Source organism: Marinomonas sp. S3726 (assembly GCF_000967665.1).
Lineage (GTDB): Bacteria > Pseudomonadota > Gammaproteobacteria > Pseudomonadales > Marinomonadaceae > Marinomonas.
In genome coordinates, this window is sequence record NZ_JXYC01000025.1 from 57,672 (window position 1) to 115,193 (window position 57,522).

Annotated in this window: 44 protein-coding genes; 26 read left to right on the forward strand and 18 right to left on the reverse strand. The window is 40.7% G+C overall.

All coding sequences use genetic code 11. The features are described from left to right. Positions 1–64: 64 nt before the first annotated feature. A complete protein-coding gene (locus TW85_RS19005; RefSeq protein ID WP_046018720.1) occupies positions 65–916 on the reverse strand; it encodes an SDR family oxidoreductase in 852 nt (283 codons plus the stop codon). Between the two features lie 131 nt (positions 917–1,047). Here TW85_RS19005 and TW85_RS19010 point away from each other — a divergent pair, with 131 nt between their 5' ends. Continuing rightward, positions 1,048–1,944, forward strand: coding sequence for a LysR family transcriptional regulator (locus tag TW85_RS19010; RefSeq protein WP_046018721.1), 897 nt, complete (start codon positions 1,048–1,050; stop codon positions 1,942–1,944). Between the two features lie 444 nt (positions 1,945–2,388). Here TW85_RS19010 and TW85_RS19020 read toward each other — a convergent pair whose 3' ends face one another. From TW85_RS19020 to TW85_RS19030, 3 genes are all read right to left on the reverse strand, one after another. Further along, positions 2,389–3,192 carry a LuxR C-terminal-related transcriptional regulator gene (locus tag TW85_RS19020; RefSeq protein WP_046018723.1) on the reverse strand — a complete coding sequence of 268 codons (804 nt, stop codon included), beginning with the start codon at positions 3,190–3,192 and terminating at the stop codon, positions 2,389–2,391. A 142-nt stretch (positions 3,193–3,334) separates the two neighbouring features. Beyond that, entirely contained in the window at positions 3,335–4,723 is a 1,389-nt protein-coding gene (locus tag TW85_RS19025) for an aspartate aminotransferase family protein (RefSeq protein ID WP_046018724.1), read from the reverse strand. A 269-nt stretch (positions 4,724–4,992) separates the two neighbouring features. Beyond that, complete coding sequence (locus TW85_RS19030) at positions 4,993–5,712, reverse strand: GntR family transcriptional regulator (protein ID WP_046018725.1); 720 nt, start codon at positions 5,710–5,712, stop codon at positions 4,993–4,995. A gap of 220 nt (positions 5,713–5,932) precedes the next feature. On the opposite strand from TW85_RS19030, the gene TW85_RS19035 reads away from it, so the two are divergent. The 7 genes from TW85_RS19035 to TW85_RS19065 all read left to right on the forward strand — a co-directional run bounded on the left by TW85_RS19035 (position 5,933) and on the right by TW85_RS19065 (position 14,767). Further along, positions 5,933–7,270, forward strand: coding sequence for a glutamine synthetase family protein (locus TW85_RS19035; protein WP_046018726.1), 1,338 nt, complete (start codon positions 5,933–5,935; stop codon positions 7,268–7,270). Positions 7,271–7,567: 297 nt separating this feature from the next. Next, positions 7,568–8,665: a polyamine ABC transporter substrate-binding protein gene (locus TW85_RS19040; RefSeq protein WP_046018727.1), complete on the forward strand. Its 1,098-nt coding sequence runs from the start codon at positions 7,568–7,570 to the stop codon at positions 8,663–8,665. Positions 8,666–8,901: 236 nt separating this feature from the next. After that, positions 8,902–10,062 carry a polyamine ABC transporter ATP-binding protein gene (gene potA, locus TW85_RS19045; RefSeq protein WP_046018768.1) on the forward strand — a complete coding sequence of 387 codons (1,161 nt, stop codon included), beginning with the start codon at positions 8,902–8,904 and terminating at the stop codon, positions 10,060–10,062. After that, a complete protein-coding gene (locus TW85_RS19050; protein WP_046018728.1) occupies positions 10,059–11,015 on the forward strand; it encodes an ABC transporter permease subunit in 957 nt (318 codons plus the stop codon). Before potA ends, TW85_RS19050 begins: the two co-directional genes overlap by 4 nt. After that, positions 11,015–11,836: an ABC transporter permease subunit gene (locus TW85_RS19055; protein ID WP_046018729.1), complete on the forward strand. Its 822-nt coding sequence runs from the start codon at positions 11,015–11,017 to the stop codon at positions 11,834–11,836. Before TW85_RS19050 ends, TW85_RS19055 begins: the two co-directional genes overlap by 1 nt. A gap of 65 nt (positions 11,837–11,901) precedes the next feature. Continuing rightward, the gene (locus TW85_RS19060) at positions 11,902–12,636 is read left to right on the forward strand and encodes a glutamine amidotransferase (protein ID WP_046018730.1); all 735 of its coding nucleotides are present in this window, start codon (positions 11,902–11,904) and stop codon (positions 12,634–12,636) included. A gap of 154 nt (positions 12,637–12,790) precedes the next feature. Beyond that, positions 12,791–14,767 (forward strand): methyl-accepting chemotaxis protein, encoded by a 1,977-nt coding sequence (locus TW85_RS19065; RefSeq protein WP_046018731.1) that lies wholly within the window; start codon positions 12,791–12,793, stop codon positions 14,765–14,767. A gap of 30 nt (positions 14,768–14,797) precedes the next feature. Here the strand turns inward: TW85_RS19065 and TW85_RS19070 are convergent, their stop codons facing one another. Then, positions 14,798–15,853, reverse strand: a complete 1,056-nt coding sequence (locus TW85_RS19070; protein WP_046018732.1) for a hypothetical protein — start codon at positions 15,851–15,853, stop codon at positions 14,798–14,800. Positions 15,854–16,262: 409 nt separating this feature from the next. Here TW85_RS19070 and TW85_RS19075 point away from each other — a divergent pair, with 409 nt between their 5' ends. Together TW85_RS19075 and TW85_RS19080 are read left to right on the forward strand one after the other, a co-directional pair. Beyond that, entirely contained in the window at positions 16,263–17,303 is a 1,041-nt protein-coding gene (locus tag TW85_RS19075; RefSeq protein ID WP_046018733.1) for an AraC family transcriptional regulator, read from the forward strand. 302 nt (positions 17,304–17,605) lie between these two features. Further along, entirely contained in the window at positions 17,606–19,435 is a 1,830-nt protein-coding gene (locus TW85_RS19080; RefSeq protein ID WP_046018734.1) for a long-chain-acyl-CoA synthetase, read from the forward strand. An 82-nt stretch (positions 19,436–19,517) separates the two neighbouring features. Here TW85_RS19080 and TW85_RS19085 read toward each other — a convergent pair whose 3' ends face one another. Continuing rightward, on the reverse strand, positions 19,518–20,279 hold the full coding sequence (locus tag TW85_RS19085; RefSeq protein WP_046018735.1) for a sulfite exporter TauE/SafE family protein: 762 nt from the start codon (positions 20,277–20,279) through the stop codon (positions 19,518–19,520). A gap of 432 nt (positions 20,280–20,711) precedes the next feature. On the opposite strand from TW85_RS19085, the gene TW85_RS19090 reads away from it, so the two are divergent. The 4 genes from TW85_RS19090 to TW85_RS19105 all read left to right on the forward strand — a co-directional run bounded on the left by TW85_RS19090 (position 20,712) and on the right by TW85_RS19105 (position 24,316). Then, positions 20,712–21,440, forward strand: a complete 729-nt coding sequence (locus tag TW85_RS19090; protein ID WP_162197511.1) for a transporter substrate-binding domain-containing protein — start codon at positions 20,712–20,714, stop codon at positions 21,438–21,440. Positions 21,441–21,503: 63 nt separating this feature from the next. Then, entirely contained in the window at positions 21,504–22,025 is a 522-nt protein-coding gene (locus tag TW85_RS19095; RefSeq protein WP_046018737.1) for a GNAT family N-acetyltransferase, read from the forward strand. Positions 22,026–22,362: 337 nt separating this feature from the next. Continuing rightward, positions 22,363–22,938 carry a phosphoribosyltransferase family protein gene (locus TW85_RS19100; RefSeq protein ID WP_046018738.1) on the forward strand — a complete coding sequence of 192 codons (576 nt, stop codon included), beginning with the start codon at positions 22,363–22,365 and terminating at the stop codon, positions 22,936–22,938. 142 nt (positions 22,939–23,080) lie between these two features. Then, complete coding sequence (locus tag TW85_RS19105; RefSeq protein WP_046018739.1) at positions 23,081–24,316, forward strand: MFS transporter; 1,236 nt, start codon at positions 23,081–23,083, stop codon at positions 24,314–24,316. Between the two features lie 193 nt (positions 24,317–24,509). Here TW85_RS19105 and TW85_RS19110 read toward each other — a convergent pair whose 3' ends face one another. The 3 genes from TW85_RS19110 to TW85_RS19120 all read right to left on the reverse strand — a co-directional run bounded on the left by TW85_RS19110 (position 24,510) and on the right by TW85_RS19120 (position 28,437). Then, a complete protein-coding gene (locus TW85_RS19110) occupies positions 24,510–25,625 on the reverse strand; it encodes a PotD/PotF family extracellular solute-binding protein (RefSeq protein WP_052702302.1) in 1,116 nt (371 codons plus the stop codon). A gap of 247 nt (positions 25,626–25,872) precedes the next feature. Further along, entirely contained in the window at positions 25,873–26,991 is a 1,119-nt protein-coding gene (locus TW85_RS19115; RefSeq protein ID WP_046018740.1) for a polyamine ABC transporter substrate-binding protein, read from the reverse strand. Positions 26,992–27,093: 102 nt separating this feature from the next. Continuing rightward, a complete protein-coding gene (locus TW85_RS19120; protein WP_046018741.1) occupies positions 27,094–28,437 on the reverse strand; it encodes a glutamine synthetase family protein in 1,344 nt (447 codons plus the stop codon). 288 nt (positions 28,438–28,725) lie between these two features. Between TW85_RS19120 and TW85_RS19125 the strand changes: the two genes are divergently transcribed. Both TW85_RS19125 and TW85_RS19130 read left to right on the forward strand, forming a co-directional pair. Then, positions 28,726–30,009, forward strand: coding sequence for an FAD-binding oxidoreductase (locus TW85_RS19125; protein ID WP_046018742.1), 1,284 nt, complete (start codon positions 28,726–28,728; stop codon positions 30,007–30,009). A gap of 97 nt (positions 30,010–30,106) precedes the next feature. Further along, on the forward strand, positions 30,107–30,766 hold the full coding sequence (locus tag TW85_RS19130) for a TetR/AcrR family transcriptional regulator (protein ID WP_046018743.1): 660 nt from the start codon (positions 30,107–30,109) through the stop codon (positions 30,764–30,766). On the opposite strand, the gene TW85_RS19135 is transcribed toward TW85_RS19130, so the two are convergent. Next, positions 30,759–31,712, reverse strand: a complete 954-nt coding sequence (locus TW85_RS19135) for a DMT family transporter (protein WP_046018744.1) — start codon at positions 31,710–31,712, stop codon at positions 30,759–30,761. The genes TW85_RS19130 and TW85_RS19135 overlap by 8 nt on opposite strands. Positions 31,713–31,781: 69 nt before the next feature. Next, the gene (locus TW85_RS19140; RefSeq protein ID WP_046018745.1) at positions 31,782–33,065 is read right to left on the reverse strand and encodes an FAD-binding oxidoreductase; all 1,284 of its coding nucleotides are present in this window, start codon (positions 33,063–33,065) and stop codon (positions 31,782–31,784) included. Between the two features lie 273 nt (positions 33,066–33,338). Between TW85_RS19140 and TW85_RS19145 the strand changes: the two genes are divergently transcribed. Together TW85_RS19145 and TW85_RS25645 are read left to right on the forward strand one after the other, a co-directional pair. Further along, the gene (locus TW85_RS19145; protein ID WP_046018746.1) at positions 33,339–33,653 is read left to right on the forward strand and encodes a hypothetical protein; all 315 of its coding nucleotides are present in this window, start codon (positions 33,339–33,341) and stop codon (positions 33,651–33,653) included. Positions 33,654–33,936: 283 nt separating this feature from the next. After that, complete coding sequence (locus TW85_RS25645) at positions 33,937–35,868, forward strand: CHASE domain-containing protein (protein WP_052702303.1); 1,932 nt, start codon at positions 33,937–33,939, stop codon at positions 35,866–35,868. A gap of 154 nt (positions 35,869–36,022) precedes the next feature. On the opposite strand, the gene TW85_RS19155 is transcribed toward TW85_RS25645, so the two are convergent. Next, entirely contained in the window at positions 36,023–37,777 is a 1,755-nt protein-coding gene (locus TW85_RS19155; RefSeq protein WP_046018747.1) for an ABC-F family ATP-binding cassette domain-containing protein, read from the reverse strand. Positions 37,778–38,298: 521 nt separating this feature from the next. Here TW85_RS19155 and TW85_RS19160 point away from each other — a divergent pair. The 3 genes from TW85_RS19160 (at position 38,299) to TW85_RS19170 (ending at position 42,301) form a co-directional block, all read left to right on the forward strand. Next, positions 38,299–39,174: a magnesium chelatase domain-containing protein gene (locus tag TW85_RS19160; RefSeq protein WP_046018771.1), complete on the forward strand. Its 876-nt coding sequence runs from the start codon at positions 38,299–38,301 to the stop codon at positions 39,172–39,174. 473 nt (positions 39,175–39,647) lie between these two features. Then, complete coding sequence (locus TW85_RS26025; RefSeq protein ID WP_084616435.1) at positions 39,648–39,791, forward strand: hypothetical protein; 144 nt, start codon at positions 39,648–39,650, stop codon at positions 39,789–39,791. Positions 39,792–40,021: 230 nt separating this feature from the next. Further along, positions 40,022–42,301, forward strand: coding sequence for an ankyrin repeat domain-containing protein (locus TW85_RS19170; protein ID WP_046018749.1), 2,280 nt, complete (start codon positions 40,022–40,024; stop codon positions 42,299–42,301). 556 nt (positions 42,302–42,857) lie between these two features. Here TW85_RS19170 and TW85_RS19175 read toward each other — a convergent pair. Further along, the gene (locus TW85_RS19175; RefSeq protein ID WP_052702304.1) at positions 42,858–43,817 is read right to left on the reverse strand and encodes an NAD-dependent epimerase/dehydratase family protein; all 960 of its coding nucleotides are present in this window, start codon (positions 43,815–43,817) and stop codon (positions 42,858–42,860) included. 144 nt (positions 43,818–43,961) lie between these two features. Between TW85_RS19175 and TW85_RS19180 the strand changes: the two genes are divergently transcribed. Then, positions 43,962–44,510: a TetR/AcrR family transcriptional regulator gene (locus TW85_RS19180; RefSeq protein WP_046018751.1), complete on the forward strand. Its 549-nt coding sequence runs from the start codon at positions 43,962–43,964 to the stop codon at positions 44,508–44,510. A 337-nt stretch (positions 44,511–44,847) separates the two neighbouring features. Here TW85_RS19180 and TW85_RS19185 read toward each other — a convergent pair whose 3' ends face one another. From TW85_RS19185 to TW85_RS19200, 4 genes are read right to left on the reverse strand one after another with little or no spacing between them, the layout of a single operon-like run. Then, positions 44,848–46,122 carry a Wadjet anti-phage system protein JetD domain-containing protein gene (locus tag TW85_RS19185; RefSeq protein ID WP_052702305.1) on the reverse strand — a complete coding sequence of 425 codons (1,275 nt, stop codon included), beginning with the start codon at positions 46,120–46,122 and terminating at the stop codon, positions 44,848–44,850. Between the two features lies 1 nt (position 46,123). Then, complete coding sequence (locus tag TW85_RS19190) at positions 46,124–49,636, reverse strand: SbcC/MukB-like Walker B domain-containing protein (protein WP_084616436.1); 3,513 nt, start codon at positions 49,634–49,636, stop codon at positions 46,124–46,126. Further along, positions 49,629–50,297, reverse strand: a complete 669-nt coding sequence (locus TW85_RS19195; RefSeq protein ID WP_046018752.1) for a DUF4194 domain-containing protein — start codon at positions 50,295–50,297, stop codon at positions 49,629–49,631. The genes TW85_RS19190 and TW85_RS19195 overlap by 8 nt, the downstream gene beginning before the upstream one ends. Next, positions 50,287–51,549 carry a Wadjet anti-phage system protein JetA family protein gene (locus TW85_RS19200; protein ID WP_202904888.1) on the reverse strand — a complete coding sequence of 421 codons (1,263 nt, stop codon included), beginning with the start codon at positions 51,547–51,549 and terminating at the stop codon, positions 50,287–50,289. Before TW85_RS19200 ends, TW85_RS19195 begins: the two co-directional genes overlap by 11 nt. Before the next feature lie 313 nt (positions 51,550–51,862). On the opposite strand from TW85_RS19200, the gene TW85_RS19205 reads away from it, so the two are divergent. Continuing rightward, on the forward strand, positions 51,863–52,864 hold the full coding sequence (locus tag TW85_RS19205; RefSeq protein WP_046018754.1) for a hypothetical protein: 1,002 nt from the start codon (positions 51,863–51,865) through the stop codon (positions 52,862–52,864). Positions 52,865–53,145: 281 nt separating this feature from the next. Here the strand turns inward: TW85_RS19205 and TW85_RS19210 are convergent, their stop codons facing one another. Beyond that, positions 53,146–54,606: an MAC/perforin domain-containing protein gene (locus TW85_RS19210; RefSeq protein WP_046018755.1), complete on the reverse strand. Its 1,461-nt coding sequence runs from the start codon at positions 54,604–54,606 to the stop codon at positions 53,146–53,148. 472 nt (positions 54,607–55,078) lie between these two features. On the opposite strand from TW85_RS19210, the gene TW85_RS26200 reads away from it, so the two are divergent. The 3 genes from TW85_RS26200 to TW85_RS19220 form a co-directional block, all read left to right on the forward strand. Beyond that, complete coding sequence (locus tag TW85_RS26200) at positions 55,079–55,249, forward strand: hypothetical protein (protein WP_157196991.1); 171 nt, start codon at positions 55,079–55,081, stop codon at positions 55,247–55,249. Between the two features lie 142 nt (positions 55,250–55,391). Then, complete coding sequence (locus TW85_RS19215; protein WP_046018756.1) at positions 55,392–55,943, forward strand: hypothetical protein; 552 nt, start codon at positions 55,392–55,394, stop codon at positions 55,941–55,943. A 1,357-nt stretch (positions 55,944–57,300) separates the two neighbouring features. Beyond that, the coding region (locus TW85_RS19220; protein WP_046018757.1) for a hypothetical protein at positions 57,301–57,522 on the forward strand (222 nt) is incomplete at its 3' end.

Here is a 57,522-nt window from a genome sequence, read left to right on the forward strand (position 1 = left end):
GTTTACGCCACACTTTTTTACCCAAAAGCGTGGCGTTTTTTTAGGATAAAGCGCTTAAAAGCCTTTAAAGAGCGGCTTTAATCGAATCCTGAATCATGGTGGTTGGACGGCCAATTAGCTGGCTTAGAGTGTGGCTATCGTTGAACAAAGCACCTTCTAGCATTAGCGCATCAGAGTCTGCCAATACCGCTGCAAAGCCTTCAGGTAAACCAATTTCTACTAACATAGCAGTATAGTCCGCTTCGCTTAAACCTTGATAAACAATGGCTTGGCCTGTCTGCTTAGCTATCTCAGCAGCGTAGTCTGCTTGGGTAAAGGCTTGATCACCTGCTAGTTCATATACTTTGCCAATATGAGCCTGAGAGTCGGTGAGTACAACGGCAGCCGCTTCGGCATAATCAAGGCGAGCAGCAGGGGCTATTTTCCCTTCACCACCGGCACCCACAACGGCTTTGTGTTCTAGTACCGCCGCAAGATTGCCTGTGTAGTTCTCGTTGTACCAGCCATTACGCAGTACAGCAGCAGGGATACCTGAGTCTTTAATCGCTTGCTCTGTGACCTTGTGCTCTTGCGCTAAAATCATTTTTGATGTGTCTGCTTTTAGCAAGCTGGTGTAAGCAAGAAAGCTCACCTTCGCTTCTTTCGCTGCATCAATAACTGCTTGGTGTTGCGGCGCTCTTTGGCCTACTTCACTGCCAGAAATCAATAATAGCTTGTCCACACCTTGTAACGCAGTTGCTAGCGTATCAGCTTGGTTATAATCTGCTTTACGCACCTGAATCCCCTGCGCTTTAAGTGCCTCTGCTTTTTCTGGGCTACGTACTAATGCAATAACCTGATCCGCAGAAACGCGCTTAAGTAGTTCAGCAATAACCAATTGGCCTAGTTGTCCATTTGCACCTGTTACAGCAATCATAATTTTCTCCTAAATATTTTATTTAAAGTGTTAAGGCTGATGCTTTTGGGCTCGCCCTAGCAATGCAACAAAGTATGGGGAATAATGATTGTGTCGAATAGATGGTTAAAACTTAATGGAGTGTTCGGGTTTTGAGTACAATTGATTTTTCACATCTTAAGCATATGGCGATCTTTGTCACAGTCGTAGAAGCAGGCAGCTTTGCTGCAGCCGCTCGTAAGCTTCATTCCAGCCGATCTAGAGTGAGCGAACAGGTTGCTCAGTTTGAGGCGGCTGCTGGTATGCGCTTATTACATAGGTCAACACGCCAACTGGCTTTAACCTCAGAAGGGGAAAAGGTGTATGCCAAGGCGAAAGTCTTGCCTCAACTTATCCATGAGATAGAAGCCGTAGCGTCCCCCGCTGAGCCAAGCGGTCGTGTGGCGATTAGTACTACCCATGATATTGCGATTAAGCATCTGATTCCTGTGTTGAATGAATTTCAGCGACGCTACCCTAAAGTACAAGTTGATCTGATTATTTCGGATCAGAAGATGGACCTTATCGCCGAGCAAATCGACATGGCGATACGCATCGGCTTGCCGAATGACGATTCCTTGATTGGCCGTGTTATGTATGAAGAGCGTTCAACCTTATATGCAAGCCCTGCTTATCTTAAAGAGCATGGCATGCCTAAAAGCATAGAGGAGCTTGCTCAGCATAAATGGATATCCTTGACTCAAATGAGCCAAAACGGCGAGCAAAATCTGCTACATGACGAGCAGCATTATCATTTCACCCCAAGTCATTATCATCAAACTAACTCTCCCTTAGTCGCCCAAAGCATGACGCTGGCTGGTTATGGTATAGGGGTACATTTACCTCTGACGGTGAAGGATGAATGTAAGGCAGGGTTGCTTGTACCGATCGGATTGGGGATGAGTGCTTTTAGTGCTGTTTTTACCCTAGTTTATCCGTCCAGGCGACAGGTTCCGGCTAGGGCTAGAGTTTTAATAGACTATCTGCTATCCGCTGATATCTTCTCTTAAAAGCTGCTGTGCTTGATTATGTTTTGTTAAAAAGCAACTCAAAATGCTCACTTATCACGATAAGCTCCGCTTTTTCGTTTACTTTTTGCCTCACCTAATCTTCGCTCGCGACGCTTTTTGGTGGCATTAAGATAGTTGTACTTAAATTGAAGGAGAGCTGCTGCGCTCGGCTTTCTGTTAGCAATGACTTTGTTTTGGATTGCTTTGAGGTTATTCCTTGGTGAAGGCTTTTGCTTTTTTGATTCTAAGGAGCCTTTAAAAACGAACTGAGCGAAGGTCAGACAAGGCAAGCTGTGACGAAAAATGTGAGCTTATAGTTATAAGTGAGCATTTTGAGAAGCAGCTTAACGAAGTATGGCCGATGATCAGGCGTTTTATCCTTCAAGGTGAGCATTTTGAGGAAAAGTTTAACGCAGCATGATCGATGATCAGACGTTTTAACCCCTAATGAGAGTCGAGCTCGTTCAGATGTGCGAGGAAGAGGGTAAAGATCTCCGACTGGGTCGAGGTATCGAGTCGAGTATGTATATTCTTCCTATGTACCTTAACTGTGCCTAAACTAATATTTAGTTGGTTAGCGATCACTTTCGATGAGTGGCCTTGTAATATAAGGCCTGATATCTCTTGTTCGCGTTTTGTTAGTATGCCTCGGCCAAAGCTGCTGAGGGCTTGTTTCATAACGCTGTCGGACTTCTCGTACTGCACATATTCATGGGATTGAGATAGCCAGAATTGTCTCACTAGGGAGGCAATAACAGGGAAGATATCCTGTAGGTGGTGCATCTCATTACGTGTGATTGTACCAAGGCTAGTCTTGCGGTTTAGGGAGATAGCAAAGGTGACTTTCTCGTCCAGATGTATGATGAGGTTGACCTCATCCACTAGGTCAAAATTCTTATAACAGGTTTGGTAATACTCTGTTTGATCAAATGAGTCTGGGGCGATTTCGGCCAGTCGGCTCACGCCTTCATTCGCACCGCTTTGTATCTTGTTGAAAAGCGGGTCCAAGATAAAGGCTTTATTAATATATTGGTGCAAGGTTGGGCTTTGCTCAGCTGGGTCAGTAGGGAAGAGCATAATGGGTTTAAAAGACTTTTTATAAGTCACCATGAGGGCACTGTTAAAGTGGCATTGTGTCTCTAAAAAATCGGCTAGGGCTTTAGGGAAACTACGCAGGCGGATATGGTCAATGAGTGCTGCAAGATCCTTATGTAGGGAGTCATTGTCTTGAGCGTATCTGTTATGCATGGCAAGTTTCTCGTTATGACTTTGAGTGTATGAGCCGTTAAGTCCTCCCTTTACTATAACGGCTTTTTACAAAATGGGTGTTATCTGTGAATGGCGTCCTGCCACTCATCTTCTATGATATTCCTGATAACAACGAGTAAGTTTAGCGATCTCTTACATCTGCCAAGGTTAGGTTAAAGCAATGGCGTGCCTTTTCACATAACTCGTCGACTTCTTCATGGCTAATGACAAGGGGTGGTGATAGCACCATACGGCTACCCACGGCACGCATAATTAAGCCGTTTTCAAAGCAGTGATCACGGCAAATTAAGCCAACATCTACATCATCGCCGAAGAAGGTTTTACTGTCTTTATCTTTTACTAAAGCAATACCTGCAACGAGCCCAACCCCTTCAATATGGCCAACAAGCGGGTGGTTTTCTAAGACATTTCTAAGCTGGTTTTGAAAGTATGGGCCTATGTCATCTTTTACATATTGCACGATATTCTCTTGCTTCATCAGGCGGATATTTTCTAGTGCTACAGCCGCAGCAACAGGGTGGCCTGAATAGGTATAACCATGGTTGAAATCATCATCATGGGCGAGCAGTGTTTCGCTGATGCGTTTTCCTACTGCCACAGCCGCAATCGGCAGATAGCCAGAAGACAAACCTTTTGCCATGGAAATAATGTCTGGTTTGATATTAAAGGTATCGCTACCAAACCAACCGCCAGTGCGGCCAAAACCACAGATAACTTCATCGACTGCCAATAAAATATCGTACTTTTGGCAAATTCTTTGAATCTCAGGCCAGTAACTTGCTGGTGGCACTATGACACCGCCAGCCCCTTGAATAGGCTCAGCAATAAAGGCGGCAACACGATGGGCACCAAGGGCGAGAATCTTTTCTTCTAGTGCTTGAGCACAGACAAGGCCAAATTCATCAGGTGTCATATCACCGGCTTCACCATACCAATAAGGTTGGCAAATACGTTCGATATCTGGCACTAAAGGTGCACCTTGTTTATGCATGCCACTCATGCCGCCTAAGCTTGTACCAGCGAGTGTACTGCCGTGGTAAGCATTCTCGCGGCTGATGATGACGCTTTTTTCCGGCTGCTCTTTTAGCACCCAATGGTGTCTTACCAAACGTAATATTGTATCAATTGCTTCTGAGCCTGAGTTGGCAAAAAAGATGTGATCCAAGCCTTCAGGGGTAATACTCGCGACTTCTTTCGCCAGCTTAGCTGCTGGCAAGTGGGTCGTTTGAAAGAAGGTGTTGTAAAAAGGCAGTTGCTGCATTTGCTTGGTGGCAGCGTCCACTAACTCTTGGCGACCATAACCCATGTTGACGCACCAAAGGCCTGCCATGCCGTCCAGCATCTTATTGCCATCTTGGTCCCACACATAAATGCCTTGGGCTTTGTCGATAACACGAGCGCCCTTGTCATTGAGTGCTTGGCTATTGGTAAAAGGGTGAAGGTGGTGTGTGGCATCCATTTCCTGCACATCTTGTCTGCTAAAAGTCACTGTGTTGTTCTGGTCTAGCATCACTTACTCCTCGGGCAAAGCCGCACAAAGGTTATCTCTGTTTCATTCTATTACCAGGTAAAAGTCAGCCTGATTTTGAATACTGCTTGATGATTATTTAATCTAATGTGATTTTTATTTTGTGATCACAAAATTTAAAAGTCAAACAAAAATATTGGAAAACTGAATGTGTCTCTTGTATTTCAGCTAGTTATAAGTGGGGGATAAAGGAGAATAAAAAGAGGGTTTAAAATTGATTTTAGGAAGGCGATAAAGCCGTAATAGAGAGATTAATTACGGCCTGCGTAGGCACACTCTTCGATAAAGTGGTGCAGTCTTTCTGGGGTAGAAACAAAGGCAATACCTTCGCGAATATCAGCATTGATAGCGAGCTGTAGTGCAAGGGCATCTTTGTTCTCTATGGCTCTCATTGCCTCATCGTGGCGGTCTATCACATAGTGTTCTTTAAGGTGGCGACTGGCTAAACTTAAAAATGGACCTAGCTGTAACCAGAGACTTTCGATGAGAGGCATACTAATTTGATGTGGGTTTGCAGTATAAAGTGCGCGATGGAAGTCTTGATTTAAGAGATTGATTCTTTCTAAGTTACCTTCTTCTTGGGCCGCATCAATAAGTCGGTCTAATTCTCTCAATTCCTTTAATTTAGGGTTATCTATATAAGGTAAGGCGCGTGAAGCCGCATGGGATTCGAGTGCCATTCTGGCTTCACAAAGTTCAGTGAACTTCATTGCCGTCATGTTAGGCACCATGACACGACGATTATCTTTTATCTCTAATGCATTCTCCGTTGCTAATTGACGTAGCGCTTCACGCACAGGCATAGGGCTAACCCCTAATATGCCTGCTAACTCTCTTATGGTAAGCGCTCGTCCCGGTAAGATCTGCCCATTCATGACGGCATGGCGTAATGTTTCATATACCCATTTAGAGATAGTTACACTCTCATCCCGTTCAGTTAAGGTAAATTTTATCGGTGATTTCTTATCCATAGTTTTTATATTTCTGGCTAAATTTCATCATATTCTAAAGCGATCATCTTATTGGTTGAATCTTTATTTTGAAAAAATAACAGAAGATGACCAATATTACATAAAAGCCTTTGCTTAGTGTATTTGTGATCACGAAAGTAGTAGTGTGAATTATAACATTACAAAATGACATAAATTTGCGCACTCATGCTGCGACAAAGATTATTAGAGAGAATCTAAAATGCCTGTTCATAGCGAAAAAGAATTCGATCTGTTTATTACTGACTTAAACGGTAACTTACGTGGTAAGCGCATGCCTGCCAATTCAATCAATAAGGTGATGGAAGAGGGGGTTAAGCTACCTCGTTCTGTTATCGGCTTTGATTTTTGGGGCGATGATGTGCTGGATAATGGTTTGGTATTTGAAACCGGCGACAGTGATGGCATTTGCATGCCAGTTCATGAAGAGCCTATTCCTGTTTCTTGGGCAGAGTCTCCGCGCGCACAAATACTGGCCACCATGTTTAACCCAGATGGAACGCCTTTTGGTGCTGATCCGAGACAGGTATTAGCGGGTGTGGTTGATAAGTTTAAAGCACTAGGTTTAACCCCTGTGGTGGCGACTGAACTTGAATTTTACCTGATGGACGCTAAGTCCGAAGAAACTCAGCGCCCTCAACCTCCTGTGTTAGTAGAAGGTCATGGTCGTCGTTTAATCGAGACAGATTGTTACTCGATTGATGAAATGGATGGTTTATCGTCTTTCTTTGCAGAAGTGAGAAAGGTTTGTGAAGAGCAAGGCGTACCTGCTGACACTATTATTTCAGAGCTTGGCCCTGGTCAGTTTGAGATTAACCTAGAGCATGTGGATAACCCTATGCTAGCAGGTGATCAGGCCATTATGTTTAAGCGTCTAGTAAAGGGCCTTGCACGTAAACATGGCCATCTTGCTACCTTTATGGCGAAACCTTATGCCAAGAAGAGTGGTAACGGCTTCCATGTACATTTCAGCCTGTTAAATGAAGCGGGTGATAATGTATTTGATAATGGCGGTGAAGAAGGTACAGATGTTCTTAAACATGCTGTTGCAGGTTTGATGCATACCATGGCTGATAGCATGCTAGCGTTTGCGCCCCATATGAACTCATATCGTCGCTTTATGGTAGGTGCCCATGCACCAACATGTGCCAGCTGGGGTTATGAAAACCGTACTGTCGCGATTCGTATTCCAGATAGTCCAAATGTTGCTCGTCGTATCGAACACAGGGTGTCAGGTGCAGATGCTAACCCTTATCTTGTGCTGGCGACCATTCTTGCTGGTGCCCTGTATGGTATCGAGAATAAGCTGATGCCGCCTTCTCCTATTACAGGTGATGCTTACACAGAAGTGAACCCTGCCTTGGTGTTGCCTAATAAGTGGGATGATGCCACAGAGAGCTTCTTTAAAAGTGATGTGCTAAGAGAGTATTTGGGTGAAGAATTTGTTCGCGTTTTTACGGCTGCTAAACGTCAGGAGCAGAGAAAACTTCATGAACAGATTTCAGATATCGAATACGAATCTTACCTAGGATACTTATAAAAAATACCCTAATTAGCCATTTATTCGATTTAACTCATTGAAATACAATGGCTTTTCAAAATACCCTTAAAGGGGTATATAGATACAGATAGGGCTGGCGTAAATTTAATACTGCAGATGAAGAGTGTTAAAGAAGAGAGGCAATAAAGTTTCTCTTCTTATAAAAAAATAAAAAAAATCGATGTTTTGATGAGCTAAATATGAAAGGAGAAGCCTGAGCCTTTCTTGGCCTCATTGTTGCTTTTAAATCATCATATAAATTGCGTAGCTAAGGCTACACTAATTGGAGAAATTAACATGCATCATAAGAAACTTGGCTTAGCTGCCGCTCTTACTTTAACGCTGACAGCGCCAATGACAATGGCAAAAGACACGGTTGTGAATATCTACAACTGGTCTGATTATATTGACCCAGCCATTCTGGAAAAATTCGAAACCCAAACAGGCATCAAAATTAACTATGATGTATATGACTCTAACGAAGTGCTTGAAGCTAAGTTGATGTCAGGTTCAACGGGTTATGATGTTGTTATGCCGACGGGGTCTTTTTTAGAGCGCCAAGCACTAGCAGGCGTATATGCTGAAATCGATCGTAGCCAACTAAAAAATATTGGCAACCTAGATGCTGAAATGGCGAGTAAAGTGGCATTGCACGATGCAGGTAACAAGCATAATGTGCCATACACTTGGGGAACCATTGGCCTTGGCTACAATGTTGATATGGTTAAAGCGCGTCTAGGAGATGTGCCTGTAAATAGCTGGGATCTAGTTTTTGATCCTGAGATCGCTGCAAAGTTGTCTGATTGTGGTGTCAGTGTTCTAGACTCTCCTGCTGAAGTGGTTTCTGTGGCATTGAACTATTTAGGTCTTGATCCTAACTCTGAGAAAAAGTCTGACCTGAAAAAAGCCTCTAAGCTGATCTCAGCCTCTCGTTCAAGCTTTACGAAATTCTCTTCTTCACAATATATTTCTGATCTAGCCAATGGCGAACTATGTGTTTCTATGGGTTACAACGGTGATGTATTGCAATCTCAAAGCCGTGCTATTGAAGCGGATCAAGGCATCAATATTAGTTACATCATTCCAAAAGAAGGCTCTTTGGTATGGTTTGATTTGATGGCAATTCCTGCGGATGCACCACATAAAGAAGCCGCTCATAAGTTTATCGACTTTATCCTGCAACCAGAAAATGCAGCAGGCGTATCTAACTATGCTTTCTATGCGGTACCTAATAATAAGGTTGAACCTTACTTATTAGAAGAAGTGAAAAATGATCCTTCGATTTATCCAACGGATGACATTAAAGAAAAGCTTTTCACTCAAAAAGCACACTCAGTTAAGTTCGATCGTTTATTAACTCGTGCTTGGACTAACATTAAAACAGCACGTAATTAAATAAGGATAAGGGAGGCGAAATTGCCTCCCTTATTTTTCCTAAACTTTGAGATAACTTATTGTCTTAAAAATAAAATATTTGCTAGTTTTAAATTGAGCCACTAGCTAAGTGTTCTCCTAACTGAATATTTAGTTAGCGATTCAGTAAATAGCTACCTATCTTCGACAAGTCTTGTTCAGGCTTGATGGGGGCTGTTAGAGCCATTTTATATAATAATTTTAATCGAGGGTTTGCCATGTCTTTCTCTGAGCAGATTGTGCCCAGTCCAACGTCAGCTGAACAGTTACCACTTTGGAAACAAGAAGGTGCTGAGCCATTTTTACGGATAGAAAATGTCACCAAAAACTTTGGTGAATTTAAGGCGGTGGATAATATTTCGCTGGATATCTATAAAAAAGAGCTTTTCTGTTTATTAGGCGGCTCAGGCTCTGGCAAGAGTACTTTATTGCGCATGTTGGCAGGCTTTGAAACGCCAACCAGTGGCCGTATCCTGATTGATGGTGTGGACATGGCGGGCATTCAACCATGGGAACGTCCCGTCAATATGATGTTCCAATCCTATGCATTATTTCCTCACCTCTCAGTGGCTGACAATGTGGCTTTTGGTCTTAAGCGTGAAGGCGTTGCAAAAGCGGAAATCAAAAAACGTGTGGCTGAGATGCTAGACATGGTTCAACTTGGTCATCTAGGTAAGCGTAAACCGCATCAGCTATCGGGTGGTCAAAGGCAGCGTGTCGCACTGGCTCGTGCTTTGATAAAACGTCCTAAGCTTTTGTTGCTGGATGAGCCGCTAGGTGCCTTAGATAAAAAGCTAAGAGAAGAGACTCAGTTTGAGTTAATCAATATTCAAGAAGAGTTAGGTGTCACCTTTGTGGTGGTAACCCATGACCAAGAAGAGGCCATGACACTTGCGACCCGTATTGGGGTAATGAATCAGGGCATCATAGTGCAGACAGATGAGCCACATGATGTGTATGAGTATCCTAACAGTAAGTTTGTGGCGGACTTTATCGGCTCGGTCAACATGTTTGAAGGTAAGGTGATTCAAGACGAGCCAGATAGTGTACAGATAGATTCAAAAGAAGCGGGTACGACCTTATTTGTGAATCACGGTATTAGCTGCTCGCCTGATCAGGTTGTTAATGTGGCGATTCGTCCTGAAAAGATTCGAATTTCTAAGAAAGAGCCTGAAAAAGGTGTCAACTGCATACAAGGTATCATAGAAGAAATCGCTTATATGGGCAGTCTATCTGTCTTTAGAGTGCGACTAGCATCAGGTAAAGAGGTCAGAGTGACTCAGCCTAACTTCACTCGAAGCATGGGTGACAGATTTACTTGGAATGATGCTGTCTTTTTACACTGGGATGAAGATAGCAGCGTGGTACTTACATCATGAGCATGTCCTTAGGTTCGGCTGTGATGGACCGCATGGCAGCCAAGTTGCAGAAATATAACTTCGTGAAGAAGATAAACTGGGGAAGAGCGGTTGTTGCTGGTATTCCTACCTTTTGGTTAGGGCTTTTCTTCTTTGTTCCTTTTCTTGTGGTTTTCAAAATCTCGCTAACAGAAGCAGCGATTGCGATTCCGCCTTATTCCGAGTTACTTGAGTGGGATCTAGAAGAAGCCTATATCTCCATCAAGATAAATTTAGGTAACTACCTCTTTTTGTTTGAGGACGACTTTTACCTAGATGCTTATTTAAGCTCGGTAAAAATTGCAGTGTTATCGACTTTCTTTACCTTGCTAGTGGCCTTTCCTATTGCCTATGCCATCGCAAAATCAGATGGCTCTACACGTGTTTTATTATTGGCTTTGGTGATTCTACCTTTTTGGACCTCTTTCCTTTTAAGGGTTTACGCCTGGATGGAGTTCTTGAAAAAGAACGGCATAGTGAATGAGTTTTTGCTGACAATTGGTGTTATTGATGAACCACTTATCATGCTGCAGACCGACTTTGCCGTTTATATCGGTATTGTTTATACCTATCTGCCTTTCATGGTTTTGCCTTTATACAGCGCCTTGGAAAAAATGGACGGCACCTTGTTAGAGGCTGCTCAAGATTTGGGTAGTAAGCCTACTCAAAGCTTCTTCTTAGTCACCTTACCTTTAGCTATGCCAGGTGTGATAGCAGGTTGTGTCTTGGTCTTTATCCCTGCAGTAGGTGAGTTTGTTATTCCTGCACTGCTAGGTGGTGCGGATACCTTGATGATTGGTCGTGTGCTTTGGGATGAGTTCTTCCTCAACCGTGATTGGCCTATGGCATCGGCTGTTGCCATTGTGATGCTAGTGGTCTTGGTCTTACCCATAATGTTGATACGTAATTCTCAGGGCAAAGGGGAGGCAGTCTAATGCAAACTAAATCACGTTTTTTAACCGTAACAGCAGGTTTAGGTTATCTGTTTTTATATGCACCTATCTTCTCTTTGATTATCTACAGCTTTAACAAATCTAAGCTGGTAACTGTCTGGGGTGGCTGGTCACTAAAATGGTATAGCGAGCTGTTTGAAAATGAGCAGATCATTAATGCGGCTCTGCTTAGCCTGAAAATTGCCTTTATCAGTGCCACCTTGGCGGTGGTACTTGGCACCATGGCAGGCTTTGTTTTGAGCCGCTTTGGGCCTTTTAAAGGCAAGATGATTCTCTCTGGTTGGGTAACAGCGCCTTTAGTCATGCCTGAGGTAATCACAGGTTTATCTTTGCTCTTATTATTTGTGGCAATGGAAGGTTTGTTTGGCTGGCCATCAGGTCGTGGCACGCTGACCATCATTATTGCTCACACGACTTTCTGTTTGGCTTATGTGGCAGTGATAGTGCAGTCACGTTTAGCTTCTATGGATGAAACCCTAGAAGAAGCGGCGATGGATTTAGGGGCGAAACCTGGGTCACTCTTTTTCTTGGTGACCTTGCCTTTGATCATGCCTGCCATTATTTCAGGTTGGTTGTTGTCATTTACCTTGTCTTTGGATGATCTGGTCATTGCCAGCTTCGTATCAGGCCCAGGTAACAGTACCTTGCCTATGGTGATCTTCTCGAAAGTGAGATTAGGAGTCACACCTGAGGTGAATGCACTCGCAACCTTGATGATAGCGGTTGTGGCGATTGGTGTGATTGGCGCTGTGTATCAAATGCGCCGCCAAGCAACACTGACAGTCAAATTAGATGATAAATAGCATAGGGCTTCATAAAACCCTATGTGAAAAGAAATGAAAATAGGTTTAAAACAGGTACTTCCCAAATGGTTAAGCAATTGAAAATCGGTATTTTGGCAACAGGCATTACACCGGATGAGTTATTAGAAAAGCATGGTTCTTATGCCGATATGTTTGTGGCTTTATTTGATCAAGTGACAGCAGATTTTGAGTATCAGGTATTTGATGTAAGAGAAGATCATTTTCCGGATGATGCCATGCAATGTGATGCTTGGGTGATTACTGGCTCTAAGTTTAATGTTTATCAAAACACCCCATGGATGCTACGCCTTAAGAGCTTGATTCTGGAGATCTCAGTAACGGGTCGTCCTATGGTAGGTATCTGTTTTGGTCATCAAATTATTGCCGATGCGTTTGGTGGCGTGGTCGATAAACACCCTGATGGCTGGGGTGTGGGTTTACATGCTTATCAACTGACTGCTGGGGCTGACTTTATTCAGGGCGCACCTGAATCCTTTGCCATTAGCGCTATGCATCAGGATCAAGTTTTAGAGTTGCCGAAAAATGCCAAGGTCTTTGCTGAATCTGAATTCTGTCCTTATGCTGGCCTGATTTATGATGATCAAATCTTAACGTTTCAAGCTCACCCAGAATTCAACCTTGAGTATGAAGATGAGCTGATCGACCTAAGAAAAGGTGACGTCATTCCGCTAGACGTGTGTGAGGTCGGCTTAACTCAAGTGCGTGAAAAAGGGGCCGCAACGGACTCTGTGATGATCGCCCATTGGATGGCTGATTTTTTACGACTGCGAGCGAGCTAGCTAGCCGTAGAACCAACAGGCTAAATAGCTTAACTCATCTATTTAGCCTGACTCTCGTACCAATCCTCAAATAACCCTTCAGCTTAATTAGGACCTGTATTTCCTTGGTTAGGGATACGGCCGCTTAAAATGCCCAAAAAGGCAGGAGTCACAGATGAAAATGAGTGTAAGTCAGCGCATTATTATCACTATGGGAAGTGTCCTATTCTTATTTCTCGTGACGTCTTTTGTGTCATTTAAAAGTTTTAATCAAGTGAGTGAGACGGTTAATGCCGTGGTAAATGACAGCTCGCCACGCATGTATATGAGTGCCAATCTAGAAGCCAATTTAGCTCAAACTAAATATCTTTTATTAGCCTTCTTGCATCAGGATACAGCGAGTGATGACACATTTAATGTGGGCCAGCAGTTGCAAGAGCTAAACGATAAATTTACCTCTAATTTTGATAGCTTAGCCAAGCTGACGAATGGGGAACAAATCGATGAAATTAAAGCGCTAACCCATACCATGTTTCAACATGCTCAAAGCATGATAAATGAGCGTCAAAGATTCAATCGGGCTAAAGCCATTATGGCGGAACAGGAGGAAGAGTTTCGTTATTTAGTGGATGAACTGCCTTTCACGGTAGAGGACCTTCTGCATGAAGAATACCGCCTTAATTATTTACAACTGCTAAAGCCCATACACAATGATATGGCGTTTTTGATTAACAAAGTGATGGCCGTGCTTGAATCTGAGCAGACCAATAATGAACTTATGGCTGAAGTGAAGAAATATGCCGAACGCATTAATACCAAAGTCCAAGAATTAAAGGCGTTAGATGCTGAAGCTTATGAGTCAGTGATTGAAATTTGGCAGCCGTTTGAAGCCCAGCTTTTTGAACCAAATTTAACCCTAATGTCGCAGCTTAAAGCTCAACAAGCCTTGGCTAAATCAAGCGCTCTGTTAGTAAAAATAGAAGGTCTGGTTGCTCAAAATAGTGTGAAAATAGCAGATTTCTCTAATGGCGCAGCTATCCATGCTGACACCTTAGCGAATGAGACAGCAACCAGTGTCAGCCAAGGTAAGCTTTTACTCATTTTAGGGGCGGTACTGGCGGCGGTGTTATCTTTGCTGCTTGGCTTTACCTTAGTGCGTTATATACAAACCTCGTTAAAACGTGTGGTTTTGGGGATGTCCCATATGCGTGAAGGGGATCTAGTGAGCCAGGTTGAAGAAAAAGGTCATGATGAACTGACTCAGTTGACTCAAAGTAGTAATGCCTTGTCCCGTGAATGGCGCAGCTTGGTCAAACAGATTCTAGATACAGTCACCGCTGTTCATACCAGTGCTAATACCAGCCGAGATATAAGCCATACAAGCCTTAGTGGAGTAGAGCAACAAAGTATGCAAAGTGCGCGATTAGCTGCCACAGCTACGCAAATGGAAGCCAGTGCTTTGGACGTGGCACAGCATGCACAAACTACCTTGGAAGAAGCCGAAAAAGCCCAATCGATTTTGCAAAACAGTCATCAAAGTTTGATTGCAAACAGTGAGCAAATTCAGACCTTGGCGAATCAAGTGGATATGGCGATGGCAGAGGTAACTAGCTTAAAACAAAACAGTGATGCCATTAGTAATATTATCCATGTAATTAAAGAGATTGCCGAACAAACTAACCTGTTAGCTTTGAACGCCGCGATAGAAGCGGCACGAGCGGGGGAAAGTGGCCGTGGCTTCTCTGTGGTTGCTGATGAGGTAAGAAGTCTCGCTAACCGTACTCAAGGCTCGATTAGTGACATTGAAACTCGGGTAGCCAGTTTGCAGTTAGGGGCAGAAAAGACGGCAAAAAGCATGCAGTTCTGTACTGAGCAATCGCAATCATGCAGTCAGAATTTGTCTCAGAATACGCAGCAACTGGTGCAGGTTTTAGAATCTGTTAGCCAGATGCGAGACATGAATGCTCAGGTCGCCAATGCCACCGATGAGCAGAAACTCACAGTGGCTGATATCAGCCAGAGTCTGAGTCAGATCAACCACATCATGTTAGAAAGCAAAGAGGGCGCAGAACAAGCCAGCGCCCAAGGCGATGGCTTGTTAAGTTTATCCGATGAGTTACTAGCCTTAGTAAAACGCTTTAAAGTGGCTTAAAGCGTTTGCTCAATAGGAGTGAGACAAGATTTAAAACTCTCGTCTACCGGCTCTTGCTCGATAGGTTTTTGCCACATCGCCTGAGCCCATATACACCCCAGTAGAACCTAAAATGTTATAACCTTGGGGGCAAATTTGGACATATCTGTGCATGAAGTCATCAATCTCCTCTTTAATAACAGGGGTTCTGATATTGTCCTCTTCGAACTCAGGCTTAGAGTATTCAGATTTTAAGGGGCCAAGGTAACCAAAGAATTTCGCGTTTACATATCCTTTTGATTTTAAATACTTAGCGCCAATGCGGGCGATGCAGTCTGGCCCTACTAGGTGCTCTTTCTTGACTGTCTGGCCATTTTCGATTTTTGTTTTTTGCTTTGCTTGGGTCTCTTTCATCTTTTGAGGGATGATATCGACGCCACTGTAACAAGAGTAGAAATGAATATTACCAGCGTAACTTGTTTTCAAACCGCTACTGATTAACCTATCACACACTTCAGTCACACTGACTGCTGTCGTGATACTTGCTTCGTTCTCTACGGGTGTATTACGGGTGCTGACATGCGTTGCTCCAATAGAGCCATGTGCTCGGATAAAGATTTCTGAGTTAGTGGTAGGTAAGTCTTTTACCTCATCACTGACAATTTTATCCTCCCAAATCACGATATCAAATTGGCGATACTTTTTCGCGTCAATACCGCCTGAAAGGTTTACTTTTTCGGCCTCATTCCATTGCTCTGATTTTACTTTGAACTCTTTTGAGTTCTGCCCAGCAAAGGGAATAAATACTAAGCCTTTTGGTTGTGCCTTACCTTGAAAAGGCCCCAGTTTTTTTAAGTAAAACTGGCAATTTACTTCGGCATAAAAATCATAAACGGCATTTTTTGAGTTTAAATTGGTGGCAAGGAACTCTTTAGGGTCTTGTTTTGCCCAGTCAACCACACTGGCTTGTAAGGCTCTTAAGTTAAGGTCACTTTTACTTGTATGGTAAGTTGTTAGCTTGGTAATCACAGTATTAAGACGGCTACTTTTAGTATGCCATTTGCCTCTTTTTACATGTGCTTTAAATTTTTCGGCAGAAATAATCATGACTCATCATCCTTAATAAAACGTTATTAATTGAAGGTTTGAAATCGAACTCATTTGCTATGCTATTAACCCTATCAGCCTTATTTCATTCTTTTATTGAAAGCGCAGAAAATTCCTCAATCTTCGGGTTTATGTGAGGCTTTGTATCAGAAAAATATGAGATATTAGGCCTTATGTGCAGTGAGTGTGGAGCCGGTGACGGGTTCTTTTCTGATTGTAATCTTAGGCATTGAAAGCCTAGGAGAGTGCCGCTTCAACTTTAATTTAGCTTTTCCTCATATGTCTTGCAGTCATGACACTTTTTCTACCCGTTAACATTCCTTGGTTTGTAGGGTACTTTTAGGCTTCTTATTTTTGCTTTACTAGATGGGCTGCCAGATATATGGAAGCTTGATCAGGGAGAATTTAGTTGCAAGCCACCACATCATCTGCCGCCTTATTAGACCTTTATGAAGTGCTCAATAAAGAGGGCATAGTCTCATCTGATATTGAGTCCCTATTAGGTTATAGCCGAGAACAGCTAAATGACGTGTCATTGCGTGTGCCTGTTCAGCTACAAGAAAGGCTTTGGGATTTGGCGATGACAGATGGGGTAAAGCCCAATATTGGCCTGATAGTTGGCACTCAAATCAATACCAAGCTGGTGGGTGTCTTATCTCAATTATTAATACATTCTGCCGACCTAAGAGAAGCGCTGCAAAACTTTGTGGATAATATTGCCCTGATGAATCAGTGCGAAAAAGTGCAATTACAAACCTATAAATGGGGCTGTCGTCTTCTCTATAAAAACGCCTATCCAAAAGGGATAAGGATTAGTGAAATAGAGCGAAGCTTAAGTGCAGCCATTACCTGGGCTGGTCGTTTGTCTGATACAAAGGTTCTGCCTATTCGAGTTGGGTTCCCTTATTCAAAGCCTGACTATGTGGCGCAATACCATGAAATATTTGGGCCACAGGTAAATTTTGATCAAGAGTTTGCTTTCATTGATATTGCTAATGACATGCTCGCCCTGCCAATTAAAACCGCGAATGAATTTATTAAAGATGCTCTGCTTGGCTATATAGATAGAAACATGGATAAGGTGAATCAAACTGAGTCTAGTTTACATAGTCAGGTTAAGCACCTGATTGCTGAAGGCATTAAAACAGGACGCTTTAATTCCCATGAGGTGGCCATCAAACTCAATATGAGCAGGCAAACTTTACACAGGAAACTTGCACAGGAAGGTACGAATTTCAGAGCCATCTTAGCTGAAGTGAGAAAGGAAAAAGTGGTGCACTTTTTAATTTCTGATCAGCATATCTTTGATGAAATTAGTGAGGCTCTAGGCTTTAAAGAGCCCAGTGCTTTTTATCGTGCTTTTAAATCTTGGTTTAATATGACGCCGAATAAATATCGTCAACTGATGAAACAGCGTTCGCTCATCTCGTCACTTTCTTTAAGGGGTTAGGGAAGCTCTAAGCGAAAACCCTCTTGCCTCTTTTCACCTTACCTCTTCTGTAATTTTCAAATATTAAGCCTTTGGGAACCTAGAATTCACCTTAGATTCTCTTTTGGCCTTTATTACTTTTTGCCATTTCTATAAGTCTAGTGAGACAAATTGCCAGTATCTTGCAACATAATGACATAAGTCATACTGAGCAATTTTTATACTCTAAGTAATAATAATTCCTGATAAAGCGGGCCTGAAACTTAGTTGGGTCTCGCTAGAAAATAACAATAAAAAGTATGAAGAAAGCTTAGGAGTCGGTAATGAGTACACAGACACTGATCAGCAAAAGGAAGATAATTAGCAAGGTCCCAAGTATTTTGGCGGGCTTACCTAGTTTGGTAAAAGGATTAAAGATTGCCAACACCTCAGACAAATCTAAAAACGTGGGGTTAGGTCTCTGTATTGAAAAATGTGTGAATGAGAATCCTGATGGCTTGGCCATTTTATATCAAGATAGGCAGCTTACTTATTTAGAGTTCAATCGCTGGATTAATCGATTAGCGCATTACTTCTTGTCGCAAGGAATCCAAAAAGGGGATTGTATTGCTGTCATGATAGAGAACCGCCCTGAGCTACTTGCGGTAGTCGGTGCCTGCGCCAAAATTGGTGCAATTGCCGCTATGGTGAATACGGCTCAAAAGGGTAAGGTTTTATCCTATAGCATTAACTTGGTTGAACCTAAGATGATGTTAGTGGGCCAAGAGTGTTTAGAAGCGTATCAAGCCATTCGTGAAGAGAGCCATGTTCCTGAAGACAAACATTATTACCTTGCTGATCAAAACACCTTATCGACACCCAGCCAAGCACCTGATGGCTGGCAGAATCTAGCACAGCTGATTGAAGATCAAGGCGAAAGCAATCCAGCCCAATGCCAATCTATTTACCCAGATGATCCTTGTTTTTACATCTATACCTCAGGCACTACTGGGATGCCGAAAGCGGTTGTCTTTAACCATGGCCGCTATATGAAAGCCTATGGTTCATTTGGTTTTGCTTCTGTGCGTTTGAAAGCCTCAGACCGTATGTATGTGCCTTTGCCTTTTTATCATGCTACCGCCATGGCGATTTGCTGGAGCTCAGTACTGGCAGGTAATGCCTGCTTGGTGATGACTAAGAAGTTCAGTGCCAGTGGCTTTTGGCCTGATGTGAAAAAGTACCAAGCTACCTCTTTTGGTTACGTGGGAGAGCTGTGCCGCTATTTAGTAGAGCAAGCGCCTGTGCCTGATGAGGCTCAAAACGGCATAAGAGTGATCGTGGGAAATGGTATGCGAGCTTCTATTTGGGATGAATTTAAGCAGCGCTTTGATATCCCAAAAATTATGGAGTTTTATGCTTCAAGTGAAGGCAATATTGGCTTTACCAATGTGCTTAACTTTGATCGTACCGTGGGCTTCTCTCCTTACCCTTACGCCATTGTTGAGTACGATAAAGAAAATGATAAGGCTTTGACCGATGCCAACGGCAAACTACGTAAAGTGAAGCGTGGCGAAGTGGGTTTATTGATAGGTGAGATCACAACGAAAAGCCCATTTCATGGCTACACAGATGCTGAGAAAAGTGAAAAATGCATCATGCGTAATGTCTTTAAAGAGGGAGATGCTTGGTTTAATACGGGTGATCTGATGCGTGATATCGGCTTTCGTCATGCGCAATTTGTGGACCGCACTGGGGATACTTTTCGCTGGAAAGGGGAGAATGTCTCGACCACCGAAGTAGAGATGCTCATTGATGCGGTCGATAACGTCAGTGAAACTGTTGTGTATGGAGTAGAGATACCGAATACCAATGGTCGTGCTGGTATGGCGTCTATTCGTCTTGATTGTCAGTTAGAGGAGTTCGACTTTAATAAGATGTTGAATGAACTGAAAAAAGACATGCCAAACTATGCTATTCCTTTGTTCTTACGTATCAGTAAAGGGGTGGAAATGACGGGTACTTTTAAACATAAAAAAGTCCCTCTTAAAGAAGATGGTTTTTGTCTTAAAAAGGTTCAGGAGCCTCTATATGTTCGCCTGCCAAATAGCGAGGCATATGTGCCTTTAACACAAGAACTTCAAACTGAAATTGAGCAAGGAACCCATAGGTTTTAATTTCTCGGAAGCGGGGTTAATCAAGGTGAGTTTTGCCATGATTAACCCCGCTTTAATCTGCTTTTGTGCCTTCTTTGGTATTTTATATCGGCTGTAAAAAGTAATAGAGAGAGAAGCCAAGGCCTAACATTATGATGAAATAACTTAGCCATGTCTGAGACACCTTATGGGCATACTTCACCATTTGATAACCGCCAATGCCTGAGCCTAGCATGATGATTAATGCTTCTGGCCACGCGATTAAGCCGCCAAAAATAAAGATAGCCACACTGATTAAAGACATGAGTGTAATCATCAGATTCTTAATGGCATTGGCTTGATGGAAGTCGCTATAGCCCATGATGCGCAACAGTGAAAACATGATAATGCCCATACCTGCGCCGAAAAAACCACCGTAAATAGAAAAGGCGTACACAAGAAACTGTCCAGATTTACCATTTTTCAATGCCAGTCCCTGCCAGTGTTTCATCACTAACTGATGGATTTTATTGCCAAAGGCATACAGTAAGGTAGCGCTTAGTAAGAGGTAAGGGGTGAGCCGAACAAAAAAGTCAGATGAACTGACTAATAAGAGTAACGAGCCAGTGATTGCGCCTAATAAGCCGGCTAATAGAATGCTAAAAAGTGCTGACTTTATCTGTTTAAACTCTTTTCTATAAAAAGGGATAGCTGCCGCATAACCTGGCATAGTGGCGAGAAAGTTGCTGGCGTTCGCTATGTTTGCAGGTAAACCTGTGCTGATTAATACAGGAAAGCTTAATAAGCTAGAGCCGCCTGAAATCGCATTAATCGCACCACAGGCAAGGCCTGTTATAAATAGAAGTAAAGCGGTTTCCAGTGTCACTCTTGAACGCTCGAATAGGTAAGTTGATGGGTTTTGTTGAAGAGAAAGAGAATGACAAATTTTAGATGAAAATGTAATCGAGTATTTCCAAAGGCTGACTATAGAAAATCTAATCTGTCATAAAAAACAAAAGGGAGGGTCTGGGTAGTCACTATTTATGACTGAGCATCCTTCTCTTTAAAGTCTTAGGTTATGTTTCGAATAGGATGAAAAAAGTGAAAATTATCAAATAGGCATTAGACTTTAGTCTTATACTGTAAGACAAAGCTAGGGCTCTGTGATTAAGTCACCTCTTTTTCAGTATGGCCCAAAAGGCGTGACCAAGCGTTCTTACCTCTAGGGAGTGGCGCACCTTATAATCGCAGCCTCCCTAGTTACTGACTTCTGGTTTAAGCTAAGTAGTCGCTTGCGATAAATTGCTAGGAATAGATGTTGAAATACTTGTTAGTTTTATTAGTCCTTTCTTTTACTTCTGCTCTCTCAGCTGCCGAAACTTTTCTGCAGGTCTTAACAGAGAATTGGCGCCCTTATAACTATGAGGATAAAGGAGAAATTAAGGGCCAATCTACGGATATTGTCGTCAAGGTGTTAGATCGAGCGGGTATTGATTATAAAATTACCCTATACCCTTGGTCTCGTGCTTATCGTATTGCTCAACAGAAAGAAAATGTTCTTATCTATACCATAGTGCGTATGCCTGTAAGAGAAGATATGTTTATTTGGTCTAGGCCTTTAGCAAAGCAAGACACGGGTTCTCTATTTAAGTTAAGTGATAGTAAGAATATTAAAGTATCCAACCTTGAAGAGGCAAAGCAATATAAGATAGGGGTTATCAAAGACAGTATGGGCTACCTCTTTTTAAAAAATAATGGGGTTTCACAAGCTATAGTGCCTGTCAGTACAGATCAAAAACTGAATTTGGAGCATCTTCTAAGAGGGTATGTGGATTTAGTCGCAGTCAGTGAAAAAAGTTTTGCTCATGTAACAAAGCAGATGGGCGTAGAATCAGAGGCTCTTACCAGGGTCATGAAACTATTTGAATTCACCCCTTACATGGCATTTAGTCTTGGCACCTCTCAAGAGATCATTGATAAGGTAAACAAGGCGTATGATGAGCTGGTGGAGGAGGGTGTCATTAAAGTATTCGAATCCGTTAAATAGTGAGAGCTTGAATCTTGGTATATGCCATAGATAAGTCTGCTGAGAGATTAATTGAGGGAATAATTGAGAGAGTATAAGGATATCGCAGTGATACGACATGCCAGAGTGGCTGATGCAAAACACATTTTAAACTTGAGTGAGAAGCTGGCAAAAGAAAGTCACTTTATGCTGCATGAAGTAGGAGAGCAGCAGCTTACACTTGAGCAGCAAGAGTCTATCTTGTCTGACTTCACACTCTCAAGTAGTAAGGTTTTCTGGGTGCTAGAGGTGAATAAGTGTATTGTCGGCTTTTGTATAGGTATAGGCAGTACTGCAAGGCGGAATAAGCACAACCTCTATTGTGTTATGGGAATTCAAACAGCCTACACAGGCAAAGGTCTCGGACGAGAGCTGCTAAACTCACTTGAGTTATGGGCTTCACAACATGGTTTTACTCGATTAGAACTGACAGTCATGGCTCATAATCATAAGGCAATAAAGCTTTATCTTTCCCATGGGTTTGAACAAGAAGGTATCAAACGTCAGTCTCTCAAAATTGAGAGTGAGTATGTGGATGAGATTTATATGAGCAAGCTTTTAGTTTGATAAAATCTGCGCTCGGCTTTTAGTTTTTTTATCCTGCTTACTCCTTCTTATATTTTCATATCTTGGCTAATTTTTTGCTGGGTGAGATATTAATGGGTTTCACCTGATAAGTCGGTTATTAAGGGTAAAAAAAATAGTAAAAATGTCGCTTTAACATTGGTTTTAGTTGCTAATTCCTTTATCTTTGCGCCTTTAAAATTTTTAGCCTAGATTGCTTATTTATTAAACAGTTTAGTCAGCATCTTTCAGTATTGAGTGCGTGTCGCTAAATCACTAAAACCAGAAACTGTTATGATTGAAAAATGATGACGGCGAATATTTATTAAAGGGTAATATCATGGATAAAGTATTTATCAGTGCTCAAAAATTATTAGAAGACTCGTTCGAGTTAGCGCTAAAAATTTACGACAGCGGCTTTCGTCCTGATTACATTGTGGGTGTTTGGCGTGGTGGTGCACCAGTCGGCATCGCAGTACAAGAGTTGCTGCATGTTCTAGGTGTGGAATCTGATCATATTGCGATTCGTACTTCTTCTTATGATGCGATTGGTGAGCGTAATAAGAATGTGAAGGTACACGGCTTGACTTACCTGATTAAACGTCTTGAATCAGAAGACAGTCTACTGATTGTTGATGATGTACATGACAGTGGTTTAAGTATTCAGCAAACCATAGTTGATATTCAAAAAGCCTGTAAAAAGAATACGCCAGAGATTCGTATCGCGACGCCTTACTACAAGCCTAAGAACAACAAGTCTGGCCGTACTCCTGACTTTTATGTGTATGAAACGGATGAGTGGCTAGTTTTCCCTCATGAGTTTGACGGTTTAAGCACAGACGAAATTCGTCAGCACAGACCAGAACTGACTAAGATTGCTAATCGTATCGATGAAATTAAAGGCGAAGCTAAATAGCTAAGGCTTGTTTCAGACAAACTAAAAAGCCTCACTCTGAATATCAGGGTGGGGCTTTTTTTATGTTTATCAGGTTGAAAGGAGAAGGTTTCTGATACTATGGATGAGCTTTATTTAGAATAGCGTTCAACAAGGAGTACAAGTGAACCCTAGGGATAGTTTATTTTTCTCGTCTTTGTTTCTCTCTCGCCTCGCCGATCAGATCATTTTATTTATGGTGCCCTTGGTTATCTTTCAGATGACTGGCAGTGGTGCTTTATCAGGCTTAGCTTTCTTCTTCGAAACCTTACCGCGTTTTTTGGCCTTTCCTATTGCCGGTATCTTATGTGATCTTATTGCGCCCTATCGCATCGTGTCAGTGAGCCAACGTGTGCGAGCTGTCATTATTCCCTTTGGTTTACTTGGCTTCTATTTAGCGGAGAGCATTTATTGGTTGATGGGGATGGCCGCTTTAGTGGGTGTTGCAACCAGCTTTGCGCTAATGGCCAGGGAGATGATTTTGGTACAAGCTTTTAAAACTGCAAGGTTCGAAAAGGTCTTGTCTTATTCAAGCTTAGCAAGCCAATTAGGCATGGTGTTAGGGCCTATCTTAGCGGGTTTACTACTTGTTTATTTTAGCTGGCAGGTGAGTATTTCTATATGTATTTTGTTGTTTCTCTTATCGGATCTAGGCTTAAAGCATTGGTGGCGCTTTGCCCATTCTAGACTGCAAGAGGAGGTAAAAGGTCTTCCTGCTAAAATGACATCAATCTCATCTTGGTGTGTCTTTTTCTACACTCAACTGACGTTAGCTTGTAAGCAAATAATCGGTTTACCTGGCTTAGTGCCCGTTGTGCTGGTGGCATTTTGTATCAACCTAATTTTGGGTATGACACTGGCCAGTATGGCGCCTATTTATACGGGGTTGTTTGCTCAGTCTGAATCCGCCTATGCACTTTTACAGAGTCTAGCTGTACTTGTCAGTTTATTAATTTTACTTTTTATTGCGCGTTACTCTCTGAGCCTTGTGTTTATGGGCGCGACTGCTTTCATTGCCATGTGTATAGGGTTTTTTATGACGGCCCTAAGCCAAGATTATCTAGTCTATCTAGTAGGATTTTTACTTATAGTCGGTTTTGACAAAATGTTCGGTGTCTTTTTACGAAGCTTGCGTAAAGAGCTGATACCTATGGAAAATTTAGGAAAAAGCACAGGCGTTCTGATTTTTTTAAATAACCTAGCACAACCTCTAGCAGGACTTATTGTCGCTTTGTTAGCAGGTGTTTATCTGTTGCAAGATCTGCTTTTGTATACCGCTATTTTTGTCAGTGTTTTCGGTGCCCTATTGGGCGCATATTTAGCTGTGACTGCTCGAAGAAGGAAGAGCTTGGTTGAGTAAAATAAGAGGCTAAGTAAAAGAGGAGTTAATGATGAGGATTATTGTTATTGTAAAAAAGCAGCCCTTATTTTTGCTTTAAGGGCTGTTTTGGTTTCAATATTTACAATAACTTTATGTTTTCTATGTTGTTGTTTTAAAAGGGGTTGTATCTCATCTCAGTTGGTCTGGTTTATTGGCTTAGTCATTTCTTGGGCTAATCAAGGCCATGATATTTAATGTGATGATTTGCTTTTTCGACAAACCTTTCCATTATGTCGTAGCTTATTTTGTCGTAAGGGGGGACGAACATTTCGGCTTTAAATACTTGGCTAGGGTCGCCTAAATTTGGGTTAGGTGTCACTTCTGATGAGGCGGCTACCATGGAGAGTTTTTGTGTAATACGACTTTGTACTTTTTTGCCTATGAAGAAGTTTGCGAATATTTCTGCTGCTTCTAGTTTTCTACCACTGACTTCTTTCGTGAAGTTGATAGTATCAAGCCAAGCCATTTGCCCTTCTTTAAAATGTATCATTTGCCAGTTAGCCCCTTTGGCATTTTCCCTTGCTATTTCAGGGCCCCAACTACTAATAATGTGTAATCCCTCTTTGAACTCTGGTGAGACTCGCCAAAAATCACCTGCATTGGCATAGAGTTGAACGAGCTGTTCTTCCAGTATCTTTTTTTCTTGATTGATCTCATCTAAATTGCCTGTTTGTACTGCTTCATAAATAAAAAAAGGAGACTTATCAAGGCTCATTAAACTAAGGCCTATGTTGTACCACTCTTGGCTTTTATTGAGAGAGTATTTGCCTTTCCAATGTCCTTGCCATAACTCCTTGATAGAAGTGGGAACATCAATTTTTGAGACTTTATTTCTGTTCACATAAAAGCCATAAGTACCGCCTCCCCAAGGAATGTATAAGGGCTGCTTGCTGGCATTAAGGCCCATAGGTAAGTGAGTTAATGTAGGAATGAGGTGCTTGTAATTGTTTAATCTAGGGGAATGAATATTGATAGGCTGTAGCAGTTTAGATGTTTGCTCTAAGTCCATCTTGATAAAGAATAGTGTGAGAAAAGCAACGTCCACTTGATGGGCTCTGATTTGAGCGAACATTTGCTCAGCCCCTTCTGAATAAGGGGAAATAACTTGGGCTTCATAGTTATAACCGCGTTGCTCAAGTGTTTGATTGACCTCGGCAAGCTCTTCTTCTGTGACATAACCTTCCCAAGTGAGTATACGTAAGGGAATTTTGGTATCTGCATAGCTAATACTAGGCAGGCTCAACGACAAAATAAGGCAAACTAAAGTAAAAATAATAGGGTGACTCATTCAGTACCTTTCTGCCTTTATGCAGAAGTCCCTGTTTGAGCATAAGAATAGGCGTAAGTTAGTTTTACTAATAATGTTAGTTCAGTGTAGCTGGTCTGGAAAAAATAATAGGGAATATGCTAAATACTTTTCATCATATTGGCCTGCTTTAAACACAAAAAAAGGCCCCAAAAGGGGCCGACAAGTTGCATCACTTGAAACTTAGATAAAGAGGTATAGATGATTTTTAAGTTAACTTAAGAATCATCTAGCGGCCTGTTTTTAGATCAGACCAAAGGCGATTTCGTACCTTAGCAAGCTTAGAAGGAAGCTGGGAACTCATATAAAGTTTTGAGCGAGTCTCATCATTTGGATAAATGGCTGGGTCTTCTATTATCTCAGCATCAATCAAGCTGTTTGAAGCTGGGTTTGGGTTTGCATACCAGACATAGTTGGTGATGTTTGCTATTACGTCAGGACGTAAAATGTAGTTGATAAACTTATGGGCATTATCAGGATTCTTCGCATCCGCAGGGATAGCTAGCATATCGAACCAGATTTCACTGCCTTCTTTTGGAATGCTATATACCACTTCCACACCATTATCTGCTTCTTCCGCACGGGCTGCTGCTTGGAAAACATCTCCCGAGAAGCCCACTGCGACACAGCTGTCGCCATTGGCTAGATCATTCACATATTGGGATGAGTGGAATTGTTTAATAAAGGGTCTCGCATTTTTTAAGGCTTTGCCCGCAGGACTCGATGGTTTGAAATCAGAGCGTTTGGTTTTGCCTATGTCCTGACCTGTGTAATGCAGTGCTATGGTGACCATTTCATCGGGAGAGTCCAAATAAGTCACGCCACAGTTAGCTAGCTTTTCCATATATTCAGGTTTGAAGATCAGATCCCAGCTATCTACAGGCGCATCTTCGCCAAGGGCTTTAGCCACCATTTGTGGGTTATAACCTATGCCGGTTGTACCCCATAAATAAGGCACACCATATTTGTTTTCTGGGTCTTTCTTCTCAAGAGAAGACATTAAAAAAGGGTCCAGATGATGCCAATTCGTCAGCTTGCTTCTATCAAGTGGCAGAAATACTCCCGCTTTGATTTGTAGTTCCATAAAGTAGGAACTAGGAACAACAAGGTCATAACCCGAATTACCAGCAAGCAGTTTTGCTTCAAGCGTTTCATTAGAGTCATAGACATCATAAGTCACCTTGATACCCGTTTCTTTTTCGAAATTAGCAATGGTATCTTCGGCGATATAGTCAGACCAGTTATACAGCTTGAGCTCTTCTTGTGCCTGAACCTGGCCAGCCAGAGTGCAAGCTAAGGTCAAGCTAGATAAGCCTAGGGTAAAACGAGATGTTAAATTGATTTTCATCTGAATAGCCTCTTTTTATATGTGCCATGAAAACCCAGTTTCATCGCATTTGTTTTTTATTGCTTTAAAGTTGAAAGTCCCATAGGTCTCATTAAATGAAACCTACACATTGAGTAATAAGAATTCCCTTTCCCAAGAGCTGATTACCTTATGAAAGGTTTCAAACTCTGCTCGTTTAACGCCAATATAGGCTTCTACGAATTGAGCTCCCATAATTTCGGTTAATTCAGGGCATTCTTCAAGTAGTCGCAAACCTTCTTCAAGAGAGCGTGCTAGCTCGACCATATCGCCTTCTTCTGCAGCGGCATCGGAGGTTGGTTTACTTGGTTTCATTTCACCTTTTAAACCTAAATAGCCACACGCTAAACTGGCTGCTATAGCAAGGTAAGGGTTACTGTCGGCGCCTGGAAAGCGGTTTTCAATACGAGTTGCTGCTTTTGGTGCCGCAGGCGCTCTAAGGCCTGTCGTACGGTTATCTATGCCCCATTTCATATTAATTGGCGCTGAAATTTCAGGTGCAAAGCGACGATAAGAATTGACGTTAGGGGCAAAAAAGCTGATAGCGTGTGGGGTGAATTTTTGCAAACCGCCCAGATAGTGATAGAAGCGTTCACTGAACTGCTCTGTATCGCTGGCAAAAATGTTTTCACCGGTTTTTACGTCAATCAGACTTTGGTGAATATGCATTGAGCTACCTGGCTCATTTTGCATTGGCTTGGCCATGAAGGTTGCGTAAATGCCATGCTTAATCGCAGTCTCTCTCAAGGTGCGCTTAAATACGAACACTTGATCGGCAAGGTCTAGAGGGTCACCATGAAGAAAGTTAATTTCCATCTGTGCAGCACCGGTTTCATGGATGAGGGTGTCCACATCTAAACCTTGAGCTTCACAGTATTGATATAGGGTATCAATGACAGGATCAAACTCATTGACCGCATCTATGCTGTATGACTGGCGCGCTGTTTCGCGACGGCCAGAACGGCCAATAGCGGGTTTTAACTCAGAGTCAGGGTCATTGTTTTTCTGGATAAGGTAGAACTCAACTTCCGGTGCGATAACAGGCTTTAGGCCTTCTTTTTCATATAGGGCGAGCACTTTTTTAAGAACCGAGCGGCTAGCAAGAGGGTGAAGTTCTCCTTCCACTGTGTAACAGTCATTAATGACTTGTGCTGTTGGTTCATTCGCCCAAGGCACCAAACGAATGGTATTGGCATCAGGGGTTAGCACCATATCCCTGTCACTTGGATCGACAATATCATAATGATTGTCGGCCCAGTCACCAGTGACCGTTTGCACTAGTAGCGTTTCAGGAATGCGTCCGCCTTTTTCATCAAGAAACTTTTTAGTGGGATAGAATTTGCCACGGGCATTGCCTGTCATATCAGGCAGGGTGGATTCAACTTCTGTAATTAGATTGTCTGTGAGAAACCGCTTTATGGCTTCCATAAATCACCTTTATTGTATGGACTCTGGTTCATAGTTTGGCAGACCTATATCGCTATGCCTAATGCCAATTTGTAATCTTCTGGATGATGATTGAAAACATTAAACCGAATCATCATTCGCTTTTAGGTTATTTTAAAGAATTTATTAAAGCAATAGCTAAGTGAATAAAAAACACGAAAAATGGTGCTTGTAACTAGAATAAATCCGAATTAATATTCGGTTTATTGTTTTAGATCTTACTCAATTTAAGGTTTATAAAGTTTTTAGCCCTATATTCTGGAGCATTAAATGAGTTTAACTGGCTACCAAGCATCCTATTACCTTGATTCTGCGAATAGCAAAAAAGACTATGCCAGCTTAGTGGGTGATGAAGATTGCGATGTTTGTATCATAGGTGGCGGCTTTACAGGACTGTCAGCAGCATTACATTTAGCTGAAAAGGGTTATTCGGTTATTTTGCTAGAAGCCCATAAAGTGGCTTGGGGAGCCTCTGGCCGAAATGGTGGTCAGGTTTGCCAAGGGCATAATATGTCCCACGAAGACATGATCGCCAAGGTCGGGAAGGAAAGCGCGGACCTATTATGGCAAATGTCTTTAGATTCGGTCGATCTGGTCAAAGATCTGATTGAAAAGCACCAAATTCAATGTGACCTTAAGCAAGGCGTTTTACATGTGGCGAATAAAGCTAAACATTGTGAAGAGCTTAAGCAGAGCGTGGATTACAAGCAGAGCAAGCTTAACTATCAAGATATTGAGTATCTAGATAAGGCTCAAGTGTCTGCCATGCTAGGCTCGGATAAATACCATGGTGGAGAGTACTGGAAGCAAGGTGCGCATCTTCATCCATTGAACTACGCACTAGGATTAGCGCAGGCGGCAGATAACGCTGGGGTTAAAATCTTTGAAGACAGTCGTGTAACTGACTATCAGACAGGAAACCAAGTCCAAGTGAATACGGATAAAGGCTGTGTGAAAGCCAAGTTTGTTTTATTAGCTTGCAATGGCTACTTGGGGAACTTAGAGCCAAGAATCGCAGGTAAAATTATGCCTATTAATAATTTTATCTTAGCTACTGAGCCTTTAGGCGATGAAATCTGTGCTCGAATTAATCCACAAGATGTGGCTGTGGCTGACTCAAAGTTTGTGATTAATTATTTTAAATTGTCGGCGGATAATCGGCTGCTATGGGGAGGAGGTGAAAACTATACCTCTAAATTCCCCTCTGATATTGGCCAATTTGTACGTAAGTATATGCTGGAGTTTTATCCTGAACTTAGCCAAACCAAGATAGATTATGGCTGGGGTGGCACCTTAGCCATTACACTTAATAGGATGCCATTTTTCCAGCGAATTGAACCCAATGTCTTGGTAGCGCAGGGCTATTCTGGCCATGGTGTAGCGATGGCAACCCTAGGCGGAAAGCTCATGGCCGAAGCGGTTGCAGGACAAAGCCATGGTTTTGATGTCTTTGCAAAAATGCCATCTCCAAGTTTCCCTGGTGGGACTTTGTTACGTTGGCCCGGGCTAGTGGCAGGTATGCTTTATTACTCATTAAGAGATAGATTATTCTAGAAAAGCAGGGAGAGAGTTTAATCTCTCCTAGCCTGTTTGCTTTATAATGGCTTAGAATTGCACCAATCCAATATAAAGCGAAACCGGAACCTCTTTAATGCCGCAAGTGTCATCTAATCAAACCTCTATAGAAAAAGTGAAAAAACAAGACCTCACTCGTCGTTCTGCCCCTGTGCAGGGACGTTCGAAAGAACGCTCTAAAAAGATTATGGATGTGACGAGCGAGCTACTTGAGAGGGTAGGTTTGGATGACCTCACCACAGTATTAATTGCCAAAGAAGTCGGTATTTCGGTGGGATCTTTATACCACTATTTCCCGAATAAGCATGCCATCTTGTATGCCATGGCCAGTGAATGGCTAGAGGAGATCGAAAAGGTATTAACCAAGATCAGTGCTTGGGAGATAGAGACGATTCCTCTTGATGATTTACTTGAGCAGATATTAGCCCTCAACCTGAAAGCCTACAAAAAACAAAAAGCCATTTTAACCTTGGTACAGGCGATGTTTTCTGTCCCTGAGCTTCGCAGCTTAGATACGGAACATGATGAGCTTGTTATCTCCCATATGGCGGCGTTATTTAAGCGTATGGGAATTAATTCTCATATTAAAGAGAGAGAAAGGTTAGGGCGCTTGTACCTTGAGACTAGCCACAGTGCTTTCTTAGTGGTTGTAAACCAAAATCCAGAGCGCGCAAAACGCACTCTGGCGGACCTTAAACTCATGCTATTGGCTTTATTGAAACAGCATCTTAATTAGGCTTCTGACCTCGAATATTTTTAAACAAGCTTTTGTCTGTCAAAGTGTGACCTAACTCAGAAACTAGTATTGCCGCTAGAATAAGTAGGGCACCTAGACTGCCTTTAAAGCCTAAAACTTCCCCTAAAAATACCCAAGCAGAAAGAAACGCGAAGACAGGTTCAGTGGCAAAAATTAAGGCCACTTTGGCTGGTTCTAAATGGCGCTGGCAGGCGGATTGTGCCCAATAAGCATACGCGCTACCAAGTAGGCCTGTGACTAGAATACCACTGAGGACGATGGGGTCGAGCAAGATACTGATATTGAATGAAAGGCTAGAGGTCTCTTGGTTTATCATTTCTGGCGTAAACATTAAGGCTATCAGGCTATAAATAGCGACCGCTGCCATTTGTATTATGCTTAAACTGATAATGGGCAAGTTCGTCACAAACTTGTCGGTAAGTAGAATATGAAAAGCGAAGGCAAAGGCACAAATTAATACCAGACTATCACCTTGGTTAAAGCTGAGCTTATCTCCGACTGTGAGCAAGTAAAGGCCTAATGTGGCACACACAACACCTAGCCAAACATTCCAACTGGCACTTTGCCTAAACACAAGAAAAGCCAGTACAGGGACAAGTGGCACACTAAGACCTGTAATGAAGCCTGCATTGGCGACACTGGTAAAACGCATACCTTCTGTTTGAGCGTAAAAACCAATAAAGAGCAAAAAGCCCAAACTAAAGCCAGCTAGGAAAAGACGGCCTAGGACATCAGCGTCAATGACTTCTTTCTTGATGAAATAAAGCGGCAGCAAAGCCAAGCTTGCTAGGGCAAAACGCAGAGCATTGAATAGGTTAGTTGAGACTTTAGCCACGGCTAAGTCCACTAGTACAAATTCGGCTCCCCAGATGAAGGCCACTGAAAAAAGAATAAAAAAGGCTGTGCGAGCGGATAACCCTGTCATAGAAAGGCCCTAATAAAAGGTTAGAGAAGGGTGAACCTGATGTTCACCCTATATAAATCACGCTTTAAATTAGATGCCGAGCTTATCTCGCATGTTGTAATACCAAGCACCCATGGCGGTATAGGGAATACGTAGTGCTTGTCCCCCTGGGAATGGATATTGTGGTAGGCCTGCAAACACATCAAAGCGTTTGGCGTCGCCTTGAATCGCATCACAAATCACCTTGCCTGCTAAGTGAGAACAGGTGACGCCATGGCCACTATAGCCTTGGGCATAATAAATATTGCTACCAATTCGGCCTAGTTGAGGTAGGCGCATAAGTGTTAGTAGGAAGTTACCTGTCCAAGCAAAATCGACTCTGACACCTTTTAGTTCAGGGAAGGTTTTTAGCATCTTAGGGGTAATTAGTGCTTCTATCTTATCTGGTTCACGGGCGCCATAAGTCACACCGCCACCATAAATAAGGCGGCCATCACCAGAGAGACGGTAATAATCGAGTAGGTAGTTACAGTCTTCCACACATTGGCCATTTGGTAGTAAAGCATCTTGTTGGGCTTGGCTTAGTGGTTCTGTGGTGATGACTTGAGTACCACAAGGCATGGCTTTCGCTTGAAGCTTAGGCACCAAACCTTCTAAATAAGCATTACCGGCAACAACCACATAGTTAGCTGTGACACTGCCATTTTCGGTACGTACGACAGCTCTTTCGCCTTCTTCTATACCTATTACTTTTGAGTCTTCATAGATAACACCACCAAGGCCTTCAAATGCAGCCGCTTCACCCAGCACCAAATTTAATGGGTGAAAGTGGCCACCTGATTTATCTAATAGGGCACCTGAGTATCTATCACTGCCAATATAGTTTTGCACATCGGTTGCAGATAAAAGCTCAAGATCTTGGTGTCCATGGGACTCCCATAGTTTCTTTTTGCCTTCAAGCTCACGCATTTGTTTTGGATTACAGGCTGCGAAAATACCGCCGTCTTTCAAGTCACAATCAATGCTGTAATCTTTGACGAAGCGACGAATTACCTTGGCACCTTCAAAGGCCATCTTGCCCATTGCCTGACCTGTACTTTTGCCATAATGTTTTTCGATAAAATCTACATCACGACTATAACTATGTACTATCTGGCCACCGTTACGACCTGATGCACCAAAACCAATGCGAGTTCCTTCAAGTACAGTGACACTAAAGCCTTGCTCAGCAAGATGTAGTGCACTAGACATGCCGGTAAAGCCAGCACCAATGACGCAGATATCGCTGCTGATATCTTGATTTAGGCTAGGGCGCTGTACTTTATCATTTGCAGATGCAGCGTAATAAGATGTTGTATGTGAAGACTGTGACATAATCTTTCTCTATCTTTATACCCAGAAAAGTTTCTAAGTAAGCATTATTGGCCTCGACATAACCAAACTATCTAGGCATGTCTCCGTTTTCATAAAGATACGACTAGTGCCTATTCGTGGGATATACCCAGAAAGGTATATTTTGCTTATGAGTTAATGGGACAAGCTGACTATCATTTTGTAACAGCGACAATTTGTCCCTATTAGAGGCTTGTTGCTAACGGTAAGATGAGCTTATTACTCATCAGATGAAAATAGCTTAGAGGTTAACAAATGGAGCTCACAAGAAAAAAACCAAGGGATTTTGTTTATATTGATGAGCTTAGAGAGGCTGATCAAAACTGGCCAAATTATTTTTTAGGGAATAAAGTTTGGGTCTTCTTTGATTCTTACGACGCTAAGCTGGCTGGGGATATTCCTTACTCTCGTATCGTCGTTTGTTGTGATAATGAAACTGGCTGGACTTTGCATATGGCATGTTCTGAATTAGAGCAGGTCAGGGAAATTGCCAATAAGATAACGACCCCTATCTCACAACAACAGTTGATCGATTTAGGCTTTAGTAAGTGGCATGGTTGGTATGAATAACCTTGCTATTATAAATAGCTCACACTTTATTTCTTCTCTGGTTTAATTGCTTGTGACTTAACGGTTTGTAAATGGTTAAGTCACTTCTCGTCTTCATGTAATCGTATTTCTCTCAATATACTCCTGCCTTGTTTAGCGCTTGTCTTTGTTAGGCTTTTACCAAGATAAAAATGAAAATTTGGCTATAGTCTAATGTTAAGGATGCATGCTTTTCTCAGCTTTTATGCCCTCTAAGGCATGGCTGTGATTTTCTAATGGTGAGAGTTTGAAAGGACGTTAACGAATGGGCAAGGTATATTTCAAAGCACTGTTTTTTGCAATTAGCCTTGGCCTATTAGGCTTGGTAGGTGCTTATTACTTAACCATTGCTGTCAGTGCTCGTTTAGTTAATCAGGAATATACTAAGTTAGAGAATGTGGCAAAGCAGATATCTATTCACTTTCAAGATGCGATAGATAAATCCGCGAATGATCTTCAAGCCTTACAAGCCTTCTATTCCGCCAAATCAAAAGCTTCTTCCCAAAATGAATTTAACCAATATATGGATGTATTGGGCATTGAGCAGCGGCACTATATTCAAGCCTTAAGCTGGGTGCCTTTGGTACATCATGAGGATAGAAAAGATTTTGAAGCAAGGCTAAGAGGGCAACAAGGTGATTTTTTAATTAAAGTGCGGGATGAGAGTGGCGCTTTAGCCGCAAGTAAGCCCAAAGCCACCTACACTCCAGTAACCTATATTCGCCCTTATTTAATTAATAAGGCTGCTCAAGGGTTTGACTTGAGTAGTAATTCAACTCGTAACGCCTCATTAATTATGGCGAGAGATACGGGGTTGATGACAGCAACCTCTAAAATCCGTTTAGTGCAAGAAACCGGTGAGTCATATGGTTTTTTGATCATAGCGCCTGTATTTGAAAAGGTTAGTATGCCTAAAACAGTAGAAGAAAGGAGTCAGTCTTTAGTTGGCTATGTTACAGGCGTTTTTCGAATTGATACCCTGATGGAAAATGCTCGAGAGCAAGCTGATAATATCGGTTTAAAGATTACCCTGTATGACATAGAAACAGACGAAACAAGCCTACTTTATGGCCAAGAAACATTGGATGGTGTTTTTAGTTTTGATATTCAAATTCCTGATAGGCACTGGCAATTAAACCTCGCTTTAAATGAAGCATTAAAGCAAAAAATTGAGTCTCCAAGCATAACTAACTGGATTTTAGTAGGTGGCGGTCTAATTAGTTTCTTATTAGCTTTATCTTTTTATGCCCTACAAGTGGCAGTCATGAAGACACGTCGAATTAGTAATTTGAGTGGCTTATTACAAGCACAAAATCGTCAGTTAGAGGAAACTGTGGCGGAGCGAACTTGTGCACTATCAGAACAAAATGAACTTTTAAACCAGCATGTGACAAGCTTGGAGCAGCAAAAAGTAAGCCTCTCCTTGCTCATGAAAGAATCTGAAAGTGCAAAACAAAGTGCGCAAGATTTAGCACAGGAGCTGGCTCGTTCTAATCGCGACCTAGATGATTTTGCTTATGTGGCATCTCATGATCTTAAGACGCCATTAAGGGGGATTAGCCAGCTTTCAAACTGGGTGTTAGAAGATATTGAAGAAGGCAAATTTGAGGAGGTTCCTCAGAATCTGACTTTGATTAATAGCAGGGTTAAGCGTTTAGATACTCTGTTAAATGATCTTTTGGAATACTCTCGTGCCAATCGGCAGCAAGCATCATTGGCTTTACTTGATACTCAGGAGCTGATTGAAGGTTTGTTTCCACTTTACTCACCGAATGACAAGTTTGAGTTGGAGATAGTTTCACCTTTACCTGTTTTTGAAACATTGAAGTCACCCTTTGAACAGGTGGTACGTAACCTCCTGAATAATGCATTTAAGCACCATGAGAAAGGAGAGGGGCTAATTCAAATTAGCAGTGAAGAAAGCGACGAATTTTACACATTTATGGTTAAAGATGATGGCCCTGGTATCGAAACAGATTACTTTGAAGAAATTTTTAAAATGTTTAAAACGCTTAAACCAAGGGACGAAGTGGAAGGTAGCGGTATGGGCTTGGCACTGATTAAAAAAATTGTGGAGCATTATGGTGGCAAGGTATATCTAGAATCAGAGGTCGGTAAGGGCTCAGCCTTCTATTTTACTTGGCCAAAGCTTATGAAAAACGAAGTGACGCAGGATGAACCTTTTCTCATAAAGTGAAATATTCCCGTGAAATTGATGAGTTAGCGACTATGCTTAAAATGAGGCTTAACTCACAGGGAGTGGTTAAGTCGCATCTTTTATCTCACCTTAAATCAGGTGCAAACGCCAATATCCCTTGTTTGCACCCTTTGATGTTTTGGTCTCAGCTTTCCTAGAGCTTCGCCTGAAGTTTCTCAATTTCATTACGCCATTGTGCTTGTAACTTAGGCTTCTGGCGCTTAGCTTTTCGTTTTAAGTCATCCTCTAGTAAGGTTTCAAGCTCAATTAAGCGCTCTAGCATGGCTTCTTCATCAAGATTTTGTAATTGGGTGGAATTTGCCCCATCTTGAGAGATTCTCTCCTTACTAGAATAATTGCCTTTAACTAGAGCCTTATGCTCACTCTTTTCTGAGATGTTTTGATATACCTCTTCAACATTGAAATACTCCGTAAGTTCACCCTTTTGAATAAACCAGAATCGATTACAAGCTTGCTCGATTAAACTTCTATCATGACTCACTATTAAGCTGGCACCTTGGAAGGTATGGAGTGTGTCTACTAGCTCTTCCTTGCCTTCCATATCTAGATGGTTAGTCGGCTCATCTAAAAACACCAGATGAAAGTTCGCTAAACTAAGTCCAATAAACAGCAAGCGGGCACGTTCTCCACCGCTTAATGAGGAGACTTTCTGTATATGACGAGCATATTCAAAGCCTGCATTAATCAGGGCTCGTTTTGCTTCTTCATTAGTTAAAGTACTGAAATGGCCTAAAGCCTCTACCAGAGAATCTTCATCATTAAGCTGGTTTTGAGATTGATCGTAATAACCTAAACGACAACTAGGGTGAAAGTTAACGTCTGGCTTTAATATGCCTTGCTGCTTTTGTGTTTGCTCAAGATAAAAAGCATGTAAAAGGTTGAGTAAAGTAGATTTACCACAGGCATTATTACCTAGTACCGCGATACGATCACCACTCTTGATGCGCATTTCAGGCATATGAAAGAGCTGTCTCTCACTTTGTGGTGGCGTTAGCATAAAAGGGCTGGTTTCAAGTAAACGATTAGCCGGCAAGGCCTCTCCCTCAAGTTGTAATCGCCAAGGCGTACCCTCGCTTAACTCTGTTTGCTCTTCTTCTAATCGTTCTTTTCTGGCGTACATGGTTTTTGCTTTACGGGCGAGATCTTCATTGTCATAAACTTTCCCCCAAGTGGCTAAACGCTTTGCACTCTTTTCTATTCTATCGATTTCTTTCTGCTCACCTTGGTATCTTTGCCTGTCCTGCTCATCCTTTTCATCCAGTGCTGCTCTTGCTTGAGTACAGCTTAGAGCGAAGTGATGTAAAGATTTATCACGCATAATCCAAGTAGTATTTGTGATGGCATCAAGTAGCACTTGGTCATGAGAGACAAGAATAAATGAGCCTTTCCAACGGGATAAAAAGCTCTCTAACCACATTAGGGAGGTAAGGTCTAAATGGTTACTAGGTTCGTCTAATAAGAGTAAATCAGGTTCATTAATTATGGCGCGAGCCAGTAGAAGCCGCATTTGTTGGCCACCACTGGCATGACTGACTTGCATCTGATATTCATGCTCAGCAAAGCCCAACTCAGATAGCATTAACTCTGCTCGCCAATGCTCTGTCTCGTCGAGAGTTTCGGCTAAGGCATTAATTAGACTGCTAGATTCTAAGGTTGGGGGTATATGTTGTTCTACATAGCTCATTAAGCAGTGATTTGCCTTAGCGATATTGCCTTCGCTGGCGTCATATTCACCATTGAGCAACTTAAGTAGAGAGCTTTTACCACAGCCGTTATGGCCGATAAGACCAATTTTGTCGCCACTTTGTATGGTGAAGTTTAGCGCTGTAAATAAAGGTTTGGTTGAGTGTGCAAGTGTTAGGGATTGTGCTGTTAAAAAAGTGCTCATAATATTCTCAAGAATTTTTGGCGCAAAAGGCCGTTGTCAAAGCTGACAATAATTCTTCGAACATGAGGGAAGGTGTTCGGGTGAGGTTTTAGACTGTCTTCAGACAGTTAATCACTCAGTCGTAAAAAATTCGCTCAAGTCGAGATTATCGCAGCGCGATATCAAAAACTCTTGAGCGGATACGAATACCAAAAAGGCGTGGGTTGGTAACACACCACAAAGACATAGAATCCTCCTTAAATTAGTTATGAATTGATCAATAATATTAACTCCATTGAGCATTCACTTTATCACTATCAAAGACAATGTACAGGGGCTAAATCAAAAACCTAGTTTAAAAAATGGGTGATAATCCTTTAAGTATTAAGTAGTTATTTAGAAATAACTCAGTGAAATCTATGAGTTAGCTGCTATGCTTAAAAAGAGGCTTAACTCACAGGGAGTGGTTAAGTGTCATTCTGAGGGAAGCATCTTGCTTCCTTTTTCTTATTGTTTTCAGGCTTTTTGATCAAGGAGTGATCATGAGTTTAGCGAGAGTGTTTAGTCGTGCCCGTGTTGGTGTCGACTCCCCCCTAGTGACGGTTGAAACCCATATATCAAACGGTTTACCTGCGTTGAGTATTGTCGGCTTACCAGAAGCGGCGGTACGAGAGTCTAAAGACAGAGTACGCAGCGCGATTATGATGAGTAAGTTTGAATTTCCTACTAAGCGCATCACCATCAACTTGGCGCCTGCAGATTTACCCAAAGAAGGCGGACGTTATGATTTAGCGATTGCTGTGAGTATCTTGGTTGCCTCAGGGCAGTTGGGCAAGGTTGAACTGGACGAATATGAATTTGTGGGAGAATTAGCTCTGTCTGGCGATATTCGAGGAGTGCCGGGTTTATTACCCTCAGCCATTGCAGCTGCGAAAGCGGGCAGGCAGTTGATCTTACCTATCGACAATCAAATGGAAGCAGCCTTGGTGGAATCTAATCATTTAGCAGCAGTTCACCTTACTCAAGTTACCAGCTTCTTAATGAAGCAGTCTTTCTTAAACCCTTGTATTGCTGAGCTGGCTGAAAGAAGGGAAAAACAATATAAGGATATGGCTGATGTAAAAGGCCAATTTCAAGCAAGGCGTGCTTTAGAAGTTGCCGCGGCGGGTGGTCATAATCTTTTATTCATTGGCCCTCCAGGCACAGGTAAAACCATGTTGGCTTCACGTCTTCCTGGTATTATGCCAAGTATGACAGAGGTTGAATCCCTTGCGGTGGCTAGTGTTCAGTCTGTATCAGGGAGAAAAATGGGCGCTGACTGGTTCTGGCAAGAAAGACCTTTTCGCTCCCCCCATCACTCAAGTTCTGCCGCCGCTCTAGTGGGTGGTGGTTCTGTTGTAAGAAACATTTCTAATTGAGAATGAATATGCATAAATGATATCTGTACATCATTATTTGATATTCGATGTGATGTATTATTTGATAGAAACGTGTTTTTGGGGCATTTTTTCTGAAAGGTGAACCGATTTCCTTTGAAATAATAATGAATAGTCACCAATGGGGTATGAAAAGAGCTATTTTTGAAACAAAGTAGTGTCTAGAAAACTAGGGGCGATTCACAGTCCATTCTAATACTATTTTGCTTTGAGCTAAAAATGTGTACTGATTTTAGTTGTTGGTTTTCTTTACGCCAGATTGACTGGGTCACATTTATTATCTGAACTTAAGCGCCCTTTTATCTGTTTGAACTAGTTTATGCTGATCTGCATGTTTAAAAAGTAGCAGAAAAATATTTTTGATAGCTTTTAAAAAAAGTCTCTACTTACCCTTGTGCTTTTCTTCCAGTCAATTGCTAATTTATTTGTGTTCAATTAACTAAGGAGAAATATATATGCCTAATACTAAATCTACACCAATGACGAAGTCTGATGCATCGCGTATTCAAAGTGCTGAAGCCAAAGCAAATAATGGAGAAGTTGCAAAAGGTAGTTTTGCTGCAAGAGCTCAATCCGTCGCAGCAAAATTAAATAAATAAGCATAGGAAAAGGTGGGTGTTAAACCCACCGATTGCAATATGAAAAAATACAGCAGCAATAAAGATATTCATAAATTAGTGTGCCGCCTTATTAGGGATAAATGGCGTTTTAAGCACTTAAAAAAACATGGCTCTGTTTGTTCTCCAAAAGGAAAGCAACTAACAGTCCCCAGTAGTCCAAGTGATCGACGTGCATACATGAATTTTTATAAGGATATTCAAAGATTATCATGACAAAAGAAACGATTATTACTCCATACTATTCTTTACAACACATACTTAGAGAATTTTCAAAAGGGTTAGGGACCCAAAAAATAGCAGGAACAAAAATAAGAGACGCCTGCAATAAATCTGAAATCAACCCTTTTCATTTTGAAGCTTTAAAACAAGAACTGATTCATAAACCTTTGACGAAGTATGTCAATATTCACTTTGCCGATCATATCTTAGAGCAGTTTGAATTTATTTGTGAGTGCTATCTGAACCTATACAAAGAGGTACCATTAGATGCCGCTAATGCAGAAGAGTCTCAAAAGGTACTAGATCAATACTTTTTTACTTTTGCTGTTGTCGAAGTATGTTCAGGCTCGATAGAGGGTATGGGAGTATCAGCGAGAGATATAGCTAATTCAGGTAAAACTTTTATGGCCTTAGTTTTGGAGCAGTGTTCGAAAAGCTTTGAATGGCAAGTGTTCTATCATAAAAGCTCCGATTCCCAAAAAGAACGAATTCGAGCTTGGTCTTCACAATCAGCAGCAGAGTTACCTGAACTATCTAGTATTGCCTCTTTAGGTGAAAAGTCAAAACTAGGAAATAGTTGGGGCACATACAAGGCTCGCCTTATCACCGCTAGGCTTTGGGATTATTTTTTTGAGCGTAGTGGATATACGGACTTAAATTTAGTTAAACATTTGTTGGCTAATGAGTGTTTAGAAGATCTTGCGAAGCGTTTAATTGAGACAGTTACTAAAGGCTCTAAAAAGTTTGAGGCCGCAGCTAAATTGGCATCCCGAGTATACAGTTTACTTAGGCTTCGTAAAGCTAAATCAAGTCAAGATAAAGAGCAAAGTTTAGCGTTGCTAATCGAGTTAAAAGAAGAACTATTTGCAATAGATACTCGAAAAGAATCTACCTATTACTACCATTGGATGATAGCTCGTCACAAGCTGCATTCTGGTTTTTTAGAAGATGCTATCAATGAGTATATTACAGCATTTGAACAAGTGATCTATCGTAATGGGGAAAATGCAGAGAAAATTATTAGAGAGGCGCTTATTGCTGCGTGTCGATCACCTAAACCTAAGAAAAGCTTTATCAATCGACTAAGAAGAATGGCTGTTTTAATGAAGATTGACTTTATGCCTTCTGGTGTTGATAAAAATGAGTTTAAAGCAAAACCTGAAGAAATAGAAAAGTGGGAGATTGCTGCTTACAGTAATTTATTCGATTCATTTTTTTCTAAGAATTCTTTCTTTCCTGATGCGATTTACCCAGTTGAACCGCATAAAAATACTGGTCCGTTGATAATTGCTGATAAAGCTAATTGCTTAGATCTTACAGATCCAAATAAAATCTTTTCAGTAGGTGAAGCTGGAAACAATAAAAAAATGTCTCAGTTAACGTACTTTTCTATGAGGGAAAAAGATGACGTAGTTGCTCAGTTATTAGAAGTTGGAGCTGATGTTAATATACTATCTTCAAGTAATGAATCTGCTATTTTACTGGCTGTTCAATCATTGCAAGTTAACCTATTACCTCTTAATTCAATGAGAGATCAGAACTTCAAACTTATCAGCGCAAAAACGCATAAGAAAAGTGTTTTGAATACAGTAACTAATAAGAGGAAACTTTCGCCTTTAGGTTGTGCTGTTCAAACTGGGAGAGTAGATGTAGTAGAAAAACTGATAGATATGGGAGCTACTGTTGATAGAAGACATGATGTTGGCAATGAAACACCACTTTTTACTGCCATTGGACTTATAGCGAAACATTTAAAAAGACAGGAAGATCATACGCTAAATGGATGGATGAAATACTCCGAGCTAGGCTTGCAATCTGCTAGAGCATACTCTTCAGGTATGCTTCCCTACGATCTAAAGCAATTAGGCGAAGCGATATCAAACCAAGATGAAGATGAAGTTTATAAACAAATGGAAGACTATTGTATTAATACACAAAAAAGTAATATTTCTAAATATTCAACGGCTGATAATTTTAGAGATATTGCAAAATTATTAATTAGTCATGGTTCATCTTTAATGGCAAAGCACGATACAGGAATGCTTGGTTATACGCCTTTAATGTTAGCTATTGAGCTCAATGAAGCGGAGCTAGTTAAATTTATGCTTGATTCTAGAGGGAACGAGATTGATTTAAAGGACACTTGTGTTGATTCAAGAACCAAGCAGCGGGTAAGCATGTTAAGACTGATGCGCTATTGGCAATCGAAAGACGTTTATAATGTTTTTTCAGAGCGGTTTGGTGAAGATATTTTTAATATTATGCTTTAAATTATTGACTTTAATAGGGAGGTAAATTTTTTAGATTTAAATAAGCACTAACTTTTATTAAAGAAGTTTGTGAATAGCTAAACTTATTCGCAAACCTTTTTATGGAATGATAAGGCAGCGAGTCTATATTGTATTTGATGAAACAATATAGGTGATAACTCATTGAGCAAGAGCTGAAAGTATCGTATTGCTGTCTGAATCAGAGTTCAATAGTTTGAAAGAGACTTTATATTTACTTTTAAACACAGCAATTGCAATTCTGCACATGACTCTGCCGAAGGGATGTAGCAGCTTTCAGGTTCTAGTGACAAACTAATGGTACTTGCATCAGGACTAAAGTGATTAAGTGAACAAATTTAAAGTATAAGATTTTAACTACTTATTAAATTGTACTAACTTAGACTTGATCTGACAGTTACCCACTTTTTTCTAGGTGCCTGTCAGATTTTATCTGGGTTAGATTTTTTCAGCCCAAATGGTTTTCCCGTCCTCTAATGCTCCCATTGAGCCATACGATTGCATAAGAAGCTCTAAAACAATAAACTTATTTTACAGTTTATCTTGTTATTTCAAGAAGCCCCTGTTGGAATGAAATAACGGGCGCGTACCCAAGTTCTTTTTTGGCCTTTGAAATATCTAATGTAATTTCAACGGCACTTGTTGAATACTCTTGCATAGTTATTGGTAATAATTTTCTTTTAGGGAAAAGCTTTCGACAACAATTATCCAACTTAGCTATAAATAGTAACATTGCACGGGGAACGCTTTTGGTTGGAGACCTATATCCATAAGCTTCAATCAGAGCTGAAACTATATTTTTAAAGGTTTTGTCATCATCATCACTTAAAAAATAAACCTCGCCAGAATTCCCGCGAGAAATAGCACATTCAACACCAAAACAAAAGTTTGCTATATGTATTGTTGATGTTTTGTATTCTCCGTCATTGATCCAAGCAAACTGGCCATTATTTACTGCTTTTAGTATTTGAGGGATAGCAGTTGTATCATCACGCCCCCAAATAAAACGAGGTCTCAAAACAATTACGTTAAATTCATCATTTGACGATTTTAATGCTAACTCCTCGGCAAGGCGTTTTGTTTCAGAGTAGGAACCCACTGAAACTTTAGGGTAAGGTATATTTTCTTTAGCTAAATGCAGTTCTTTACCTGTTAAGAGGACGGATTCAGTGCTTATATGAATAAATTTTTTTACACCAGCAGCTTTTGCCGCGTGTAAAAGTAACTCAGTCCCAACAACATTTGTATCATACTGTGATCGCGAAGCATTCTTATGATCTGTATCAGCAGCCGCATGAATAACTACATCATAGCTCTTAAGCTCTTTTTCAAGGCAACTAGAGTGTAAATCTCCTTTGAAAATTTCAATACCTAACTCTTCAAGATTCAATGACTTTTCTAGGTCACGAGAAAGCCCAGCAACTTCATGTTTCTTAACAAAATGTTTTGCTAGGTTTCTACCTACATAGCCAGTAATACCAGTAATAAAGATCTTCACATGATTTCCTAAGTAGTAATTCTTTTTCCATAAAAATAACAAATGAACATAATTTGTCAATATGTTCATTTATTGCAAATGAACTCTTGATGTAGAATTGTTCATATTTCATAATGTCAGCGGATTTAAAAATTATGAGACAGTATGATTTTACGTGAAGCTCAAAAGCTTATTCTTAAGTATGGTTATCAGAAAGTTACGATGACTGACATTGCAAACGCTTGTAATATTTCGCGAACCACGCTTTACAAGTCATTTCCTAATAAAGAATCAATTATTGTTGGATTAATCAATGAAGCATTAGAAATAAATATTAAAGAAACTGAAAAGCTCTTTACCGAAGAGTTGACATTTTTTAAAAAACTAACCCGCTTTTTTGATATTTGGATTATTCAACCTGCCGCTTCTGTTATTGACTTAGATACAGGTAGAGACATTTTATCGAATGTATCTAGCTATGCGCCTGCTGCGGTGGAAAATCATTATCAGGTTTTTGAAAATATGCTTGGCGACATTATAAAAAATGAATTGGTAGATGACGAAAAAATTACACACGATGATCTAGCTCATATCTTGACAATAGCTTCACAGGGCTTGAAATCTTCAGCAAAGAATATTGAATACTTGCAAAAGATGGTAAACGGGCTGATATCAATTGTTATTATGGCTATGAATAACAACAATAGAGCTTAACCTTTTTAGGTTCTTCGATATACTCTTCTATATGATGAAGGGCTAAATTTTGAGATCTTTCTAACGTTTTTCCTAAAAAAATCTGTCGAACTATAACCAACCGAACCAGCTATAACATCAATAGATAAATGACTATTCTCTGATCCCATAAAAATCCTGCCTCTCAAAAAACTAAGCAGCATGTTTCCGGTATCAACAAGGAAACGATGAAGAAATTACTTCTATTGTAATTTTTTTTGAAAGATGAATCGACTTCCTTTGAAATAATAATGAATTATCACTGTTTAGATGAGCGTCTTTTTAGTTAAGTAAAATGAACTGTTTTCACCTTATCGAGTTAGCTGTCTCTGAAGAGATATTTAGGGTTCGTTGATTCAAGTTTCAGCGGGCTTATTGGTGAGATTTGCTCCTGTTCGATCCACGGTAAACTCTCTAGTGAAATTTTCGACAAAGCCACATGTAGTGACAAAATTGAGGGGTACTGTATAGCTGATTCCAATGCCTTCATCAATTCTGCCACCAACTTATCGTCAGACTTCTCAATAGCATTATTTTCTAATTGTTCTTCTATTCCCATCATATATGGATGAATATTGGTATTAAGCCGTTTAGCCATAAAAGCCAGTATTCGGTAGCCACCTGCATCCCTGTCACCCCAGTGATAAACTGGCACAGTACCTACAAGTTCCTCAATGATAATTTTTATTACACGCACCCAAGAGCGGGGAGGAAACCCCGCAGTGTATATGATCACACCAGGATCATCAATTTCACGAACATATCGCTCAAAACTGGCTCGGTTTTCAATAAAAAGTACATAAGGAGGTTTCTTATCCCAATCTATTCCTTTGACTTCATCAGGGGATACTCCGATACCATAATGCAATGCTGCTAAATCAATCGGCCCTTTGCAGTATAAGCGACCCTCTGCTTTGAAGCGCATAGGTATTGGATACTTGCTAATTCCAAAATACTCTAGTAGCTTCGCGCCATTTTCTATAAGATCAACCGCATCTTTGTCTATGTGCGGTAGCATCAGTCTTCGAATGAGATTGGAAAAGCTTTTATTTTCCAGTCGCTTTGACTCACCAAAAAGAATAGCACTGAGAGTACGCATATCAGGCACTGACTCTGTATCCGATGACTGTACGATATACTCTACAGCTTTCATTGCGTCAAAAAGTCGGTCAAACTGACTGTGTTTAATACCAAAGGCAGTTTTATTACTGGACCATGCTACGGCAATAGTGGGCTTTATTTCGTTCCACCAGGGGACATTAAACTCAGCGAACTCTAAATGCTTAACTGCTGTTTGAATCTTTTCAGATTGCGGTGTAATACCACAAATGGCAATGATTTTATGTCCATTAGTGATGCTAACATAGTCAATGTGCTTGAATGAGCCAAGTGCCACTCTACGATCATATTGAATTGATAAGCTATCTATCGCTTCCAAATCATTATGCAAAGCAGTTTTATCGCTATTATTTAGTGCAAAATACCAACGGTAAGCGTGATCTGTGATGTGTATCCTACATTCAGCCTCAATTCCTTCGGTTTTATCTATTTTTTTGATGAGTTGGAGGATGAATTTTTTGGTAAACTCATTCATATCAAGTAACCACTTCAGCTTGAGATTTCAATATTGCTGCTCGCTCTGTAACAAGCTCTGGATGGTATTCAGGATTCAGTTGGTCAATAAGAGACTGTCCTGCATCAAAAAGCTGTGTGTGATCGATCACGACATCTCTTCCTTCGCGGCAAATGGTATATATCTGATCCATTTCTTTACCGATTTTCAGAGTAACCTCTGGTGGCGCAGCAATCATAAGTTGAAGCCCGATTTCTTTCAGGAAGGAAACCGCAGCACTCGCATTACCACCGTCCATATTATTAAAAGCTTCATCCAAGAGTACCAGCGATGCACCTCTAGGTGAGCGCCCTTGTATTTTGTAAACATTCATAAAGCTGGCCGCAAGTGCAATGTAGGCAGGGGTTTGCTGTTCACCACCTGAGCCAGTGCTTTGCATATCTGCCACACGACGCTCTATACCCGTATCAGGGTTTCGCATCTTCATATCGTAGGTAAAGAAACTACGATAATCCCTAATCTCATTAATTAGATCGTCTCCGTTGATGAGAGCCTCTTTTAATAGGTCGATTGCAGGATGCTCTGATTCTGTCTCAAACATTGTTCCAACCAGTTCAGTCTCTTCTTTGTCTGCAGTTGTAATATATTCATAGATGATTTTGAGGCTTTCCGATTGCACTTCCTTATAATCAAAACTGTAGATGTAGTCGTGGAAAGGAATCTTTTTAAGCAGACTCTTAAGCTGATTAAACGTGTATTTCATCTGCTCAAAACGGTTTTGTAACTCACCGACAATGATGCCTCGGAAGTTTTTCTCCATCTGCTTAGCCGCATCCTGAGCTGCCTGACGATGCTCTATAAGCTGAACTGCTAGGATACGAGTTACCCAATCAGAGGAATCCGTTGTGATGAGGGTATACGCATCTTCATTAGAATTATCTGTTTTCGCAGCTTCAAGCAACTCCAGTCGATTCGCTATGTCCTCCGCAAAGATATTGGTGAACTCAATGACTTTTTCTCGCAGAATTCCGCGAGCGTGGATTGCCTTCTCTTTTGCCGTCTGTGACTCATTATGAGCTTCATTTCTAATCAGTGAATACTGATCTTGTTGGCTCTCAAACTTACGTTCGTAGGCCTGCCAAGCCTCGTCAGCTTTAATTGCATCATGTAAAGGTAAGCTTTCTGTTTTGCTACGTTCTTTCTCTGCCTCCCCCCTTAGCTTAGAAAGGTCTTCGATTTCTTTACCTAAAGCAGCGATGTCTAACTCTGCCTGCTTGCGCTCACTACCTGCTTCAATGACTGCTTGGTTACACTTCTCATAAGCATTTTGAGCTTGTTCTTTGGCGTTCTTCAAACGCTCATCTTCCGAGGTCAGAGGCTTCAAACTCTCCTGAGCTACAGACAATGCTTTTTTATGAATCTCCAGTTGTTCGCTCTGTGCTTGAACATCCTCTGATCTGTCAAGGATAGATGCAGATATTCCTGCCCATTTACGGTTAAGCTTACTCAGGGTAGCTGCTGGTGTATTGATACTGGCTAGGCGTTGTGCCAGCCGATCTAAATCATTCTCTAACCGTTGACGCTGTTCGACTTGAGCATACTTACCAATCAATAATCCGCTAATCCGAGCAGTGCCACCTACTGTACCTCCCCCTGTTGTTAACCCAGAAGCCATTAGTGCTTTTCGCTCTCTTCGGAGATCATTGTGTGTAGCCGCTTTCTTAGTGTTGTCGAGGACAATGTTCATAAAGCCTCTTGCGATGGGGTTATCAGTTTCAACAAGGGTTGAAACCATATGATCAGTAGGTAGCTTGTTTGCTCGAAGAGCATGATCAGGGTTGATCATGCGTGCTCGTCCTATTCGAGGATCTTGTTTCCGAGCAGTTTCATACACCTCAAGTGCATCATCAAAATCATGTGCACTGATCACTAAAGCTTCTCGATTTTGTCCCAGATACGACTCCACCGCTTCCTGCCAATCTTTGTCATTAACTTCACAAAGATCGCATACGGGAGTCGACGGGATGCCTTTTTGTTTTAGTAACTCTATGGTCGCGCTGGTTGCCGAATTAATGTCTGATAAACCTTGCTTGAGCCGTTCTATACGGCTTTGTAGAGAATTCCCTTCCAACTTTAACTGTTTAATCTCTTGATCTAGGTCTTTGTCCACAACTTCTACGCGCTTTGTAATCTCTCCAAGATGTTTTTTAGAGTCTTTTAGTTGACAGATTACCTTATGCGTATTCGCTGGATTTGATGTGGAAAGACTATCAACATTAGCTTGATCGAGAATATTTGCTAACGCATTCCAATGGGTAGCTAAAAGTTCAAAGTTTTGTATGCCCAGTGTGTTGGAGAATTGCCGCCCAATAACTTCACTAACGGAAGCCTGCAATGATTTTATTTTCTTGTTTAGATCGGTCTCAGATAAGGAAACCTCTGTCTCAGCGTTTCGCACCGCTATACTTAAGCTAGCCGCATCTGAGTTTTGCCAAGCAATGAGAGTTTTTTCACTTTGCTGTTGCAGTCCAGTAAGTCGTGGCTCTTCTTGTTCAATAATACGTTCTGCCTTTTTAAAGCGTTTTTGGACTGCTTCATAAGCATCTTTCTTACGATCAAGCTCTTCATCAAGTCGAACAGCTTCGGCTTCTTGGGATACCCAAAGCCTATGGTGAGCGTTAGTTCTGTGTTTTGTGACGTTATTCGCCTCTGTAATCAGGTTCTCACGTGCTGTTTTATGGCTTTCTGTACGAGCAATTTCTTCTTCAATTCGCTGATGCTCAATAAGATCTTCACGTAGTTGATCAGTCTCAATAGGATAAGGGGGAAGAATAAAGTTCCTGATAAATAGATCGATGGGACTATCCATTCTTAATTGTAATGCGTTTGATAAGGTTTTAACTAAAAGGTCAGGTTCAATTTTCGCACTACGAGTCTGATTAGCAGACATTGCCTCAGATATTTTCTCGCGGATAACTCTAGCACTATCGATCATCTCATAGCTTACGGCCCCCCGTTGATCTTTAGCGATATGCTTCATTCGGTCTACAAACTCGCGCCAAGGTAAGAAAGTATCATCACCCGCTAAAAGGTCCGCCTCACTAATATGCCGGCCTTTCATGAAATGCCCCCGAGTTTCAATGTTGGCGGTTTGACTGCTAGCGTAAATAGATAACCCAAATGAATAAGGATTCTGTAAATCGTCATACCAATTCAGGAATATATATGTATTAGCATTTTCCCTCTGGCAGCTTTGTTTATCATTTTCTTTAAACTCCCCCAGAGCATAGCTTCTTGCTGATCGTCCAGATGTTTTGGCATCAGATGCGGCGTTGTAACGTACTTTTCTCTGATCTCCCCCCATCAGGACAAATTGAATAGCATCGAAAATAGTTGTTTTACCTGCTCCATTTTCACCAGATATCAAAGTGGCAGACGCATTAAGAAAAATAGTTTCAAGCTCAAACAAGTACCACTGAGCGAGAACTACATTATGAAGAATATGTGACGGGATAGGGTTATTCTGCTCAGTCATCTGACACCTCTGCATTCTCTATGGAATCGGCTTCTTCTATAACGGCTTCATCAGTTATTGACTCCTGTGTGTACAGGTAACTATCTATAAATCGATTCAGTGTCCCAATGTAGTCTGGACTGACTACACGGGTGATATTAGGGAGGACTATAATCTCGTGCAGTTTGGTATCAGGGTCTTTTTCTCCCAGTTCAATAATTCCTTTTCTACGCAAATTATCTAATGCTGCATTGGTATCAGTGACGAGTGGTTTATCTCCTTTAAACCGTTCAAACTGATCAAGCAGTTCTGCTGTAGGCGGTTTCACCCGTCCATATTCAGTTCGTCCCATTGACGCCTCTGTATCGTACATTTTCCTTAAAATGAGCAAAAACAGAGTAGATGTTATATCTAGCTGTTTACCAGAACCTCTCGGTAAGATGCCTGCAAACCCGAAATTTCTATCGTAATACCAGGCCATATCAAGAGCATCAAAGATCTTATGGAAATAGGTCTGGTTTTCCTCGCACATTGTGAAGTGCTCTTTTTGACCACGCTTTCCTTTCCACACCCACTGTTTTTGCAGTAGATAAGCAGTTGTATTCCGAAGACTGTCTACATAATCTGCAGACGTTTTCGATTCAATATCTTTAAGTTCTTTGAGCGTGATTTCACTGGCCATATGAGTATTTCTCCATTGAAGTATTCTTGCGGATTATCAAACGACGCCCTGCCATCTGTTCTAAATCAGTCCACTCTCCCTCGACGAAATCTACACGATATCTGGATTGAAGCTCATAGAGGATATGTGTTTTTGATACGCGCTGCGCCAAAAGGCGTAAATGTAGAGCCGACATCATGTCGTCAGGAGTGTTAATTTTCAGATCATCTGTCGTGATGTAATCTCTATTAGTGAGATTTGACTCTATAAAACGTTCAAGCCTATTTGGATTGCATTTCTGAAAGTGGATATGTTCTTGCTTGAGTTGATTATATGCACGTTTTTCCCACAAGGGTTTTTGTTGCCTTCGTTCAGTCTTAACTGGCGTTATTGCCCTTGCTTTGGGTTGGGACATGCGGCAGTCACAAAGTAGTTCTTCACCTATAATGGGACTTGGGAAGCGATCTAGATCAGAATTACTGCCAATACGGTTAAGCAATGTCTGTATTTGCTGCCCCATATTACTAGGCGTATGAACAGTGTATTTAATTTTTTCATACATTCGTCGTGTAATACGTCGAGCATACTCCTGAGTCTTTTTAAACAGAGGGGCTATACCATCGAATGAACTACTTAATCGTTCAAGATCTGCTTCAACAAGATCGATAGAAGGGTGAGAAATTTCATCTCGTTTATAGGCTTTGACACACTCTTCAAGACGCTCTGGACTAAACCGAATTTCACTTACAAGTTTACGAATGACACTAGCATGGAGGTTTGGATTTCCTTTCAGTGCCAACTTCTCAATATTAGGTAAAAAGAGCTCACCCAAATATTCTTCAAAATAGAAGGTAAAATCATTATCTGAGTGGGACGTACCGCAACTGATGACATGGTGAATTTCTCGTATGTTTCCGACCAAGGCTCGTAGCCGATTTAAAAAGCTTTCCATATCATCAGCGGCTTTTCGAATAAGCGAACCACTGGCTGGATCTTTTACTACTTCAGCTAAACTTGAGCGAACCGACAAACACACTACCCCTAGTGAAGGATGCTCAGCCCCCATGCTACCTAAAAAATGAAGTATCCTACGAGCATCTTGTGGCATCCAAACAACGTATCGGAAACCACTTTCCCGCTCTTCACGAATCCATCCAGTATCTTTTAAGCGGTTATATACATACTGTTCAGGGGCTGAACCAGCAGCCACATCCTCTCCAGACTCCACTCCAAGATTTAGAGCTGTATTAGAAATAAAGTCTCTCAGAAACACTCGAACCTGCTGCGGATTCGGTTCATCAACCAACTGAACTGGATCTAAAAATTTATCAAGCTCTACAAGCAATGCGAGCATTAAACGCCCCGTCTCACCTGAGATCGGCTTAAATAGATCTGTATTAATTGTGTCAAAGCCCATTTCATCATCCTTAGAAGCTTCTTTACGTGACAACGTTTATCGATACATACTTTATCTCTATGTATACTTTATAGGCTCCTATATAAAATATATATAGTGGATATTTAAACAGTAGTATCATACACTTTTGAATAAATAAACAACTAAATACTGGTAACAAGGGCGTCACATGCAATATTCACAGTACATAAAGCCAGTTATAGCTTCAGATGAAGAAACAGTCTCAATAACAGGTCTGGCTAGTAAGCGACTTGAGTCAGGAGCACACTCCCACCCCCAATGGCTTCGCTTGTGCTTTATTGAGCGGCAGCTATTATGGGAACGTCGTTTGACAACTTCCATGATCATAGAAGCGTTTGGCATTTCTCGACCTCAAGCACAGAAAGACATAAAGTTATACCAACAACTATCTCCCGAGGCATTGAAACCATATAAGTTGGGGATTCCATACCATCAACCAACAGAATACTTTGAGCCAGTTTTGTTATCGAGTGCTGATTTACAATGGCATGCTATTGAAGAATATGCTTCCCCAAAAACTTCATACACAACAGAAATGCCCGTACTTTCCCGTAGGCATAACTTACGTGTTCTAGCTCGATTACTCTCGGCTATAGAGCATCATCGATCAGTTGAAGCCGTAGTAGCAACGATGAGCTCACCTAAAGGGCGAGGACGGCGATTAACTCCGACAGCAATTTCATTTGTCAAAAACCGTTACCATGTACGCGCCTATTGCTGGGATAATCTGGACTATCGGGACTTCATCATTGGCCGTTTTAAAAGCACTCCCAAAGTTGTTAAGCCTACTAACAACCCCTCAGGCTGGGGTAATAATGCGCCTGCATTCGAACGTTATGAAGGAATCCCGATTGGACCCGATGTAGAGTGGGATCAAATGATTGAATTGGAGCTACAGCCAAACCCTAATTTGAGTATTGAACAGCAATTATTGATAATTTCTGATTATGGATTGGATGTTAACAGTACCGCAAAGAGGGTCACGCTTCGAAAACCATTAATAGGGTATTTTTTGGTAGATAATCGAATTCCGGCAACCAAAGATGAGTACAAGATTGCAACTAAGGACAACCCCATCGCTTGGCCTGTATTTGCTTTTATATTAGGTTCAAACAAACCAGCTCATGAGCTCGGATTTATAAGTCCTTAGAGCCTAATTCGAACTTTCTTCCGACTACGTAATTAGAATTAGACTATAAGTATTTGAAATTTAATTTGTTTTTTATTCTATTTGCCATAATTCAAGAAAGAGCTGTCTTTAAGAGTTCTAATTATTTAACTTAACGCCTCAATATTAGAATTTGTATTGTGTTCCTCATTTATATTGCATACTGCTTTTTATGTTTGTAATACAGAGTCTGTACCTAAGTTAACCGTACAGACTCTGTAATTACGTAACCTCCTTTAGTTAAAGGTGATTAAATTAGTAGACTACAATGTTCTTGAATAACACATGTAGATGTAAAGTCCTCCAGCTCCTTGATTTAGGTCCTGGTTTATTCTTTCAAATCCTATTGGAGGGTAAATTTGTGGCTGACTTGAGCCTATCACCATTATGTCCTTGATAGAGTCTGTTTCTGAATACTCGCCTTTTTTATAGCATAGGTAAATATATTTACCTCTTGCTCCCTCATTCAAGTCTTGACCTATTTTTATATAACCATCAGGTGCTTGAATATCGGGGCTGTCACCTGAAATTGTTGTTATATCAGTTATTACATCCAGCTTTTCAGCTTTAATATCTAAAGTTGAATCTTCTTTATAACAGACATAAATGAACTTTCCTCCTGCACCTTTATTTAGATCAAAGTCGTCCTTAATATACCCTGTAGGTGGCTGTATAACGCTTGAGTCGCCTGATATTACTCTTAATTCAGTAATAGAATTAGCACTGAATACATTTAAGCACTCAGACGTTTTCCCTTTCGCAAAGGTGGCATAAGCGTGAATTAAAGCTTCTTTTCTCTTTTGATCTTCACAAAGTTCCCAAATTGGGGTAAGCGCATTATCATTGTCAAAATCTACAAATGTAGGATTGTCTCCAACGCTATCTTGCCATTCCTGAAAGCCTCCTTCCTTCAAAATGTTAGTACCACCTTTTTCTGCGCTGCCTCCATACGTTCTAACTTCAGTATTAGACCGGCTTTCAAAAGTAGATATTTCTTGAGAGTATTTAGTTTTATTTTCTGCGCTGATCTGGAAAGTAAGACTCTCATAAGCTAGTTTTGCAGTTAGATCAATGCCATATTCGGACTGATAATCTACTTGATTGGTTGCGGAAGTCATCATTGATTTGCCGCCAATTACAATCGCTGATAGGAAGTGTGTACCATATCTTTTAAATAACTGAATTGGGTCCATATCAGCTATATCATTTTTTACGTCATCTTTGATGTAGTTAAGAGCTGTTTCAGGAGTAAACTTTAAAGCCCATTTAGCAATGTCTTGCTGAATAAGTGAAAACTCGTTTTTAGCATTTCTATACTCACTTGCATTATAGCCGACAGAAACGGAGCCACTGTAAAAGCTGTAACTTCCTTCAAGTTTTGTATAAGTATTTAAGTTTTTTATGTACTCTTCAATTGAGCTGCCTGATATTTCTTTGTAATTGGAAGTTTCAAGTTGTACGGCACTTACTATGTTAGGTATCACTTTTCCCTTATAAAAAGTTACAGCTCTGGTAGGTACTTTTGTCCAATCAAATAATGGAAAAGTAATTGATATCGGAGTTGCATATTCTCCAAAGACATCATAGCCACATCCTAAAGAGCTAACACCTGAAAGATAGTTGGCGTCCGAATTTAACTCAGCTACTTGAAACTTTTCATGAAAAGCTCTGTTGTTCATAAATTTTCCCTTTTTATGGTTTTTAGATTTAAAAAATAAAGTCATATTACAAACTCATACTAGAAAGTCCGTGATCTTCTCTCCAACTGAAATCAAATTAGTTCTACCTTTCTTAAAATTAGTAAGACTTAAATGATGCAACTTGAGTGATTTTTCTTAAACGGCAATACTTGATGAAGTTGATTTCACCGCTGCTCCGTGTTTACTTTCATCAGGAATACAAAAAAATCGTTTAGAGAAGGCTCTGGGAAATTTTTTAGTAAGAGTATTTTTTGTTCCATCGTAAGCTCTCCTTGTTGATGGTAAGTAAGTAACCCAATCCTTGAGTAATTTTAAGCTAGTTCATATGGTAGGGAATGCAAATTTTTATTTGAATTTTTTGCTAAAACAATATGATATGAATTTTTATGTTTGGTTAGATAAACCATCTTAATTCTTCAGAACTAAAACCTAAACGATAGAGCGCTGGTATCAAGTGCTAAGCAGTGAGTTAAATCTAATCTTCACAAGCCATGATATGCGAAAACTCGCTAGAGACTGTTGGCAAGATATGGGCATCGATTGGATTATCGGCGAGATGATACTCAACCACGAAAGAGACGGGTTAGATAAGTGGTATATGCATGCTCATAGTAGAGAGCAAATGCGGAAAGCGTTGAAAGAGTGGGGGGAGGTTGTGTTAGGTTAAAAAAACTTTAAAATTAGTAAGATAAATTATCTTAAGGAGTATTTAACTATCTTACGGGTTATTGATGTTTGATTCGTGTAAATACACATGAAATAATTTTAGTGTGAGTTTGATTTTTATATTTAAAAAATTTGGTGAAAAAATGAAATATTGTTATTTTTTGATTCTTGGTCTTCTTATTTCGATGACTACGCAAGCCAGTGACAAAACTGATGTTGAGCGTATTTTTGATCAATATTTTGATGCTGTTAAAGCATATGATATTTCGATTATGTCTAGTCTTATGCATCCTGAAGCTCTTTCTCAATTCCGTAGACCATTTACAGAAGCTTTTAATGGTAAGAAAAGTGAACAAGCAAAAAAAGAGCTTTTCCCTCTTTTTAATGTCACTAATATTGAACAATACGATAAAATGACAAATATTGAGACATACCAAGAACTTAATAATTTTTTTGTTAAAGCTCAGCCGGAGATCGTTATTTTAATGAAGGATTCTGAGTTTAAACTGCTAGATATAAATCTAAAAAACGATGCGGCATATGTAACTTATAAACTGAGTATGAATTACCAAGGAAGTTTAATTAATAAGGACGCAGTTCAGAAATTTAAGCTTCATGAAGGGAATTGGATGTTGATGTTAGCTGCTGATGGTGAAGCGACTATTGCTGGTATTGATGCTAAATATAATAAGTAGCTTCTGGATGAGGATAGTGGTTATTAATTAGGAAGAAACATATCAAACCACCTTCGGGTGGTTTTTTTGTGCCTGAACATAATCAAAATATATTTAATCTTTATGCTCTCTACCGCCACCATACCGCCAACAACTTTTTAATAACCACCCCGCAGCCCAATAAAACCAAACCTCTAACCCAATTATGTCTTTTTCATAAGAAGAGAACGTCATTTGCTTAAAACGGGCTTATCGGGTTGAAGTGCTATTTAATTAGAGATAGTTTTAATTCAGGCTGCCATACATTCGGGCAGCTATTTTTGTATTAGCCCACTGATTTGTGGGCTTTTTTCGTTCTAAATCTCATGTTTTTAGGGGGAGATAATATTCTCGCGGTAACTGGAGAGGGTGCATGGGGCTAATAAATGAGGGCGCATCTACAAGGGGGCGGTAGTTGAATGGCATCTGTGGATTCAATATTTATGAGCTAACTAAGCAGCAAAGGCTTAACGATCGATGAGCTTAAAGTAGGCTTTTTGTACTGCTTGATCTATCAAAATAGGAGGTGAAGTCGATGAATTGTACTGCACTTATCTAAACGAAAAATAAAATGTTAGTAACCACTATAAAAAAAGGTAAATATCGTACCAAAAATAGAAAAAGGTACTCCCAATAGGGGCCTATTTTCTGCGGGTTTTACACTCGCGGGGTCAGATAAATTTTGAAAAATATAGCTCGTATTACCCCTTCCCCTCTCAAAGACACTTTTTTCTTATTTATCAGTGCTTTAACTTTTTAGGAATTTTTGAGAAAAACAAAAATAATTTTAATTTTCGTGTGTAACTAGAAAGTGGCTATATGAAGTAGGCGGTTTTAATTATTGAATTTAAGTTGCTGATAGTTATATGAAATTTTTTAATAAGCCTAAAAGTAACAAAATGGAAGGTTCATAAAATCATTGAATTTTGACTGAGGGGTAATACGAGGGGAAGCAGTAGAAATACGTAAGGGGGGAAAACGGTTTAGACTTAAAAAAATAGAACGAAAAATAAAACCTATTAAGTGCTTTAAATTATAAGGTTTAAGTAGTAGTTAACTTCGTACTTTTTTAAATGGGATTCGGGTTAGAGAAAATAGATTCTTACTATTGTAATTCTTGATTTTTGCTTTGATGTTTTCGGAGGCTTAATAGCATTTTTAGCACCTTTCAGACATTAGTGAAGGCTTTAATGAAAGTATTAAATTTCCTTTGTATTAACTTTGGGTTTTAAAAAAAGATTTTTTATGTATACTGCTCAGTTTTTTATTTGGTGGCTAGTTTTTAGACAAAACCGAATTAGCCAAAATCAACTATTTTTATTATTTCAGGGATTAAAAAATGAAAAGAATCTTTCTAACAATTTTAATGATGGGGCTTTTTTCGAGTGCTGCAAAAGCATTAACTTTAGTAGAAGCAACTAATACGACTATTACAAAACTAACCGTTTATTCAGAAAGAGAAGACGGAACTGTTCTGATACAAGTAAGTACACCGCCAGTTGGGTGTGATAATGGCTTCTGGTTAAGTGGAACCGCAACAGGCGTGAAGCATACCATATCA

Bases quoted from the DNA above. Each gene is read 5' to 3' on its own strand.
- TW85_RS25645 (WP_052702303.1), top strand. From the start codon at position 33,937: ATGGGCAAGGTATATTTCAAAGCACTGTTTTTTGCAATTAGCCTTGGC.
- TW85_RS19190 (WP_084616436.1), bottom strand. From the start codon at position 49,636: ATGACTGAGCAGAATAACCCTATCCCGTCACATATTCTTCATAATGTA.
- TW85_RS19100 (WP_046018738.1), top strand. From the start codon at position 22,363: ATGGATAAAGTATTTATCAGTGCTCAAAAATTATTAGAAGACTCGTTC.
- TW85_RS19020 (WP_046018723.1), bottom strand. From the start codon at position 3,192: ATGCATAACAGATACGCTCAAGACAATGACTCCCTACATAAGGATCTT.
- TW85_RS19050 (WP_046018728.1), top strand. From the start codon at position 10,059: ATGAGCATGTCCTTAGGTTCGGCTGTGATGGACCGCATGGCAGCCAAG.
- TW85_RS19005 (WP_046018720.1), bottom strand. From the start codon at position 916: ATGATTGCTGTAACAGGTGCAAATGGACAACTAGGCCAATTGGTTATT.
- TW85_RS19110 (WP_052702302.1), bottom strand. From the start codon at position 25,625: ATGAGTCACCCTATTATTTTTACTTTAGTTTGCCTTATTTTGTCGTTG.
- TW85_RS19135 (WP_046018744.1), bottom strand. From the start codon at position 31,712: ATGACAGGGTTATCCGCTCGCACAGCCTTTTTTATTCTTTTTTCAGTG.
- TW85_RS19185 (WP_052702305.1), bottom strand. From the start codon at position 46,122: ATGAATGAGTTTACCAAAAAATTCATCCTCCAACTCATCAAAAAAATA.
- TW85_RS19030 (WP_046018725.1), bottom strand. From the start codon at position 5,712: ATGGATAAGAAATCACCGATAAAATTTACCTTAACTGAACGGGATGAG.
- TW85_RS19025 (WP_046018724.1), bottom strand. From the start codon at position 4,723: ATGCTAGACCAGAACAACACAGTGACTTTTAGCAGACAAGATGTGCAG.
- TW85_RS19070 (WP_046018732.1), bottom strand. From the start codon at position 15,853: ATGATTATTTCTGCCGAAAAATTTAAAGCACATGTAAAAAGAGGCAAA.
- TW85_RS19140 (WP_046018745.1), bottom strand. From the start codon at position 33,065: ATGTCACAGTCTTCACATACAACATCTTATTACGCTGCATCTGCAAAT.
- TW85_RS19035 (WP_046018726.1), top strand. From the start codon at position 5,933: ATGCCTGTTCATAGCGAAAAAGAATTCGATCTGTTTATTACTGACTTA.
- TW85_RS19130 (WP_046018743.1), top strand. From the start codon at position 30,107: ATGCCGCAAGTGTCATCTAATCAAACCTCTATAGAAAAAGTGAAAAAA.
- TW85_RS19170 (WP_046018749.1), top strand. From the start codon at position 40,022: ATGACAAAAGAAACGATTATTACTCCATACTATTCTTTACAACACATA.
- TW85_RS19205 (WP_046018754.1), top strand. From the start codon at position 51,863: ATGCAATATTCACAGTACATAAAGCCAGTTATAGCTTCAGATGAAGAA.
- TW85_RS19060 (WP_046018730.1), top strand. From the start codon at position 11,902: ATGGTTAAGCAATTGAAAATCGGTATTTTGGCAACAGGCATTACACCG.
- TW85_RS19125 (WP_046018742.1), top strand. From the start codon at position 28,726: ATGAGTTTAACTGGCTACCAAGCATCCTATTACCTTGATTCTGCGAAT.
- TW85_RS19155 (WP_046018747.1), bottom strand. From the start codon at position 37,777: ATGAGCACTTTTTTAACAGCACAATCCCTAACACTTGCACACTCAACC.
- TW85_RS19145 (WP_046018746.1), top strand. From the start codon at position 33,339: ATGGAGCTCACAAGAAAAAAACCAAGGGATTTTGTTTATATTGATGAG.
- TW85_RS19080 (WP_046018734.1), top strand. From the start codon at position 17,606: ATGAGTACACAGACACTGATCAGCAAAAGGAAGATAATTAGCAAGGTC.
- potA (WP_046018768.1), top strand. From the start codon at position 8,902: ATGTCTTTCTCTGAGCAGATTGTGCCCAGTCCAACGTCAGCTGAACAG.
- TW85_RS19195 (WP_046018752.1), bottom strand. From the start codon at position 50,297: ATGGCCAGTGAAATCACGCTCAAAGAACTTAAAGATATTGAATCGAAA.
- TW85_RS19160 (WP_046018771.1), top strand. From the start codon at position 38,299: ATGAGTTTAGCGAGAGTGTTTAGTCGTGCCCGTGTTGGTGTCGACTCC.
- TW85_RS19120 (WP_046018741.1), bottom strand. From the start codon at position 28,437: ATGGAAGCCATAAAGCGGTTTCTCACAGACAATCTAATTACAGAAGTT.
- TW85_RS19115 (WP_046018740.1), bottom strand. From the start codon at position 26,991: ATGAAAATCAATTTAACATCTCGTTTTACCCTAGGCTTATCTAGCTTG.
- TW85_RS19040 (WP_046018727.1), top strand. From the start codon at position 7,568: ATGCATCATAAGAAACTTGGCTTAGCTGCCGCTCTTACTTTAACGCTG.
- TW85_RS19215 (WP_046018756.1), top strand. From the start codon at position 55,392: ATGAAATATTGTTATTTTTTGATTCTTGGTCTTCTTATTTCGATGACT.
- TW85_RS19210 (WP_046018755.1), bottom strand. From the start codon at position 54,606: ATGACTTTATTTTTTAAATCTAAAAACCATAAAAAGGGAAAATTTATG.
- TW85_RS19055 (WP_046018729.1), top strand. From the start codon at position 11,015: ATGCAAACTAAATCACGTTTTTTAACCGTAACAGCAGGTTTAGGTTAT.
- TW85_RS26025 (WP_084616435.1), top strand. From the start codon at position 39,648: ATGCCTAATACTAAATCTACACCAATGACGAAGTCTGATGCATCGCGT.
- TW85_RS19180 (WP_046018751.1), top strand. From the start codon at position 43,962: ATGATTTTACGTGAAGCTCAAAAGCTTATTCTTAAGTATGGTTATCAG.
- TW85_RS19065 (WP_046018731.1), top strand. From the start codon at position 12,791: ATGAAAATGAGTGTAAGTCAGCGCATTATTATCACTATGGGAAGTGTC.
- TW85_RS26200 (WP_157196991.1), top strand. From the start codon at position 55,079: ATGCGAAAACTCGCTAGAGACTGTTGGCAAGATATGGGCATCGATTGG.